Annotated in this window: 40 protein-coding genes; 17 read left to right on the top strand and 23 right to left on the bottom strand. The window is 67.5% G+C overall.

Going from position 1 to position 43,182, the window contains the following annotated elements; all coding sequences use genetic code 11:
• Positions 1 to 130, top strand: a 130-nt coding sequence (locus tag V3B25_RS18140) for an IS3 family transposase (RefSeq protein WP_329811218.1), incomplete at its 5' end; no start/stop codon positions are given.
• A gap of 428 nt (positions 131 to 558) precedes the next feature.
• On the opposite strand, the gene V3B25_RS18145 is transcribed toward V3B25_RS18140, so the two are convergent.
• Positions 559 to 825: a DksA/TraR family C4-type zinc finger protein gene (locus V3B25_RS18145; protein WP_032129365.1), complete on the bottom strand. Its 267-nt coding sequence runs from the start codon at positions 823 to 825 to the stop codon at positions 559 to 561.
• A gap of 160 nt (positions 826 to 985) precedes the next feature.
• Positions 986 to 1,543, bottom strand: coding sequence for a DUF2058 domain-containing protein (locus V3B25_RS18150; protein WP_032129357.1), 558 nt, complete (start codon positions 1,541 to 1,543; stop codon positions 986 to 988).
• Between the two features lie 62 nt (positions 1,544 to 1,605).
• On the opposite strand from V3B25_RS18150, the gene V3B25_RS18155 reads away from it, so the two are divergent.
• From V3B25_RS18155 to V3B25_RS18165, 3 genes are all read left to right on the top strand, one after another.
• The gene (locus tag V3B25_RS18155) at positions 1,606 to 2,106 is read left to right on the top strand and encodes a M48 family metallopeptidase (RefSeq protein ID WP_049421271.1); all 501 of its coding nucleotides are present in this window, start codon (positions 1,606 to 1,608) and stop codon (positions 2,104 to 2,106) included.
• Positions 2,107 to 2,153: 47 nt separating this feature from the next.
• Entirely contained in the window at positions 2,154 to 2,852 is a 699-nt protein-coding gene (locus V3B25_RS18160) for an RNA pseudouridine synthase (protein ID WP_329811176.1), read from the top strand.
• Between the two features lie 69 nt (positions 2,853 to 2,921).
• On the top strand, positions 2,922 to 4,514 hold the full coding sequence (locus V3B25_RS18165; protein ID WP_329811177.1) for a phospholipase D family protein: 1,593 nt from the start codon (positions 2,922 to 2,924) through the stop codon (positions 4,512 to 4,514).
• A gap of 3 nt (positions 4,515 to 4,517) precedes the next feature.
• Here the strand turns inward: V3B25_RS18165 and V3B25_RS18170 are convergent, their stop codons facing one another.
• Positions 4,518 to 5,594 (bottom strand): HDOD domain-containing protein, encoded by a 1,077-nt coding sequence (locus V3B25_RS18170; RefSeq protein ID WP_329811179.1) that lies wholly within the window; start codon positions 5,592 to 5,594, stop codon positions 4,518 to 4,520.
• 278 nt (positions 5,595 to 5,872) lie between these two features.
• Between V3B25_RS18170 and V3B25_RS18175 the strand changes: the two genes are divergently transcribed.
• The gene (locus tag V3B25_RS18175) at positions 5,873 to 6,970 is read left to right on the top strand and encodes a Glu/Leu/Phe/Val dehydrogenase dimerization domain-containing protein (RefSeq protein WP_010482852.1); all 1,098 of its coding nucleotides are present in this window, start codon (positions 5,873 to 5,875) and stop codon (positions 6,968 to 6,970) included.
• A 44-nt stretch (positions 6,971 to 7,014) separates the two neighbouring features.
• Here V3B25_RS18175 and V3B25_RS18180 read toward each other — a convergent pair whose 3' ends face one another.
• The gene (locus tag V3B25_RS18180; RefSeq protein ID WP_329811181.1) at positions 7,015 to 9,855 is read right to left on the bottom strand and encodes a S8 family serine peptidase; all 2,841 of its coding nucleotides are present in this window, start codon (positions 9,853 to 9,855) and stop codon (positions 7,015 to 7,017) included.
• Between the two features lie 183 nt (positions 9,856 to 10,038).
• Between V3B25_RS18180 and V3B25_RS18185 the strand changes: the two genes are divergently transcribed.
• From V3B25_RS18185 to V3B25_RS18195, 3 genes are all read left to right on the top strand, one after another.
• Positions 10,039 to 11,214, top strand: a complete 1,176-nt coding sequence (locus V3B25_RS18185) for a thiolase family protein (RefSeq protein WP_279913478.1) — start codon at positions 10,039 to 10,041, stop codon at positions 11,212 to 11,214.
• 124 nt (positions 11,215 to 11,338) lie between these two features.
• Positions 11,339 to 11,680, top strand: a complete 342-nt coding sequence (locus tag V3B25_RS18190) for a hypothetical protein (RefSeq protein WP_004153024.1) — start codon at positions 11,339 to 11,341, stop codon at positions 11,678 to 11,680.
• 157 nt (positions 11,681 to 11,837) lie between these two features.
• Positions 11,838 to 12,248 carry a hypothetical protein gene (locus tag V3B25_RS18195; RefSeq protein ID WP_014647982.1) on the top strand — a complete coding sequence of 137 codons (411 nt, stop codon included), beginning with the start codon at positions 11,838 to 11,840 and terminating at the stop codon, positions 12,246 to 12,248.
• 308 nt (positions 12,249 to 12,556) lie between these two features.
• Here V3B25_RS18195 and V3B25_RS18200 read toward each other — a convergent pair whose 3' ends face one another.
• The gene (locus V3B25_RS18200) at positions 12,557 to 14,194 is read right to left on the bottom strand and encodes an acyl-CoA dehydrogenase family protein (protein WP_329811185.1); all 1,638 of its coding nucleotides are present in this window, start codon (positions 14,192 to 14,194) and stop codon (positions 12,557 to 12,559) included.
• 113 nt (positions 14,195 to 14,307) lie between these two features.
• On the opposite strand from V3B25_RS18200, the gene V3B25_RS18205 reads away from it, so the two are divergent.
• The 4 genes from V3B25_RS18205 to pdeM are packed head-to-tail and all read left to right on the top strand — an operon-like array spanning position 14,308 to position 19,997.
• On the top strand, positions 14,308 to 15,306 hold the full coding sequence (locus V3B25_RS18205; protein ID WP_107431489.1) for a ligase-associated DNA damage response exonuclease: 999 nt from the start codon (positions 14,308 to 14,310) through the stop codon (positions 15,304 to 15,306).
• Positions 15,303 to 16,910, top strand: a complete 1,608-nt coding sequence (locus V3B25_RS18210; protein WP_329811188.1) for an ATP-dependent DNA ligase — start codon at positions 15,303 to 15,305, stop codon at positions 16,908 to 16,910. The genes V3B25_RS18205 and V3B25_RS18210 overlap by 4 nt, the downstream gene beginning before the upstream one ends.
• Complete coding sequence (locus tag V3B25_RS18215) at positions 16,907 to 19,366, top strand: ligase-associated DNA damage response DEXH box helicase (RefSeq protein ID WP_329811190.1); 2,460 nt, start codon at positions 16,907 to 16,909, stop codon at positions 19,364 to 19,366. The genes V3B25_RS18210 and V3B25_RS18215 overlap by 4 nt, the downstream gene beginning before the upstream one ends.
• Positions 19,356 to 19,997 (top strand): ligase-associated DNA damage response endonuclease PdeM, encoded by a 642-nt coding sequence (gene pdeM, locus V3B25_RS18220; protein WP_262083443.1) that lies wholly within the window; start codon positions 19,356 to 19,358, stop codon positions 19,995 to 19,997. The genes V3B25_RS18215 and pdeM overlap by 11 nt, the downstream gene beginning before the upstream one ends.
• A gap of 1 nt (position 19,998) precedes the next feature.
• On the opposite strand, the gene V3B25_RS18225 is transcribed toward pdeM, so the two are convergent.
• The 9 genes from V3B25_RS18225 to rlmD form a co-directional block, all read right to left on the bottom strand.
• Positions 19,999 to 20,268: a hypothetical protein gene (locus V3B25_RS18225; RefSeq protein ID WP_100473560.1), complete on the bottom strand. Its 270-nt coding sequence runs from the start codon at positions 20,266 to 20,268 to the stop codon at positions 19,999 to 20,001.
• Between the two features lie 180 nt (positions 20,269 to 20,448).
• Entirely contained in the window at positions 20,449 to 21,717 is a 1,269-nt protein-coding gene (locus tag V3B25_RS18230) for an NAD(P)/FAD-dependent oxidoreductase (RefSeq protein WP_329811191.1), read from the bottom strand.
• Between the two features lie 102 nt (positions 21,718 to 21,819).
• Positions 21,820 to 22,026, bottom strand: coding sequence for a cold-shock protein (locus tag V3B25_RS18235; RefSeq protein ID WP_329811193.1), 207 nt, complete (start codon positions 22,024 to 22,026; stop codon positions 21,820 to 21,822).
• Between the two features lie 88 nt (positions 22,027 to 22,114).
• On the bottom strand, positions 22,115 to 22,861 hold the full coding sequence (locus tag V3B25_RS18240) for an S-methyl-5'-thioinosine phosphorylase (protein ID WP_010482830.1): 747 nt from the start codon (positions 22,859 to 22,861) through the stop codon (positions 22,115 to 22,117).
• A gap of 82 nt (positions 22,862 to 22,943) precedes the next feature.
• Positions 22,944 to 23,498 carry a hypoxanthine-guanine phosphoribosyltransferase gene (locus V3B25_RS18245; protein WP_005410592.1) on the bottom strand — a complete coding sequence of 185 codons (555 nt, stop codon included), beginning with the start codon at positions 23,496 to 23,498 and terminating at the stop codon, positions 22,944 to 22,946.
• A complete protein-coding gene (nagZ, locus tag V3B25_RS18250) occupies positions 23,498 to 24,505 on the bottom strand; it encodes a beta-N-acetylhexosaminidase (protein ID WP_329811195.1) in 1,008 nt (335 codons plus the stop codon). The genes V3B25_RS18245 and nagZ overlap by 1 nt, the downstream gene beginning before the upstream one ends.
• Before the next feature lie 163 nt (positions 24,506 to 24,668).
• On the bottom strand, positions 24,669 to 25,364 hold the full coding sequence (locus tag V3B25_RS18255; RefSeq protein WP_329811196.1) for a DsbA family oxidoreductase: 696 nt from the start codon (positions 25,362 to 25,364) through the stop codon (positions 24,669 to 24,671).
• A 114-nt stretch (positions 25,365 to 25,478) separates the two neighbouring features.
• Positions 25,479 to 25,964, bottom strand: coding sequence for a CYTH domain-containing protein (locus V3B25_RS18260; RefSeq protein WP_032129341.1), 486 nt, complete (start codon positions 25,962 to 25,964; stop codon positions 25,479 to 25,481).
• Positions 25,965 to 25,997: 33 nt separating this feature from the next.
• Positions 25,998 to 27,332, bottom strand: coding sequence for a 23S rRNA (uracil(1939)-C(5))-methyltransferase RlmD (gene rlmD, locus V3B25_RS18265; protein ID WP_329811198.1), 1,335 nt, complete (start codon positions 27,330 to 27,332; stop codon positions 25,998 to 26,000).
• Between the two features lie 127 nt (positions 27,333 to 27,459).
• Between rlmD and V3B25_RS18270 the strand changes: the two genes are divergently transcribed.
• Complete coding sequence (locus V3B25_RS18270; RefSeq protein WP_032129364.1) at positions 27,460 to 28,188, top strand: response regulator; 729 nt, start codon at positions 27,460 to 27,462, stop codon at positions 28,186 to 28,188.
• Positions 28,189 to 28,905: 717 nt separating this feature from the next.
• Here V3B25_RS18270 and recO read toward each other — a convergent pair.
• From recO to rpoE, 9 genes are all read right to left on the bottom strand, one after another.
• Positions 28,906 to 29,625: a DNA repair protein RecO gene (recO, locus tag V3B25_RS18275; protein WP_032129846.1), complete on the bottom strand. Its 720-nt coding sequence runs from the start codon at positions 29,623 to 29,625 to the stop codon at positions 28,906 to 28,908.
• An 18-nt stretch (positions 29,626 to 29,643) separates the two neighbouring features.
• The gene (gene era / locus V3B25_RS18280; protein ID WP_010482823.1) at positions 29,644 to 30,540 is read right to left on the bottom strand and encodes a GTPase Era; all 897 of its coding nucleotides are present in this window, start codon (positions 30,538 to 30,540) and stop codon (positions 29,644 to 29,646) included.
• Entirely contained in the window at positions 30,537 to 31,217 is a 681-nt protein-coding gene (gene rnc, locus V3B25_RS18285) for a ribonuclease III (protein WP_032129847.1), read from the bottom strand. Before rnc ends, era begins: the two co-directional genes overlap by 4 nt.
• Positions 31,207 to 31,590, bottom strand: a complete 384-nt coding sequence (locus V3B25_RS18290; RefSeq protein WP_010482821.1) for a DUF4845 domain-containing protein — start codon at positions 31,588 to 31,590, stop codon at positions 31,207 to 31,209. Before V3B25_RS18290 ends, rnc begins: the two co-directional genes overlap by 11 nt.
• A gap of 52 nt (positions 31,591 to 31,642) precedes the next feature.
• The gene (lepB, locus tag V3B25_RS18295; protein ID WP_032129848.1) at positions 31,643 to 32,437 is read right to left on the bottom strand and encodes a signal peptidase I; all 795 of its coding nucleotides are present in this window, start codon (positions 32,435 to 32,437) and stop codon (positions 31,643 to 31,645) included.
• Between the two features lie 54 nt (positions 32,438 to 32,491).
• On the bottom strand, positions 32,492 to 34,285 hold the full coding sequence (gene lepA, locus V3B25_RS18300; protein WP_049463329.1) for a translation elongation factor 4: 1,794 nt from the start codon (positions 34,283 to 34,285) through the stop codon (positions 32,492 to 32,494).
• Positions 34,286 to 34,464: 179 nt separating this feature from the next.
• Complete coding sequence (locus V3B25_RS18305) at positions 34,465 to 36,000, bottom strand: DegQ family serine endoprotease (protein ID WP_032129850.1); 1,536 nt, start codon at positions 35,998 to 36,000, stop codon at positions 34,465 to 34,467.
• A gap of 74 nt (positions 36,001 to 36,074) precedes the next feature.
• Entirely contained in the window at positions 36,075 to 36,962 is an 888-nt protein-coding gene (locus V3B25_RS18310) for a sigma-E factor negative regulatory protein (protein ID WP_049421254.1), read from the bottom strand.
• Positions 36,959 to 37,579 (bottom strand): RNA polymerase sigma factor RpoE, encoded by a 621-nt coding sequence (rpoE, locus tag V3B25_RS18315; protein WP_010482816.1) that lies wholly within the window; start codon positions 37,577 to 37,579, stop codon positions 36,959 to 36,961. The genes V3B25_RS18310 and rpoE overlap by 4 nt, the downstream gene beginning before the upstream one ends.
• Positions 37,580 to 37,814: 235 nt before the next feature.
• Here rpoE and V3B25_RS18320 point away from each other — a divergent pair, with 235 nt between their 5' ends.
• The 4 genes from V3B25_RS18320 to V3B25_RS18335 all read left to right on the top strand — a co-directional run bounded on the left by V3B25_RS18320 (position 37,815) and on the right by V3B25_RS18335 (position 43,050).
• The gene (locus tag V3B25_RS18320; RefSeq protein ID WP_049421253.1) at positions 37,815 to 39,878 is read left to right on the top strand and encodes a 3-hydroxyacyl-CoA dehydrogenase NAD-binding domain-containing protein; all 2,064 of its coding nucleotides are present in this window, start codon (positions 37,815 to 37,817) and stop codon (positions 39,876 to 39,878) included.
• 810 nt (positions 39,879 to 40,688) lie between these two features.
• Positions 40,689 to 41,552, top strand: coding sequence for a pirin family protein (locus tag V3B25_RS18325; protein WP_329811203.1), 864 nt, complete (start codon positions 40,689 to 40,691; stop codon positions 41,550 to 41,552).
• Between the two features lie 120 nt (positions 41,553 to 41,672).
• Positions 41,673 to 42,392 carry an aquaporin Z gene (gene aqpZ / locus V3B25_RS18330; protein WP_329811205.1) on the top strand — a complete coding sequence of 240 codons (720 nt, stop codon included), beginning with the start codon at positions 41,673 to 41,675 and terminating at the stop codon, positions 42,390 to 42,392.
• A 196-nt stretch (positions 42,393 to 42,588) separates the two neighbouring features.
• Positions 42,589 to 43,050 carry a hypothetical protein gene (locus V3B25_RS18335; protein WP_049421251.1) on the top strand — a complete coding sequence of 154 codons (462 nt, stop codon included), beginning with the start codon at positions 42,589 to 42,591 and terminating at the stop codon, positions 43,048 to 43,050.
• Positions 43,051 to 43,182 lie beyond the last annotated feature (132 nt).

Raw genomic sequence — 43,182 nt, forward strand, 5'->3', positions numbered from 1 at the left:
TGACAGCCTCGAGAGTCTGGAGGCTGGGCTGGTGGAATACATCCAGTACTACAACGAAGAGCGCATCAAACTGAAACTGAAAGGTCTGAGCCCGGTAAAGTACCGGGAGCAGGCCCAATCGGCCGCCTGACCCCGTCCAAGTCTCGGGGGTCACTTCACCCTGGGGGCTTGGCAGCCGCATCCATGCGGCTGACACTCCCGCCACCGGACCCACCCCGCCTTCGACAGATTTCCGCGATCTACAGGAACGGCACTGGGTCGGATCCCGTTGCTGCGCAACGGGCTCTGACCCCAATTTGACTATCGATATCTGACAGATTTCATCCACGCATGGCGTGGATCTACCCGATCGCGGGGATCTGTCAGAGGTGGGGCGGTGTCGGATTGCGGGGTGTCAGCCGCATGGATGCGGCTGCCAAGCCTACAAGGACGTACTTGCGGCGTCCCCGCACTCCGACACCGCCCCGCCCCCCCACGGAATGCCAGCTTTTGCTGTTGCTGTTGCCTTGGCTTGAAGGCTTCGGCAGGTGCAGGGCTGCAAGCCCTGCCGAACAACCTTTACCTCAACTGGCTGTCCTTGCTGCCACGCCGGTTGTAGCCGGCATGCGCCTGCGCTTCGTCGTCATGCGCCTGCTGGCACGCCACGCACAGCCGTACCCCGGGCACGGCCTGGCGCCGCGCCAACGGGATCGGCGCGTCGCATTCCTCACAATGTTCCAGACCAGGACCCTCGCGCAGCTGGCGCCGCGCGCGGGCGATCGCATCGTCGACGGTGGCGTCGATCTGGTCCTGGACCGCGCCGTCTCCCGCCCAACCGGTGGCCATGGCCATCCTCCGCAGGTGTGTCGCCTGATATGGGGACAATACACCGCGCAGTAAACGGTAGCGCCGAGCCATGACCGGCAGGCCTTCAGCAAGCTGAGCAGAAGGCAGACGGGCCGGAGCAGGCCATTTGCGGCTTAATCCCCTCCGTCCCCTTTTTGGCTTACCAGACCAGGTCGTCCGGCACCTGGAACTGCGCGTAGTAGGCGTCGTCCTCGGCATTGCCGGTGGAGATCTCGGCGGTCGAGCCCGGCTGGCCGTGGTCGACGATGATCGCCTCCGGGGCGCGTTCACGCACTTTTTCGGCAGCGGCGCGCGGCAGCAGGGCGTAGCCCTCGCCGTGGGCAACGATGACCAGCACGCCCACCGACAGCGCCTTGCGCAGCTTGGGGTCGATCAGCAGGGTGCGGATCGCCGCGCCATCGCTGAAGCGGTACTCGTCGTCGCCCTTGTGAGGCACGGCATGGGCCGTGATGATCTGCCGGGCCTGGGCCTTCTGTTCAGCCTGCCTGGCCTGGGCATTGCGCTCGGCGGCCAGTGCGCGGTCGCGCTCGACCTTCTCGGCGCGGGCCCGTTCAGCCTCGCGCTGGACATCGGCCGAGGTCGATTCGGCCTTGCCCTGCCGGGCCTTGGCCTGCGCGCTCGCGGCAGCGCTGGCCTGCGACTTCTTGGCCAGGCCGGCCTTGAGCAATTGTTCCTGCAGCGCGTTGGGCTTTGCCATGGTCGATGCGTACCGCGTGTAATCTTGGATGCCCCATTCTACCGACGCCCCGCCGCCCCTGCATGGCAGTCCTGAAGTACCTCACCGGCTATCCCGAACCCCTGGTCGCCCAGGTCAGTGAACTACTGGCGCAGGGCAAGCTCGGCCCCTGGCTGCAGCAGCGCTATCCCGATCCGCACGAGGTGCGCAGCGACCGCCAGCTGTACGACTACACGCAGGAGCTGAAGGACCGCTACCTGCGCAAGTCGGTGCCGCTCAACAAGGTCTGCTACGACAACACGCTGGAAGTGATCAAGCATGCGCTGGGCACCCATACCGCCATCTCCCGCGTGCACGGCGGTCGCCTCAGGGCCAGCCGCGAGATCCGCATCGCCACCGTGTTCCGCCAGGCACCAGCGGCGTTCCTGCGCATGATCGTGGTGCATGAACTGGCCCACCTGAAGGAAGCCGATCACAACAAGGCCTTCTACCAGCTGTGCCAGCACATGGAGCCGGAGTACCTGCAGCTGGAGTTCGATACCCGCCTGTACCTGACCGAGCTGGCCAACCGCGGCCAGCGCTGACCGGCCGCAGCGGCTACACTGCGCGCCCCCTGCCTGACCTTTCCGCCATGGAACCGATCCGCCTCGACAAACGCCTGTCCGCCCTGCTCGGCATCCCGCGCGGTGAAGCGCGGCGCTACATCGAAGGCGGCTGGGTCAGCGTCAATGGCGAGGTGGTCGAGCAGCCGCAGCGCCCGGTCGATGACAGCGCGGTGATCGTCGTGGCCGAGCAGGCCAGCGATGAAAAGGCCGAGCGGGTCAGCATGCTGCTGCACAAGCCGGCAGGCGTTGCCGCTGAAACCCTGTGTGCGCTGGTCAGCAGTGACAGCCGCAGCGAACTTGATGCCAGCGACATCCGCCCGCTGCAGCGTCACTTCCACGGCCTGCAGCTGGCCGCCTCGCTTCCGGCCAGCGACAGCGGGCTGGTGGTGGTCAGCCAGGACCCGGCCACGCTGGCCTACCTGCAGCGCAACCTGGGCCGCACCGAGCAGGAATACCTGATCGAAGTGGCCGAAGGCGGTCCCGAGCGCGGCCCCTGGCTGATGGCGCGGCTGCAGCAGGAATCGGGCCGCGCCAAGGTCAGCTGGCAGAGCGAGCAGCGCCTGCGCTTCGCCGGCAAGGGCCTGACGGCCAAGGGCCTGCGCGTGGCGGTCACCGCTGCCGGCCTGCAGGTCGCGGCCGTGCGTCGGCTGCGGATTGGCCGCGTGGCACTGGGACCGCTGCCTGCGGGGCAGTGGCGTTACCTGGGCAGCGACGAGCGCTTCTGACCGCGAAGTCCCTGTCATCCACGCATGGCGTGGATCTACTGCAGCGGGTCTATTGGCTTTCATCCACGCATGGCGTGGATCTACCATCGGGGCATGAGCCTGCCCAAGCCCCTGTGGCGACGCCTGCCGCGCGTCGCTGCGATCATCCTCGCCGCGTTGTTGCTGCTGGTCCTGTCCGGGCTGCTGCTGGCCGACCACCTCACCCCGCAGGCACAGGGCGCACCCTCGCATGTGCTGCCACTGCAGCCGGCGCAGACCCGCATCGACCAGCAGATCGTGCCGCTGCAGGACGCACACCCCGGGCAGTCCGGCGTGGCGTTCCTCAGTGATGGCATGGATGCCTTCGCCGCGCGCGCGATGATCACCGCGCATGCAGGCCGCAGCCTGGACCTGCAGTACTACATCTGGCACGACGACCTGATCGGCCATCTGATGGCCAAGGCGCTGTACGACGCCGCCGAGCGCGGCGTGCGCGTGCGCATCCTGCTTGACGACATGAACGCCAAGGACAAGGACGCGTTGATGATGGCACTCGATGCGCATCCGAACATCGAGATCCGCCTGTACAACCCGTTCCGCAACCGGACCGGCATCCTGCGCATGGTGGAGATGGTGCAGCGCTTCTTCAGCGTGAACCACCGCATGCACAACAAGAGCTGGATCGCCGATGGCCGCGTCGCGATCGTCGGTGGCCGCAACATCGGCGAGGAGTATTTCAGCGCGCGCACCGATGTGAACTTCCAGGATCTGGACCTGCTGGTCGCCGGCCCCGCCGTGGAGCAGGCCAACCGCATCTTCGACGACTACTGGAACAGCGAAACCGCCATTCCGGTATCCGCGCTTGCCTTCCATACCGACGCACAACTGCGCCTGCTGGTGCGCGAATCGGACCATGAGGCGCAGCGGGACGTGGCCCTGCCGTACCTGGCGCGCGTGGCCGAATCGCGCAAGCGCCAGCGCCCGAGCCCCGAGCCGCTGCGCTGGAGCGGTGCAGTGCGCATCGTGTCCGACCCGCCGATGAAGCACCGCAAGGACGATCGCGCTGCCTGGCTGGTGTCGACCCTGATCAGCGAGCTGCAGGCCGCCAGGCACAAGGCCCTGTTGATCTCGCCCTACTTCGTTCCCGGCAACGAGGGCCTGGATGGCTTTTCGGCCATGTCCGGGCGGGGCGTGCAGGTCGGCGTGGTCACCAACTCACTGGCCGCCAATGACGTCGCCGCCGTACATGGTGGCTACATGGGCTACCGCGTGCCGTTGCTTGAAGCCGGCGTCCACCTTTACGAACTGAAGGCACAAGGGCAGTCCGGCGATGCCGGCGTGTTCGGCAGCAGCGGCGCCAGCCTGCATACCAAGGCGTTCCTGGTCGATGACCGCCGCGGTTTTGTCGGTTCGTTCAACCTCGACCCGCGCTCGGCCTATCTGAACACCGAGATGGGCGTGCTGTTCGACGATCCGGTGCTGGGCGCACAGCTGCGGGACGAGTACCTGCGCCTGGCTGATCCCAGGCACAGCTGGTGGCTGGCGCTGGATGACCGTCGCCGGTTGCGCTGGCTGGAGCGCGAACCGCCACCGCACTGGGTGGAGGCCGAGCCGGGGGCAACGGCGCGCAAACGCTGGTTGTCGCGGGTGATCAGCTGGCTGCCGGTGGAATCGCAGCTGTAGCGCTCAGGGCGCAGGATCCGCCTCTTCCTGTCCGGCGTCATCCCGTGTTTCCACGCTGCGCCCATGCAGGCGCCGCCAGATCCAGCGCAGCGCATGCGGCGGCGCCGAAGGCAACTGTTCAAGCAGGGCCAGCATGCGACTCTGGCTGGCATGTCCGTGCCGGCACAGCAGGCTGGCCGCTGCGGCCGCGCTGGCCAGGCGCAGGCTGTCGGCCAGCGGGCCATCCGCCTCGGGCGCCAGCGCCTGGTGCACCGGCTCGGGCAGCTCCCAGGCCGCGGCCACGCGTTGCGCCAACGGCAGTGACCACTGCTGGAGCAGCTGCAGCGCCAGCGCCGGCTCCACCGTTTCATCGCGTGCCTGCGCTTCCTGCAGCAGCTGGCGCATCACCAGCGCGGCCCCCAGCCCCTGTACCAGGCCCAGCCACTGGGCGGCGAAGGCATCGCCGAAAGTGACCGTGCGCGCGTGGTCAGCGGCTGCGCGCGAGGCCAGCAGTGCGTGCTCCCAGATGATCGTGCTGAACTGCGGAAACACCTCGCACTGCACCTGCATCACCGGCTGCACCAGAACTGCGCTGATGATCTGTCGCACGCCTTCGGTACCGACCAGCGTCACCGCCCGCTGCAGGCTTTCCACCGGGCGCTCGTGCACCTTGTAGGCCGGGCTGTTGGCGATGCGCAGCAGGTTGCCGGTCAGCACCGGGTCCTGGCCGATGATCGCCGCCATCACCCGCGCCGACGCAGCATCGTCGTTGACCGTCTGGATCAGCTGCGGCAGCAGTTGCGGGCGGCGCGGCAGCTGACGGGCCGCCCAGTCCCGGTCCTGCAGCGCGCGCGCCACCGCCTCGCCCAACCCCGCAGCCTGCACCGCTGTGGATTCACCGGCCAGGCGCGGGTACAGGGCCAGCGCATGCAGGCCACGCTGCAGATGTGCAGCGATCTCGGCCGAAGGCAGAGCCTCGCCCTGCAGGCTGGCCGCAGCCGCCGCCACCGCCTGCCGCGACGCCGCCGCCAACCGGGACGGTGCCGTCCCGGTCGAGCGCGCCAGCCAGCCACGCAGTGATCGCCACCAGGCCGGCGTCATCGCCGCCCGCCCTGTCGTTGTGGTGCCCTTGCCGTCACTGACCGCCCTGCCTCTTCACGCGAATCCGGCCACCCGCCGTCGTCGCAGCATCGGCCGAACTTTCATCTTCTTTAACCGGAAGGCCACCGATGTCGGCGGCACCGGCCGGGGGAATGGACTAGAATGGCGCCGCGCGACCCGTCCCCCTGCACCGACGACGTCGCTTTTTTTGTTTTGGGACCCTACCGTTCACTGGCCGTTCGCTGCAGTTCGCCGCTGATCGCGCCATCGGAGACGCCATGCTATTCGAAACCCTCGCCACCACCGGCCACGAACAGGTGGTGTTCTGCCACAACCACGACGCCGGCCTGAAGGCGATCATCGCCATCCACAACACCACCCTCGGCCCGGCCCTGGGCGGCGTGCGCATGCGCCCCTACGCCAGCACCGACGAGGCGCTGGCCGATGCGCTGCGGCTGAGCCGGACGATGACCTACAAGAATGCACTGGCCGGCCTCAACGTGGGTGGCGGCAAGGCGGTGATCATCGGCGACCCCAAAGTGGACAAGACCGAGGTGCTGTTCCGTGCCTTCGGCCGCTATGTCGATTCGCTGGGCGGGCGCTACATCACCGCCGAGGACGTCGGAACCGACGTCAACGACATGGAGAACATCTACCTGGAAAGCCAGTTCGTGACCGGCGTGCACCAGGTCCATGGTGGCTCCGGCGATCCCGCCCCGTTCACCGCCTACGGTGCGCTGCAGGCACTGATGGCGTCGATGCGCTTCAAGTTCGGCCATGAGGAAGTGGGCAAGACCAGCATCGCCGTGCAGGGCCTGGGCCACATCGGCATGGAACTGGTGAAGCTGCTGCGCGACCGCGGTGCCAAGCTGTACGTCACCGACCTGGACAGCGCGCTGGTTGATCGCGCGGTCAGCGATTTCGGCGCCGAAGCAGTCAAGCCGGATGAGATCCACGAGGTGAACGCCGACGTGTTCGCACCGTGCGCGCTGGAAGGTGCGATCAACGCCGACACGCTGCCGCGGATCAAGGCGAAGATCATCTGCGGCACCGCCAACAACCAGCTGTCGAGCCTGGAAATCGGCGACGAGCTGCATGCGCGCGGCATCCTGTATGCGCCGGACTATGCAGTCAACGCCGGTGGCGTGATGAACGTGTCGCTGGAGATCGACGGTTACAACCGTGAACGCGCAATGCGCCTGATCCGCAGCATCTACCACAACCTCACCCGCATCTTCGAACTGTCGCAGCGCGAGAACATCGCGCCGCAGCGTGCCGCCGACCGCATCGCCGAAAGCCGCATCCTGTCGATCGGCAAGCTGAAGATGCCGCTGGGCCGCAGCACCCCGCGCCTGGGCAACCTGCGCGGCGGTTGAACCTGCCGATGTCGCGCCGGGCATGACCCGGCGCGAGCCGTCCTTCAGAAGCCGGTGCTGTAGCGCAAGGCGGCCTGCCGCGCATCTTCGCCACCAACGCGCTGGTCGAAGCCCAGGCTCAGGCGCCCATTGCGGCCCCACCACGATTCCAGCGCCACGCCGATCAGCGCACTGCCGCGCGGCGCGTTCCAGCCCGCCAACGGCGCCCAGGCATCGACGCCGACGAAGCTGGCCTGCCAGTCCGCATCCGCACCATCAAGCCGTTGCTGCCATTCGGCATGCCCACGCAGCGTCCAACGCCCCCAGCCGCGCTCGCCGCGGATACCGGCCAGCATCTGGCTGCGCTGCACGCGGTTGGCATCGCCCCGCAGGCCGAAACCAAAGCCGCCGAGTTCATTGAAGGCGTCGGTCTCCACACGCGTGGTGCTGGCACCGACGTAGGGCGTCATCGATGCGCCCGCACGCCCCAGCCGGTACCCGCCCTCCACGCTGGCACTGCTGAAACGGCCGCCGTACCGCGCGGAGACACCATAGGCACCCGCACCGAGCAGCAGCTGACGATCCAGCGCGCGGGTGAACTGTCCGCTCCCCACCTGGGCCAGCGCGTAGCCACGTCCCAGATTCCAGCCGGCATACAACTGTGCCTGCGCCTGGCGATCACGCCCACGATCACCGCCGAAACTGCTGCCACCATTGCTGCGGGTCTCACCAAACGCCACGCCCATCAGGCCGTTGCTGCCCAGTGGCAGATCCTGGCCGGCCATCCAGCCCCGGCTGTCGGCAGCGTTGCCGGCAAAGCTGCCCTGCCCCGCCTCACCCAGCGCGCTCTGCCAGCTCCCGCGCAGGCGCGGTGCGGCCTGTACACGATCAAAGCGCTCGGCGATCGCACGCCGCGACATGTCGATGCTGTCGAAGGTCGCTGCTTCGGCTCGCGCATGCGCTTGACCGGACAGGCTCTGCAGGCTGGCGGCCAGGCCCTGCGGGCCACCGCCGGTCCACTGCAGGGCACCGGCCGCTGCACCAAAGGCCGATCCCTGCAGGCCTGCGTTTTTGTCCAGCGCTGCGAATGCACCTTCCAGGCGCTGTGCTGCCGCCTGGGCGGACGCCCCCAGGCCGCTGGCCGCTGCGGTGACGCTGACCTGGGTCAGGTTCAACCACGCGTTGTTGCTGTCATAGCCGTAGCTGCTCTGCAGCAATGACAGCCCCTGCAGGCCACTGGAGGTAGCCGGCGTACTGAAGGTGCCGCTGAGTCCGCCTGCCGCATGGATCAGGTCCTGCCGGCTGCCGTTCTGTGGCACGTAGCCGGAAACGAAGCCATGCACGCGCACGCCACCGTCGATCGCGGCATTGCCGGTGACCTGCAGCGCATTGGCGCCCAGTGCGATCATCAACTGTGCGCCGGCCTGCTGGGTGTAGTTGCCCTCGATGGTGCCAGTGGTGTTGCCGGTGGTGAGGAATACGCTGCTGCCGTTGACCACATTGCCGATCACGCGGGGCGTGCCGCCATTGAACTGCAGGCCGGTCGAATCCGGATCGGACTGGCCGAGGATGGTCACGTTGGAACGGATCACGCCACCGTTCTGCAGCGACAGGATGCCGCGTTCGATGCGGGTGGCACCGGTGTAGCTGTTGTTGCCGGCCAGCACCAGGGTGCCCCCGCCCTGCTTGACCAGCCCGCCGCTGCCGACGATATCGTTGCGCCACGCCGAGCCGGTCGAGGCCAGATCCACGTTGGCGACCACATCACCCCAGTCGAAACGACCCGGACCGTTGATCGCACGACCGATGTCGAGCAGGCCGTAGCCGAACACCGGATCCACGCCCGGCGCACCGATGTCCTTGGCGGTACCCAGCAGGGTCTGCCGCACCAGATCGTTGCTGAAGTACGGGAAGCGCTCCCAGACCAGCGCCGCCGCACCGGAAATCAAGGGCGCCGCGAATGACGTGCCGTAGTTCCAGTAGTAGCTGCCACCGTTGGCATCGGGGTAGACCGCGCTGCCGGGCGCCGCCAGGCAGTAGCGGGCCGCCTGGCCACAGGCATTGGCATAGCTGGCCAGCGTACCGGGCGCATACGGATCCACGGCGGTGGCCACCAGCCAGCCGCGCTCCAGGTCGGCAGCCGGCAGCGTGCCGGCCACGCCCTGCTGGCTGGGCAGTGCGGCCAGGCTGCTCGGCTCGCTGCGGCCATCATTGCCCGCGGCGAACACCACCAGCCCGCCATGGTTGATCACGAAGGGGCGATATTCGGCGGCCACCTGCGCGGTGGTCGGCAGGTCGGTCCAGTACAGGCCGCCCCACGAATTGTTCATCACCTTCACGTTGTAGCTGATCAGGTCCTGGTGGACCTGGGCCACGCCCAGCGGGCCGCTGAAAGAATTGCCCTTGCCGCTGCCGTCATCGACGGGCGGCTTGTCGGCAATGATCCGTGCCGACACGATCTGCGCCTTTGGCGCGATGCCACCCGGCCAGGAGCCCGTTGCCGCGCCGGCGGCGAGGCTGGCCACGGCGGTGCCGTGGCCGACCACATCATCGACACCCAGATTGTTCCTGGCCGGATCGATGTAGTTGAGGTTGGCCAGCACCCGGCCATTCAACGCCACCGCATTGCGCTGCACGCCGGAGTCGACGATGCCGATGCGCACGTTCTGGCCGGTCAGGCCGGCAGCCTGCGCGGCGCGCGCATTGGTGACTGACAGATGCGCGTCGAAGGCCGGCTCCTGCGGTTTGACCGGGGGCGGCGTCGTCGGTGGCGGGGTAGTCGGTGGCGGCGGTGGTGGCGGGGTATCGATGCGCACGTTGCCGCCCCCGCCACCTCCACCACAGGCCGTCAGCGCTACCGCCAGCGCGGTTCCCAGGACAGACCTCACCATCATCGTGCGTTCCATCGATTCCTTCCCATGAACGTTGTCCTGCCTTCATCCCGGCAGGCGTGCGGCCGCGCCCAGCGGCGGCCCTCCCCGACCCTCTATACTTGGGTCGACCCCCACGCAGTCTGCCGGGAAACCGGGGCACATCCAACGGCCCCCGGTCTCCTTTCCGAACATTGCTTACGCATCAACGAGATTGCCATGTCCAACATCGTCATCGCCGCCGCCAAGCGCACCGCCATCGGCTCCTTCCTCGGCCAGTTCAACGGCGTGCCGACCCCGACCCTCGGCGCGGCCGCCATCGCTGCCGCCCTGGAACAGTCGGGCATCCCGGCCAGCGACGTTTCCGAAGTCCTCATGGGCTGCGTGCTGCCGGCCAACCTCGGCCAGGCGCCCGCCCGCCAGGCGGCGATCGCTGCCGGCATCCCGCTGTCTACCGGTGCCACCACGCTGAACAAGGTGTGCGGCTCGGGCATGAAGACCATCATGCTCGGTCATGACCTGATCAAGGCCGGTTCGGCCAGCATCGTTGTCGCCGGCGGCATGGAATCGATGTCCAACGCGCCGCACATGCTGCCGAACTCGCGCACCGGCAACCGCTTCGGCAACTTCCAGGCGGTCGATCACATGGCCCACGATGGCCTGGTCAACGCTTATGACGGCAAGGCGATGGGTGAATTCGCCGAATGCGCCGTGGACAAATACCAGTTCAGCCGCGAAGAGCAGGACGCCTACGCCATCGAATCGGTCAAGCGCGCGCAGGCGGCGCAGGCCAACGGTGCGTTCGCCGATGAAATCGTCGCGGTGAAGGTCGCCACCCGCAAGGGCGAGATCGAGGTCGCCACCGACGAGCAGCCGGGCCGCTCGGACATCGCCAAGATCCCGACCCTGCGCCCGGCCTTCAAGAAGGACGGCAGCGTCACCGCCGCCAGTTCCTCCAGCATCTCCGACGGCGCTGCTGCAGTGGTCCTGCTGACCGAGGAAGATGCAGCCGCTCGCGGCATCACCCCGCTGGCCCGCATCGTCGGCCACGCGACCCATTCGCAGGAACCGGAGTGGTTCACCACCGCCCCAATCGGCGCGCTGCACAAACTGCTGGACAAGACCGGCTGGTCGCTGGACCAGGTCGATCTGTTCGAGATCAATGAAGCCTTCGCCGTGGTGGCGATGGCGCCGATGCGCGAACTGGGCATTCCGCACGACAAGCTCAACGTGAATGGTGGCGCCTGCGCGCTGGGCCATCCGATCGGTGCCTCCGGTGCACGCCTGGTGGTGACCTTGGTCAACGCCCTGCGCACGCGCGGTGGCAAGCGCGGCATTGCCACCCTGTGCATCGGCGGCGGCGAAGCAACCGCAATCGCCATCGAATTGATTTAAAAAGATTTAACGATGATTTCGCAAAAATGAATGCGGGATCGCTTGACACCCAATCTTGGCTTGTCATCATGTTGTCGGCGCGCAGCATGCGCGTTGCCTAATTCTAACGACGAGGATTCACACAATGAGCATCAACAAGCTGCTGGTCGCGATGTCCCTGGCTCTGGCCCTGGCCGCCTGCTCGAAGCAGGAAGCTGCCCAGGACGCCGCTGCTTCGGCCAACGAAGCCGCCACCGAAGCCCAGGCTGCTGCCGACCAGGCCGCCGCTGCTGGCGCCCAGACCGCCGACGCTGCCCAGCAGGCCGCTGACACCGCCGCCACCGCTGCTGACGCTTCGGTTGACGCTGCTGCCCAGGCTGGCGCTGCTGCCACCGACGCCGCTGCCGGCGCCGCTGCTGACGCTGCCAAGGCTGCTGAAGGCACCGCTGAGAAGGCCAAGGACGCTGCTGAAGAAGCCAAGAAGTAATAACTTCTTTCTTCACGCTGTTCTGGAAAAGCCGCTGGTTCGCCAGCGGCTTTTTCTTTTTTCGAATGCGCGCGACTGAGCCGCTGCATCGCGACCCCGTCTTCACAACGGCATGAATAGGCTGGCGTCCCCATCCATTGCAGTACCGGAGACCGCCATGAAGATTCGTCCGATCACCACCACCCTGCTGGCCGCCTCCCTGCTGCTGGCCCTGGCCGCCTGCAAGGGCCCCGAAGCCGAACAGGCCAAGCAGGACGCACAGCAGGCTGCCGACAGCGCAGGCGCTGCCGCCCGTGACGCCGTGGACAAGGCCGCCGAAGCCACCCGCGACGCCGCCGACAAGACCGCTGCCGCGTCCGAGCAGGCCGCCGCCGATACCCAGCAGGCGCTGGACAAGGCTGCAGACGCCACCGCCAACGCCGCCGACAAGGCCAAGGACGCCGCAACCGATGCCGCCGCACATGCCAGCGACGCCACTGCGAACGCCGCACAGAAGGTCGCCGACAAGGCCCGCGATGTCGCCAATGACGCCAAGGCCAACGCCGCCAAGGAAGAAGCCAAGCACTAACGGTTCGTTCGCCGGGCATGGCCCGGCGCTACCGACCAGCCGAGCATCGGCTCGGCTGCACAGGAAAAGCCGCGGCACTGCCGCGGCTTTTCTGCTTTTCGCTCTCTGCTCTTTCTGTTGATTCCGTGGTGGACGCGTACGGAAAGTGTCCACGGACGCGCGGGTAGGTTGCGCAGGGGCGTAAGCGCCATGGATGGCGCGCCCGAGCTTACATGGACGTACTTGCAGCGCCCCCTGCGCGATCTACCGGCGCGGCCCACCCATCAGTATCAGCGCCCACCACGAGGGGCTCCGTCGTTGGCCGCCTCCTACGGCAGCGCGCGCGCCAGCATCGCCGTCAGCTCCACCCCCGCCGGCAGCGTCCCGAACGCCAGCCCGTGCTCCCCTTCCAGCCGGCTACGCACGAATGCCTCCGCCATCGGGCTGCGCGCACGCAGCAGCAGCGCCGCCTGCAGCAGCAGCGCAGTGCGCTCGCAGAACAGCCGCGCCTGCGCTTCCTCCGGTGGCGGTGCCGCTGCCCAACGCTGCAATGCCGCTGCATAGCGCCCATCACGGTCAGCCACCGATGCCAGCTCACCGCGCAGCGCTGCCATCGCCTCCGGTTCACGCGCCAGCGCACGCAACACATCCAGGCACTGGATGTTGCCGCTGCCCTCCCAGATCGAATTCAACGGTGCCTGCCGGTACAGGCGCGGCAGCATCGACTCCTCCACGTAGCCCGCACCGCCCAGGCATTCCTGCGCTTCATTGACGAAGGCGGGCGCGCGCTTGCACAGCCAGTACTTGCCCAGTGCCGTCCCCAACCGCGCCATCGCGGCTTCATTGGCATCCACACCGGCGCGATCCACCGCGCGCGCGATCCGCATCGCCAACACCGTGGCCGCTTCCGACTCCAGCGCCAGATCAGCCAGCACGTTGGTCATCAGCGGGTGCTCGACCAGCAGCTTGCCGAAGGTACGTCGATGACGTGCGTGGTGCAGCGCCTGCGCCAGCGCCATGCGCATCTCCGCCGCTGCACCCAGCATGCAGTCCAGGCGGGTCATCATCACCATGCCGATGATGGTGGCCACGCCGCGCCCCTCTTCGCCCACGCGCCATGCCTGTGCGCCGCAGAACTCGACCTCACTGGAAGCGTTGGCCCAATCGCCGAGCTTGTCCTTCAGCCGCATCAACCGGAACGCATTGCGGTCACCATCGGCCAGCCGGCGCGGCATCAGCAGGCAGGTCAGGCCTCCCGGCGCCTGCGCCAGCACCAGGAAGCCATCGCACATCGGTGCGGAAAAGAACCACTTGTGGCCGACCAGACGGTAACGCTCGCCATCGATCGGTTCGGCGCGCGTACTGTTGGCACGGACATCCGAGCCGCCCTGCTTCTCGGTCATGCCCATGCCCAGGGTGATGCCGGCCTTGTCCGCCACCGGCACGTCGCGCGGATCATAGACCGGCGCAGCGGCCTTGCGCGCCCACTCGGCCAGATGCGGCTGCGAATGCAGTACCGCCACTGCCGCATGGGTCATGGTCAACGGGCAGCTGGTGCCCGCCTCGGCCTGGTGATGCAGGTAGCTCAACACCGCACGTGCCACGTGCGCGCCAGGCTGCGGCTCATGCCAGGACAATCCAGCGACACCGTGCGATTCTGCCGTGTCCATCAACTGGTGATAGGCCGGATGGAACTCCACGATGTCGATGCGATGGCCCTGTGCATCATGCGTGCGCAGCCGCGGACGATCACGGTTGGCATCGAAGCCGAGCCGGTACAGTTCATCACCGGCGAGTGCACCATAGACACCCAGTCGCGGCGCGAAGCTGGCGGCGCCTTCGCGCTGTACGGCCTCCATCAGCGCCACGTCGTCGGTCCACAACTGTCGCCCTGCGAACGGCGGCGGCTGGTTCAACACCACATGGGTTTCATACGGTGCGTTGCTGCTGAAGCTGGGTCCACTCATCCGGTCCATCCTGGCGGCAAGAGGTCTGCGGCCCGATTGTGCCGCATCGCCTGCCAAGCCCGTGTTCAGGCCGGTTCTCACCCTCTGCACGAGACGCAGGCCACAGTGACCGCATGGCAGGCAACGACGATCTGGTGGTGCTGCGCCCGGAGGGGCTGTACTGCGCCGCCGGCGATTTCCATATCGACCCGTGGCGACCGGTAGCGCGCGCGGTCATCACCCATGGCCACGGCGACCATGCCCGCCCGGGCATGGGGGAGTACCACTGCAGCGAAGGCAGCCTGCCGATCCTGCGCTGGCGTCTGGGTGACGTGCCGGTGCAGGGGCATGCCGAGGGTGTGCCGTTCCGCCTCGGGCAGGTGCAGGTATCGCTGCATCCGGCCGGCCACGTGCTCGGTTCGTCACAGGTACGCATCGACGACGGGCAGCAGGTATGGGTAGCCTCCGGCGACTACAAGCGACAGCCTGATCCGACCTGCACACCGTTCGAAGTGGTGCCCTGCGATACCTTCATCACTGAAGCTACGTTCGCACTGCCGATCTACCGCTGGCCGGACACGCCGGCGGTGGCTGCAGAGATCGTGGCGTGGCGCCGCGAATGCGAACAACGTGGCGAAGCCGCGATCCTGCTGTGCTACGCATTGGGCAAGGCACAGCGGGTGCTGGCCGAGCTGCTGCCGCTGGACGATCGACCAGCCTGGCTGCACGGCGCCATCGCCAATGGCGTGGCGGTGTACCGGCAGGCCGGGGTGCCGATGCTGGAGACGCTCACCGTGGCCGAGCAGGGCCGCCAGCCTGATGCCGCCGGCCAGCTGATCCTCGCGCCGCCGTCGGCTGCGGGTACGCCCTGGATGCGCCGCTTCGGCCGCCACCAGCTGGGCTTCGCATCCGGCTGGATGCAGCTGCGCGGCAATCGGCGGCGCCGCAATGTCGATCGCGGTTTCGTCATTTCCGATCACGCCGATTGGCCAGCACTGCTGCAGACCATCGAACAGACGGGCGCGCAGCGGGTGATCGCTACCCATGGCAATACCGATGCGTTGATTCCGTTCCTGCGCGAGCGCGGCGTGGCTGCCGAAGCCTTCCGCACCGATTTCGGGAGCGAGGAATGAAGGCCTTCGCTGCGCTCTACCAGCGCCTGGACCGCAGCACGGCTACGCTGGACAAGCGTGCAGCCCTGGTCGACTACTTCCGCCAAGCGCGCGCGCACGATGCGGCATGGGCGATGTACCTGCTCAGCGGTGGCAAGGTGGGCGGCGCACGCCGGAAGATCGCCGCCAGCGGCGAACTGCGCGGCTGGATTGCCGAAGAATCCGGCTTGCCCCCCTGGTTGGTGGAAGACAGCTATGCACAGGTGGGTGACCTGGCCGAAACGCTGACCCTGCTGCTGGATGATCCATCGCAGCCAGCCGCCGACCGCCCGTTGGCTGATTGGATCGAACAGCATCTGCTGGCCGTGGCCAACCAACCCGAGACAGTACGCCGCGCTGCGGTCGTCGCCGGGTGGCGGCAGCTGTGCAGCAGCGAACGCCTGGTGTTCAACAAGCTGCTGACCGGCGCCCTGCGCGTTGGCGTTTCGCAGCGACTGGTACAGCAGGCACTGGCGGAATGGTCCAGCCTGGACATCGCACGCATCGCCCAGCGCATGCTCGGCGAGTGGGTCCCCTCGCCCGGGCTGCTGGCTCAACTGCTGTCACCGGACGAGCTGCCGTCCGACCGCCAGCAGCCCTACCCCTTCTTCCTCGCCTCCCCTCTGGAAGGCGATCCTGCCGAACGCCTCGGCGCGATCGACGACTGGCTGCTGGAATGGAAATGGGATGGCATACGCCTGCAGCTGCTGCGCCGGCGTGGCGAAGTCGCGCTGTGGTCCCGTGGCGAGGAACGACTGGATGGCCGCTTCCCCGAGATCGAGCACGCCGCGATGGCGTTGCCGGAGGGCTGCGTGCTGGACGGAGAGCTGCTGGCCTGGGACGAAACCGCCAACCTGCCGCGCGCATTCACCGCCCTGCAGACCCGCATCCAGCGTCGCAAGCCAGGAGCAGCGACTCTGCGCAACACGCCGGTACGCGTGCTCGCCTATGACCTGCTGGAGCACGATGGCGCGGATCTGCGTGAGCTGCCGTTGCAGGAACGGCGTACGCGGCTTGCCGCGGTCATCGGCGCATTGGACGATGTGCGGATCCAGCTGTCGCCCGACGTTGCCGCCGTCGACTGGGCGCAGGCGGCGGCGATGCGCGATATGGCACGCGAACGTGGCGTGGAAGGGCTGATGCTGAAACGACGCGGCTCACCCTACCTGGCTGGGCGACGCCGCGGTGACTGGTGGAAATGGAAGGTCGATCCGCTCACCATCGATGCGGTGCTCCTGTACGCACAGGCTGGCCATGGGCGGCGCAGCACGCTGTACACCGACTACACCTTCGGCGTCTGGGACGGCGACACGCTGGTGCCGGTGGCCAAGGCGTATTCGGGCTTGGACGACAAGGAGATCCTCGCGCTTGACCGCTGGATCCGCGCCAACACCCGCGAGCGTTTCGGGCCGGTGCGCAGCGTACGCGCCGAACAGGTGTTCGAACTGGGTTTCGAAGCGGTCAACCGCAGCAGCCGGCACAAGTCGGGGATCGCCGTGCGCTTTCCGCGCATCCTGCGCTGGCGCCACGACAAGCCTGCCAGCGAGGCCGATCAGCTGGCCAGCCTGCAGGCGCTGGCGCGATGACACGCAGCCAGGCACTGCGCCGGCTGGAAGACTGGTTCGCGGCACGCGGCTGGCGCTCACTGCCTTTCCAGCGCGCGATGTGGCGGCATTACCTGGCCGGCGAATCCGGGTTGCTGCATACGCCCACGGGCAGCGGCAAGACGCTGGCGATGTTCGGCGGGCCGTTGCTGCAGGCGCTGATCGATCCACCGCCCTCGCCCCGCCGCGCCAGTGCGGTGCGCCCATTGCAGGTGCTGTGGGTAACGCCCTTGCGCGCGTTGGGCAGTGATACCGCACGCGCGCTCCAGGCCGTCGTCGACGGCTTGGGACTGGGATGGCGTGTCGGCCTGCGCAGCGGTGACGCCAGCAACCGCGAGCGGCGCCAGGCCCGCGAAGGCCGCATCGACGTACTGGTCACCACGCCCGAATCACTGGCGCTGCTGCTGAGCTATCCGGATACGTTGCCGCGCATGCGCCAGCTGCGCTGCGTGGTGGTGGACGAATGGCATGAGCTGCTGGGCAACAAGCGCGGTGTGCTGCTGCAGTTGAACCTGGCGGTGTTGCGCGATGCTGCGCCTGCAGTGCAGCTGTGGGGGCTTTCGGCCACGCTGGGCAACCTGGATGAGGCGCGCGACGTGCTGCTGCCCGGACAGCCCGACGCGCCGATCGTGCAGGGCGTGCGCCCGCGCGCGATCAGCGTGCGCAGCCTGCTGCCGGAACCCGGCGAACGTTTTCCGTGGGCCGGGCATCTGGGCCTGGCGCAGCTGCCGCGGGTGCTGGACGCGTTGATGCGGGCACGCAGCAGCCTGTTGTTCACCAACACCCGTGCGCAGGCAGAACTGTGGCATCAGGCGCTGGCCGCGGTCTGGCCGGAAGCCCCGGACACGCTTGCGCTGCACCACGGCTCGCTGGATCCAGCGCTGCGCCAGCAGGTCGAGGATGGCCTGCGCGCGGGCGCGCTGCGCTGCGTGGTTGCCACCTCCAGCCTCGACCTCGGCGTGGACTTCCCCGAGGTTGAGCAGGTACTGCAGCTGGGCAGCCCGAAGGGCGTGGCGCGCCTGCGCCAACGCGCCGGACGCGCACGCCACCGTCCGGGTGCCAGCGGCTCGATCCTGTGCGTCCCCAGCCATGCGCTGGAGCTGGCCGAGTACGCCGCGGTGCGCCGTGCATTGGCCGAAGGCGTGGTCGAAGCACGCAGGCCACCGACGCTTTCGCTGGATGTGCTGGCCCAGCATGCGGTCAGCCGCGCTCTGGCTGGCGGCTTCGACAGCGCCGCGCTGCTGGCGCAGGTACGGCGTACCCATGCTTTCGCGTCTCTCGGCGACGATCAATGGCAGGCCGTGCTCACGTTCATCGTGCAGGGCGGCCAGGCGCTGGCCCAGTACCCCGATTTCCACAAGGTCGTGCGTGATGCCGATGGGCAGTACCGCATGCACGACCGTCGCCAGGCGCTGCGCCATCGGCTATCGATCGGCACCATCAGCAGCGATGGCAGCGTGCGCGTGCAGTTCCTGCGCGGCGGTAGCCTGGGCGCCGTGGAAGAACAGTTCGCCAGCCGCCTGCGCCGTGGCGATCGCTTCCAGTTCGCCGGACGCCTGCTGGAGCTGGTGCAGCTGCGCGACATGACCGCCTTCGTGCGGTTGGCACGAGGGCGCGGTGACGGTGTCGTGCCACGCTGGCAGGGCGGCCAGCTGCCGCTGTCGATGCCGCTCGGCCGCGAGCTGGAGTGGGTCCTGTCCGGGGCCGACGACAGTGCCGAATCACGCTGGCTGTCACCCCTGCTGGCACTGCAGCAGCAGTTGTCGTCGCTTCCCGGCCCTGGCCACCTTCTGGTGGAAGAGGTGCGACGCCGCGAAGGCCAGTTCCTGTTCGTCTATCCCTTTGCCGGCCGCCACGTGCATGAGGCGCTGGCCGCCCTGCTGGCGCTGCGCTGCACCCGTCAGCAGCGCAATAGCATCGGCTATGCCGTCAATGACCATGGCCTGGTGCTGGCACCGGCACAGGCAATCGATCTGGACGCGACGCAATGGCGTGCGCTGTTCAGCCCCGATCAGCTGCTCGACGATCTGCGTGCCGCGGTGAACCTGGGCGAGCTGGCGCGCCGCCAGTTCCGTGGCATCGCACGGGTAGCTGGCCTGCTGGTACCCAGCCTGCCCGGCGGCATGCCGCGATCACTGCGCCAGCTGCAGGCCTCGGCGGGCCTGCTCTTCGACGTGCTGCGCGAGCACGATCCTGACCACCTGCTGCTGGCGCTGGCCGAGCACGAGGTGCTGCACGACAGCCTCGACCTGCCCGGGTTACAGCAGGTACTGGCAAGGATCGGCACGCAGATCCTCTCGATGCAGCGTCCGTCGTCACTTACACCACTGGGCTTCCCGTTGTGGGCCGAACGCCTGCGTGGGCAGTTCAGCAACGAGGACTGGCGTACCCGCGTGCAACGCGCGGCCCAGCAGCTGGAGCGCCGCCATGGCCGATGAACTGCCGCTGCTGCGCGCGGGCGAATCGCTGAGTCTGCTTGGCGCGCGTGCGCTGTACTGGCCCGCGCGGCAGGCGCTGTTGATCGCCGACCTGCACCTGGGCAAGGCCGATGTGTTCCGCCGCGCCGGCATCGCACTGCCCAGTGGCGGCACTGGCGAAGACCTGCAACGCCTGCAGGAACTGCTGGACCGGCATGCCTGCCGCGAGCTGTGGATCCTGGGCGACATCCTGCATGGACCGGCGCATCGCGCCGCGTGGTACCAGCAATGGCTGGGATGGCGCGAACGCAATACCGCACTGGACGTGCACGTCCTGCGCGGGAATCACGATCACCAGCTGCCACATGCCCAGCTGCAGGTACAGGTCCACGACGAAGTGCGGCTGCAGCCGTTCCTGCTTCGCCATGAGCCGACGCCCGATGCGGAGCTGCATGTGATCGCCGGGCATCTGCATCCGCAGGTCGCCTTGGCGCCGTTGCGACGGCGCTTCCCCGCATTCTGGCTGCGCGAGAGGATGACGGTCCTTCCGGCCTTTTCCGCGTTCACCGCCGGAATCGTGCCTGTTCCCGCTCTCGGCGAACAGATGGTCGCCTGCGTGGAAAACGGCCTGGTGGAACTGCCAGTGGTTTGAATCAGGCCGGACCAATGCCCAACTGCGGCATCAACTGGAACTCGGGCGTGTCATCTTCGCGTCGCCGCGGCAGGGCCTGGGTTGCCGCCAGCATCTCCTGCGCGCAGGCACGGATGCGTGCGTGGTGCTCCGGCGATGCATGACTGATCAGGCTGCCCACATGGAATTCAAACACGTCCTCCAGTACGTCGGGCTGGTCCTCGTGCAGCATCTGCAACAGTCCGCGCAGCTTGCAGATTTCCGATTCCAGCTCCTCGACCGCGAACAACATGGCGTCCTCCTCTTCAACAACAGGCGGCACGTCCGGGCCGCAACAGGCCGCAACGGCAGCGCCGCCCGGGCCACGCGCGATGTTGATCACGGAAATGAAAACGGGCGACGCGCAATCGCGTGCAATCTACTTCTCGCATATCCACGGTGAGGCAACCGTTAATTCACGTGACGGCGTGCTTCACGCCGTTGCCGCGGCCACGTGCGCGCGAGGTGGTTCGGCGGCTCTGGCCAGCGCGTCGATGAATGCCGGATCCAGCGCAAGCGAACCGAACCAGCCGTGCTGGGTGCCACTGAGCACGCGCAGCATGTGGCCACGGCCACCGGGCAGGCGCCCCATCGGGCCCAGCAGCACGTCACGCGCCTTCGCCCAGGCGTCGCGGTCGGACTGGAACAGCGGCGTCAGCCAACGACTCCAGCGCTGGTACACCGCAACGTGTGCCCTGCGTTGCGCCTGGTAGGCCTGCAGCGCGACCGTGCTGCCGCCGTAGGTGCGCACCGCATCGCGCAGCGCCAGCGCATCGAGCAGCGCCATGTTCACGCCCTGCCCCAGCTGCGGGCTCATCGCATGCGCGGCATCACCGGCCAGCACCATGCGGCCGTGGTGCCAGCGCGTCATCACCGCATCACGGTAGACCGCGCGCGCCAACTGGCCGGCATCACGCAGATGGGCGAAGCGCGCACTGGCCTGCGGCCACAGTGCATGCAGTTCATCCAGCCAGGGCGTCATGCCATCGGCCTGCCAGCGTTCGAAGTCGGCGCGTGGCAGGCTCCAGAAGAAACTCAGGCGCGGCGTGTCATCACCGGGGCGCGTGCCGACCGGCAGCAGTCCGATCATCTTGCGCGCGGCCACGTAACGCTGCCGCAGCTCCTGCACGTGCGGCCAGTCCTCGGCCGGCAGCAGGCACCACAGCGCCCCCCACGGATACACGCGGTCCAGCCCGGCACCGCCGGCGATCGTGCCGCGCAGCGTCGACGCGGCGCCATCGGCGACCACTACCAGGTCGAACGGGCCATGCGTGCGCCCGTCGCTGTCGCGCAGACGGCCGTGTTCGGCATCCACCTCGGTAATGTTGGTACCGGCATGCAGCTGGCCCTCGCCTGCACGCGCCTCGTCCAACAGCGAGAACAAAGCCCCGCGCTGCATGCCCAGGCCGTGCAGGCGCGCATCCAGTCCCTCGTAGCGCATGTCCATCACCGCGCGCTCGCACGGCGTGTCGCCATACAGGCGGTGCACCGGCGCGGCATGTGCGCGCACGGAATCAAGCAGGCCCATCTGCCACAGTACCTGCAGGCCGCTGGGCTGCAGCAGGAAACCGGCACCCACCGGCCCCGGCGTGGGCACGCGTTCGAAGATCTCCACCTCGTGGCCGTCACGGGTGAGCAGGATGGACACTGCCTGTCCAGCGGTACCGTAGCCGATCACGGCGATGCGCAGTCGTTCCGTCATGGCCGCATTGTGCCCGAGGCGGGTGGATCGCGAGCGGGTCGCGGGCAATCCGCGCAAAAAAAACCCCGCCGAAGCGGGGTTTTCAACGCACTGTCGAGTGGATCACTCGGCCGGCGTGATGTTCGAAGCCTGGGCACCCTTCGGGCCCTGGGTCACGTCATAGGTGACACGCTGGCCTTCCTGCAGGCTGCGGAAGCCCTTGGTGTTGATGGCGGAGAAGTGCGCGAACACGTCGGCGCTGCCATCCTCCGGCGAGATGAAGCCAAATCCCTTGGCGTCGTTGAACCACTTGACGGTACCGTTCGGCATGGTGATGCGAGACCTTATGCAATGAATGGGTGGTGTACGCTGAACCCGCGCACAAGCTGAGTATGCAAAGCTTGCTCGGGGAAGACAATCACCCCCGTGCCAATTCGCCCACCAGTTCCGGAAGTCCGTTGCCGGCCGCCTGCACGTTGGCCAGCACTTCGGCCATCGTGATCTCCTCGCCATCACCACAGCCGGCAGCCCAGTTGGCGATGATCGCCAGGCAGGCGTAATCCAGCCCCAGCTCGCGTGCCAGGGCGGCTTCCGGCATGCCGGTCATGCCCACCAGATCGCAGCCGTCGCGGCGCATACGGGCGATTTCAGCGATGGTTTCCAGGCGCGGCCCCTGCGTTGCGCCGTAGCAGCCACCGTCATGGACCGTGACGCCGGTCACTTTGGCCGCCGCCAGGATCTTGCTGCGCAGCATTGGTGTGTACGGGTGGCCGAAATCAACGTGGACCACGTCGGTGCCTTCTTCCTCACAGATCGTGCTGATGCGGCCCCAGGTGTAGTCGATGATCTGGTCCGGGCAGGCCAGCACGCGCGGACCAAAGTGTTCGGTGATGCCCCCCACCGTGTTCAACGCCAGCACGCGCTGCGCGCCCAGCTGCTGCAGCGCGGCCAGGTTGGCGCGGTAGTTGATCTTGTGCGGCGGCAGCGAATGGCCTTCGCCATGCCGCGCCAGGAACGCCACGCGATGGCCGAGCAGCGTACCAACGCGCACCGGGCCCGACGGACGGCCGAAGCGGGTGTCGACCTCGTGGGTCTGCACGTCGTCAAGCTTGGCCAGGTTATAGACACCGGTACCGCCGATCACGGCCAGGGCGATCTGTTGCATTCGAAGCACTCCATGAAAAGACGAACGCCGGCACCCGAGGATGCCGGCGGCAGAAGAAGACGCGCCGCGGGCGGCTGCGCCGTTATTCCTTCATCGCGTAGATGGCCGGCACGCAGCGCAGGGTTTCGTTGACGTCCATGCCGAAGCCGAACACGTAACGGTCCGGCAGTTCGATGCCGGCGTAGTCGGCAGTCACGTCCGGCAGCGCGCGGTCGTGCTTCTTCACCGTCATCGCGGCGATGCGCACGTCGGTCGCGCCCTGTTCCAGGCACCAGGTGCGCACGCCCTGCAGGGTGTAACCCTCGTCGAGGATATCGTCGACCAGCAGCACGCGGCGACCGAACAGCGAGGTGGCCGGTTTGTGCTTCCAGACCAGGTCGCCGCCGGTGGTTTCACCGCGGTAACGGGTGGCGTGCAGGTAATCGAACTGCACGTCCTGGCCGCGCGCGCCCAGTTCCAGCGCCAGCTGGCCGGCGAACGGCAGCGCACCGTGCATGATGGACAGGAACAGCGGCACCTCGCCCTTGTAATCGCGCGCGATGGCGTCGGCGATACCAGCGATGGCCTTGTCGATGGTGGGGCGGTCGACCAGCAGGTCAGCCTGGGCCAGGGCCTGGGAAATGGTGAGGTTGGGCATCAGACGGTTCTTCCAAGGGTTTCAAGCAGACGGGATTGGGTGTCGCCATGGCGGGCATCGGCCAGCAGGCCGTCCCAGCCGAGCGCGCCGCGGCCCAGCAGGCCCAGCAGCGCAGCAGTATTGAGGGCGCGTCCCTGCACCGCGTGCAGGGCTTCATCGACCAGTTCCGGGTGGCAGACCAGCACCACGTCGCAGCCGGCATCCAGATGCGCGTGCACGCGCGCCGGCACGCCGCCCGCACTGTGCGAGGCGGCCATGCCGATGTCATCGGAGAACACCACGCCGCGGAAGCCGAGCTCGCCGCGCAGGATGTCCTGGATCCAGCGCGGCGAATAGCCGGCCGGTTCCGGTGCCACCTGCGGATAGATCACGTGCGCCATCATCACCGCGTCGGCACCGGCGGCGATGCCGGCCTGGAACGGGACCAGGTCCTGCGCGCGCAGCTCGTCCAGCGCACGCGGGTCGATCGCGGTATCCACGTGGGTATCTTCCAGCACGGTGCCATGGCCGGGGAAATGCTTGAGCGTGGCGGCCATGCCGACCGCATGCATGCCGCGCACGTAGGCGGCGGTGAACGCGGCCACCACCTGCGGGTCTTCACTGAAGGCGCGGTTGCCAATGGCGCGGTTGCCACGGCCAAGGTCGACCACCGGCGCGAAGCTCAGGTCCAGGCCACTGGCGCGCACTTCGCTGGCCATCAGCCAGGCGTGCTGCTCGGCCAGCGTCAGCGCCTGCTGCGGATCGGTGGCGTACAGCGCCCCGATGTCCTGCAGCGGCGGCAGCTCGCTGTAGCCCTCGCGGAAGCGCTGCACGCGGCCGCCTTCCTGGTCCACGCAGATCAGCTGCGGGCGCGGCGCGGCAGCGCGGATCGCCGCGCTCAGATCGGTCACCTGCTGGCGCGAGGCGAAGTTGCGCTTGAACAGCACCACCCCGGCCACGGCATCGTGCTGCAGCCAGTCACGTTCCTGGGCGGTCAGTTCGGTGCCGGCAACGCCGATCAGCAGCATGGTCGATCTCCACAACGCGCGCCCGCATGGCGCAGTGCCGCATTGTCGCAGAACCGGCCGACAGGCGCAGTGGTCAGAAAAAGGGGACGGAGGGGATTAAGCCGCAATCGGCCCCTACGGGCTGGATACGTCTTAATTCCCTCCGTCCCCTTTTCGGATCCGGTCAGACCTTGCAGCCGTCCGGGCCGCAGGCCTCGTCGCCGTCAGCCGGGGCCGCAGGCGCGCCCTGCTCGGCGGCGATCTGGCGCAGGGCGTTGGCGAAGGCCTCGGGGGGCTGCGCCCCGGAAATGGCCCACTTCCCATCGATGACGAAGGTCGGCACCGAAGAAACGCCCAATGCATGAGCCTGCGCCAGCTTGGCTTCGACCTCGGCCAGGCCGCGGTCGGAGGCCAGCATCTGCGTGATTTCACCCGCGTCGAGGCCGCCTGCCGCGCCCGCCTTGATCAGCACCGAGGGGTCCGCCAGGTTCTGACCGTGCTCGAAGTGGGCGCGGAACAGTGCTTCGCCCACCGCATCCTGCACGCCGTGCTCGCCCGCCAGCCACAACACCCGGTGCGCCGGCAGCGTGGTCACCCGCACCTGGCCCTGGCTGAAGTCCATCGGCAGGCCCTCGGCCCGCGCGGTGGTCTGGGTCTGGCCGAGGATCTGTTCGGTACGCTCAACGCCGCCGAACTTGCGCACATAGGCCTCGCGCAGCGGCACCGGGGTGTCGTCCGCGTCCGGGTCCAGCTGGAACGGCTGCCAGTGGATATCGAGTTCAGGCGCGTTGGCGCCCAGCAACTGCACGCCCTGCTGGAAACGATGCTTGCCGATCCAGCACCAGGGGCAGACCACGTCGGAGTAGATGTCGATTCTCATCCTTTCCACATGGGGGCCGACACCCTCGATAAAAGGGGACGGAGGGGATTAAGTCGTTTCCCGCACAGATGGGGTAAAGACGACTTAATCCCCTCCGTCCCCTTTTGGGCGGCTTCACCACTCTGAATACGGGTGGCTGGCCAGGGCAACGTTGTAGTAGCGGGCATCATCGGTGACTTCGGCACCCACCCAGTCCGGCAGGTCGATGGCCTGGTCAGCGCTGTCCAGCTCAACCTCAGCCACTACCAGGCCGGCGTTGTCGCCGAGGAACTCGTCCACCTCCCAGGTCAGGCCGGCGTGTTCGACCAGATGGCGGCGCTTGTCGATCAGGCCGCCCACGCACAGCGCCAGCAGTGCGCGCGCATCGTCCACCGGGATCGGATAGTCGAACTCCTGGCGGGTGTGGCCGATGGTGCGCGACTTCAGGTTCAGCGCGGCGTGGTCGCCCTCGATGCGCACGCGCACCGAGGCGTTCTGGGTGCCGCGGTCGAGCGCGCCCATGTCGTTGATGTAGCCCTGCGCCATCGGGATCACCCGGTGCGCGGCGGTGCGCCAGCCATCACTGCTGACGAGGAATTTGCGTTCGATTTCGATGCCCATCGCGCCATTATGCGCGATGGGCATGACAGCCGATCAGCGCTTCTCGAATACCGCGATGCTTTCCACGTGTGCGGTGTGCGGGAACATGTCCATGGCACCGGCACTGACCAGGGTGAAGCCCTGTTCGTTGACCAGATAGCCGGCATCGCGTGCCAGCGAACCCGGGTGGCAGCTGACGTAGACGATGCGCTTGAACTGCTTCAGCGGCAGCTGCTGCAGCACTTCGATCGCGCCCGAGCGCGGCGGATCCAAGAGCAGCTTGTCGAAGCCCTGGCGCATCCACGGCGTGCTGCGCTGGTCCTGGGTGAGGTCGGCGCTGAAGAACTGGGCGTTGGTCAGGCCGTTGCGCTCGGCATTCTCACGGGCCCGCGCGACGAGGCCAGCATCGCCTTCCACACCGACCACTTCGCGCACGCGGCGCGCCAGCGGCAGGGTGAAGTTGCCCAGGCCGCAGAACAGGTCCAGCACACGCTCGTCCTCACCCGGCTCCAGCAGGTCCAGGGCGTGGGCGATCATCTTCTCATTGAGCTTGGCGTTGACCTGGATGAAGTCCAACGGACGGAACGCCAGCTCCACGTCCCACGGCGCCAGCCGGAACGACAGCGGCACGCCCTGCCCGTCCAGCGGCTGCACGGTATCCACGCCACCGGACTGCAGGTAGATCACGAAACTATGCTGCTGGCCGAAGGCGGCCCAGGCCGCACGATCGGCGTCGCTGAGCGGCTGCAGGTGGCGCACGGTCAGGACCACGGCCTGGTCGCCAGCGATGAATTCGATCTGCGGGATGTCACGCTTGCCATCGAGCGATTCGATGAAGCTGGACAGCGCCTCGACCTTGGTGCCGATCTCGGGGATCACGGTCAGGCACTGGCTGAGGTCGGCGACGAATCGCGGATCCTGTTCACGGAAGCCGACCAGGGTCTTGTCCTTCTTTTCGACCCGGCGCACGGAGAAGCGACCCTTGCGCCGGTAGCCCCAGCTCTCACCGACCAGCGGCGCCAGCACGGTGCCCGGCTTCACGTGGCCGATGCGCTCCAGGTTGTCCATCAGCACGCGCTGCTTGGCGACAATTTGCTGGTCTTCGTCCAGGTGCTGCAGCACGCAGCCGGCGCAGGTGCCGAAGTGCGGGCACTTCGGGGTGACGCGCTGCGGCGAGGCCTGCAGCACTTCCACCGTACGCGCTTCGTCGAAATGGCGGCTGCGGGCGGTCTGTTCGGCCATGACCACCTCGCCCGGCAGGGCGCCGCTGACGAAGGTGACCTTGCCGCCCTCGCCTTCACGGCGGGCGACACCGCGACCATCATGGCTGAGGTCGAGGATCTCGGTCTGGAACGGGGTACGGTCGATGCGGGAGCGGGATCGGGCCACGTGGCAACAGGCTGCGGGCAAAAATGGGGGCGTATTGTCGCAGATCCTGACCGGCAGGGTCCGGACCCGCTTGCGCCCGCCGCCGCTGTGCTTGATGATTGCAACAGCTGACATGGAGGCAGCCCTGATGCAGATGACCCCGCGGGCCAGCCGGCCCCGCTTCCTGCTTGTCGAGGACGACATCATCAGCCGCGGTTTTTTCAAGGCGGCGTTGGAAACGTTACCGGCGGACGTGGACACCGCAGACTCATTGGCCAGTGCCCTGGCCAGCGCCGAGCCCGGTGCGCATGACCTGTGGCTGATCGACGTCAACCTGCCTGACGGCAACGGCGCGCAGCTGCTGCGCGAACTGCGACGTTCACATCCCGACACCCCGGCGTTGGCGCATACCGCCGACGGTGATACCTCGATCCATGCGCGCCTGCGCGAGGCCGGTTTCAGCGACACGCTGGTCAAGCCGCTGGGCCGCGACCAGCTGCTGAAGGCGGTGCGCCGCGCCCTGGTCAACAGTCCGGCCGGGATCGTCATGGCCCAGGCGCCGGCCGCGGTCGAGCTGCAGGTACAGGACTGGGACGAGACTGCGGCACTGGCCGCGCTCAATGGCCAGCGCAACCACCTGATCGCGCTGCGCGAGCTGTTCCTGGCCGAGCTGCCGGGCGTACGCGATGCGGTCGAGCAGGCGGTGGACCAGCATGACGAGCGCCAGCTGCGCAGCCAGTTGCATCGGCTGCAGGCGAGCTGTGGCTTCGTGGGGGCGGCGCGGTTGGGGCGGGCGGTGCGCCAGCTGCATCATGCGCCGGAGTCCGGGCAGGCCCAGGCGGGGTTCCGCGACGCGGTGGCTGCCCTGCTGCATTGAGGGTTGTTCGGCAGGGCTGCGCCCTGCACCTGCCGAAGCCTTCAAGCCAGGGCAACGTCAAACGTCAAAGGCCAGAGCAGCATTCCGTGGGATGGCGGGGCACTGTGGGTTTGCGGGGACGGCGCAAGTACGTCCATGTAGCCTTGGTCGCCGCTTGCTCGTGTGCGCGTTCCTGCGCACACGGCAAGACCGGGGTTGGGCGTCCTGCCCAACCCGCCCGAGGCATGCCTCGGGCCCATGCGGCTCACACCCCGCAAACCCACAGTGCCCCGCCTTCGACAGTTGGCCGGTGGCCAGTAGATCCACGCCATGCGTGGATGAATCTCAATCGGAATCAAATATTTCGAATTGAAATCGAAACGCATCCACGCATGGCGTGGCTCTACTGTGTCGACCAAGGTCGACACCCACCAGAGCAGAGTGCCATTCCGACAGCTCGCGAGAAACTGTCCAAGGCGGGGTGGGTCCGGTTGCGGGGGCGTGAGCCGCATGGATGCGGCGACCGAGCTTACATGGGTGAGGGCGCTTTGCTTGCGAAGCATTGCTTCGCAAGCGCCCGAACGCACAGCCGCCAGCGGCTGGGCCGGGCCCCGGAGGGGGACTTGCAGCGTCCCCCGCAACCGGACCCACCCCGCCTACCCACGGATAGCCAGCTTTTGCAGTTGACGTTGACGTTGATTCGGCAGGTGCAGGGCTGCAAGCCCTGCCGCCCCCCCCTCAACGCCTGGGCGCGAGCTGCTCGAGCATTTCCCAGGACTTCAGGCCGCGCGGCCCCAGGTGATGGGCCAGCACCCGCCGCATCGGCAGGCGCAGACTGGCCAGGTCGGCGGCATCGGGCTCTTCATCGGCGGCCAGCGCCAGCAGCGCAGAACCCGTCGCGGCCGCCCGGCGTTCCCCACCGCGCTCGCTGAGCAGGCGCTGCGCGCCTTCCTGTGGGTCCAGTTCGTAGCGCGCGGCCGGGTCGATCGGCTGGCCGTCGCTGGCGCTGTCCAGATCGAAACCCAGGCCCAGCGCAGACAGCAGCTCGCGCTCAAACCGGCGCAGGGTCCAGGCCAGGCCGGCGCCCACGGCCAGCCGCGCGCGTGCCTCGCCGTAGGCCAGGTACAACTCCGGCAGCGGGTCCTGGCGCGGGGCCAGGCGCAGGGTCAATTCACTCAGATAGAAGCCGGCCAGCATCGCCTGGCCGACCAGGCGCGGGGCAGCATCCAGTGCCTCGGCACCCCGCAGCTGGGCCAATTCGCCCCGCTGCTGGGCACTGAAGCGGATCCACTGCAGCGGCTGCAGGGCCGCGCGCAGCACCTGTCCCTTGGCGGTGGATACGCCACGCGCGAGCAGGCCGATCCGGCCATGCTGCGCGCTCAGTACTTCGACCAGCAGGCTGGTCTCGCGATAGGCCCGTGCATGCAGCACGAAGCCGGTGTCGTCCTCGATCATCATCGAAGCGACTGCAACGGCTTACTCGTAACCGAAGGCCTTCAGTGCGGCCTCGTCGTCGGACCAGCCTTCACGCACGCGCACCCAGGTCTCCAGGAACACCTTGGCGCCGAACAGGCGCTCCATCTGCAGGCGGGACTTGGCCCCGATCTCCTTCAGGCGGGTACCACCCTTGCCGATCACGATCGCCTTCTGGCCCTCGCGCTCGACCCAGATCACCGCACCGATGCGCAGCAGGTTGCCATCTTCGGTGAAGCGCTCGATTTCCACGGTGGTGGCATACGGCAGCTCTTCGCCCAACTGGCGCATCAGCTGTTCACGTACCAGTTCGCCGGCCAGGAAGCGCTGGCTGCGGTCGGTGATCTCGTCTTCGCCGAACATCGGCGGCGCTTCCGGCAGCAGCGCCAGTACGTCGCGTACCAGTGCTTCCAGGCCGTTGCGCTTCTGCGCCGAGATCGGATGCACCGACGAGAAATCGCGGCCGGCCGTGACTTCCTGCAGGAACGGCAGCAGCGCGCCCTTGTCCTTCAGCCGGTCGATCTTGTTGACCACCAGCACCACCGGGATACCGGCGTCGCGCAGAACATTGAAGGCCAGGCTGTCTTCCTCGTCCCAGCGACCGGCTTCGATCACCAGCAGGCCGGCATCGACGCCTTCCAGCGAGCCACGCGCGGCGCGGTTCATCACCCGGTTCATCGCCCGCTTCTGCACCTTGTGCAGGCCGGGGGTGTCGACCAGCACCAGCTGGCCTTCCGGATAGGTGGCGATGCCCAGCAGGCGATGGCGCGTGGTCTGCGGGCGGTTGGAAACGATGCTGACCTTGGCGCCGACCAGGGCATTGGTCAGGGTCGATTTGCCCACGTTCGGGCGGCCGATGACGGCCACGCTGCCGCAATGATGGGAAGTTTGTTCGCTCACTTGGAATCCAGTTGTTCTAGGACGGCCGCAGCCGCCTGTTGTTCGGCAAGCCGCCGCGAGGCGCCTTCGCCCTCGGTGCTGGCGGCCGGGTCGGCTACGTTGCAGCGTACCCGGAAGTGCTTGGCGTGGTCGTCACCGGATTCTGACACCAGTTCATACTGCGGCAACGCCTTCTGTCGGGCCTGCAGCCATTCCTGCAGGCGGGTCTTGGGGTCCTTCTCGGGCCGGCCGGAAGCCGGCAGGGCCTCGATCGAAGCGCTGAACCAGGGCAGTACCACCGCCCGGCAGGCCTCGAAGCCGGCATCCAGGTAGATCGCGGCCACCACGGCTTCCACGGCATCGGCCAGAATCGAGTCGCGACGATGACCGCCGGACTTCATTTCGCCGGGGCCCAGCGTCAGCCGTTCGCCTAGTTCCAGGGTGCGCCCGATCACCGCCAGCGCGCCTTCACGCACCAGCTCGGCACGGGCACGGGTCATCGCGCCTTCGTCGGCCTTGGGCCAGCGTCGGTACAACGCCTCGGCCGCCATCATGTTGACGATGCTGTCGCCGAGGAACTCCAGGCGCTCGTTGTGCGGCGCACCGGCACTGCGATGCGTCAGCGCCTGCTTGAGCAGGGCCGGGTCACTGAAGGCATGACCGATCAGGTCGCCACGTTGGATGAATTTACTGGGCACCGCTTCGTGTCAGGTCCTGGGAAGAATCGAATTTGCCAACCACATCGAGGTTGCCGATCAGCTGACGGCGCACTTCGTAGTTGACCTTGAGGGTCCAGCCATTGTCGCGACGGTCGAACTTCACGTTGGCCGGCTTCACGTTGTCCGAATAGTTGATGTACAGGCGCTTGAAGAACAGATCCTGGATGCGCGCCGGCTCCATGCTGCCCACGCCCGGCTCGTTGGCCAGGCTCTTCATCGCCGAGCGCACCGCGTAGTACTCCTGGTACATCGGGAACAGCTTCATGCCGATGTAGAGGAAGAAGCCAACCACGATCAGGACCGTCAGGAACGAGGTCAGGGTCATGCCACGCTGCGTGTTCATCGTCTTCATTGCGTTCTCCCCAGATACGCGTTGGATGTGAAAATACTCAGTTGGTGCCCGCTCAGTTGATGCTCGAGCCGATCCGCGACGGCTCGAAGCCATCCTTGCAGAACCAACCCTGGCAGTTCAGCCAGATCAGGAACGCCTTGCCACGCAGGTTCTCTTCCGGCAGCAGGCCCCAGAAACGGCCGTCGTCGCTGTTGTCGCGGTTGTCGCCCATCACCAGGTACTTGCCGGCCGGCACGGTCCACTGGCCCTGGCCACGTGGATAGTCGGTCTCCAGCACCGTGTGGGTGCGGCCCGGCAGGTGCTCGACCAGCAGGTTGGCGCCCTCGCCCTGGCCCTTGTGGCCGGCGTAGATGCCCTTGTTGTCGTACTTCAGCGGCTCGCCGTTGAGGATCACGCCGTCGCCTTCGAAGACCACGGTGTCGCCCGGCACGCCGATCACGCGCTTGATGAAGTTCTCGCCCTTGGCCGGATCGTTCTCGCCATGGCCGGGGAAGTGGAACACCACCACGTCACCCCGCGAGGGCTCGCCCACCGGCACGAACTTGGTGTTGCTGATCGGCAGGCGCAGGCCGTAGGAGAACTTGTTGACCAGGATGAAATCGCCGATCAGCAGGTTCGGCATCATCGAGCTGGACGGGATCTTGTACGGCTCGGCAATGAAGCTGCGCACGATCAGCACGATCGCCAGCACCGGGAAGAACGCACGCGAGTAGTCCACCAGCACCGGCTCGGAATCGAGCAGGCCCGCGCGCTGGGCGCGACGCTTGGCGAGGTACAGCTTGTCCGCAAGCAGGATCAGGCCCGAGGCCAGGGTCAGCACGACCAGGAGGATCTCAAACAGTTTCATTCAGGGTCCTTTGCAACGTCACCAGACGACCGGCCCCGCAGGGCCGGTGCGGGCTTACTTGTTGTCCATCTGCAGCACGGCCAGGAACGCTTCCTGCGGGATCTCCACGCGGCCGACCTGCTTCATGCGCTTCTTGCCTTCCTTCTGCTTTTCCAGAAGCTTCTTCTTGCGCGAAACGTCGCCACCATAGCACTTGGCCAGCACGTTCTTGCGCATGGCCTTGACCGTGGTACGGGCGATGATCTGCGAGCCGACGGCGGCCTGGATGGCCACGTCGAACATCTGGCGCGGGATCAGGTCCTTCATCTTTTCGCACAGCTCGCGGCCGCGACGGTCGGCATGGCTGCGGTGCACGATCAGCGACAGTGCATCGACCTTGTCACCGTTGATCAGTACGTCCACGCGCACGAACGGGCCTGCGTCGAAGCGCACGAAGTGGTAGTCCAGCGAGGCATAGCCACGGCTGACCGACTTCAGCTTGTCGAAGAAGTCCAGCACCACCTCGGCCATCGGCAGCTCGTAGCTGATCTGCACCTGGCTGCCCAGGTAGTTGATGCCGATCTGGCTGCCGCGCTTCTCTTCGCACAGCTTGATGATGTTGCCGATGTACTCCTCGGGGGTGAGCACGTTGGCACGGATGATCGGCTCGCGGATCTCCTCGACCTGGTTCACCGGCGGCAGCTTGGCCGGGTTGTCCATGTTGATGATCGAGCCATCGGTCTTCAGGACTTCATACACCACCGTCGGCGCGGTGCTGATCAGGTCCAGGTTGTATTCGCGCTCCAGGCGCTCCTGCACGATTTCCATGTGCAGCATGCCGAGGAAGCCGCAGCGGAAGCCGAAGCCCATCGCCTCGGAGCTTTCCGGCTCGAAACGCAGCGCGGCATCGTTCAGGCGCAGCTTGTCCAGCGCTTCGCGCAGGTCCGGGTAGTCCTCGGCATCGACCGGGAACAGGCCGGCGAACACGCGCGGCTGCATTTCCTGGAAGCCCGGCAGCGGCTTCGGCGCCGGGTCGCCGGCCAGGGTCAGGGTGTCGCCGACCGGCGCACCGTGCACGTCCTTGATGCTGGCGGTGACCCAGCCCACTTCGCCAGCCTTCAGTGCCGGCAGCACCTTGCGCTTCGGGGTGAACACACCGACGTTGTCGACCTGGTGGTTGCGGCCGGTGGACATCACCTGCAGCTTGTCGCCGGCCTTGATCTCGCCCTGCATCACGCGCACCAGCGAGACCACGCCCAGGTAGTTGTCGAACCAGGAGTCGATGATCAGCGCCTGCAGCTTCTCGGTGTCGCGCGGCTTCGGCGGCGGGATGCGATGCACGATCGCTTCCAGCACGTCCTGCACGTTCAGGCCGGTCTTGGCACTGACCGGCACGGCGTCGGAGGCGTCGATGCCGATCACGGCCTCGATCTCGGCCTTGGCACGCTCGATGTCGGCGGTGGGCAGGTCGATCTTGTTGATCACCGGCACCACTTCCAGGCCCTGCTCCACGGCGGTGTAGCAGTTGGCCACCGACTGCGCTTCCACGCCCTGGGCCGCATCGACCACCAGCAGCGCGCCTTCGCAGGCGGCCAGCGAGCGGCTGACTTCATAGGAGAAGTCGACGTGGCCGGGGGTGTCGATGAAGTTCAGATGGTAGGTCTGCCCGTCCTTGGCCAGGTACGGCAGCGACACCGACTGCGCCTTGATCGTGATGCCACGCTCGCGCTCGATCGGGTTGGAGTCGAGCACCTGCGCTTCCATCTCGCGGGCCTGCAGGCCACCACAGAGCTGGATGATGCGGTCGGCCAGCGTGGACTTGCCGTGGTCGACATGGGCGATGATGGAGAAGTTGCGGATGTTCCGCATCGAATCAGAAGACATAGGTGGCGGCGGCGCGCGGCGTCGTCAGGGTAACGGTCGATTATCGCATGCCCGGCGCCCGCCCGCGAAAACGGCCTCATCGGACCGGGCCCGGAATGGCCGAAGCCCCGCCAGGGCGGGGCTTCGGGGAAAAGCAGGAGCCGCCGAAGCGGCCCCGGCAGGCCTTACTGGCCGGCCTTGACCGCGACGAACGCGCTGTTGCCGCTGCCGGTGCGCACCAGCAGCATCACCACGTCACCCTTCTTGTAGCTGGAAAGCGCACGGTTCAGCGCGTCCACGCTGCCGACCTGGGTGCTGGCCACCTGCAGGATCACCATGCCCGGAGACAGGCCCGCATCACGCGCGCCCTGGCCCTTGACCCCGGTGATGCGCACGCCTTCGCCCGATTCCAGGCCCAGCTGCTTGCGCTGCGGTGCGGTCAGGTCACTGACGTCCAGCCCCAGCAGGGCATTGGCGCCGGCCTGCGGAGCCGCATCGCTGTCGCCGGTGGCCGGGCCACGCGAACCGGCCTGCCCGTCTTCGGTCAGTGCGGTCAGGGTGGCACTGAGGTCGCGCGGCTTGCCATCACGGATCACCCCCAGGGTGACCCGGCTGCCCGGTGCCATCGCGCCGATCAGCGGCGGCAGGTCGGACCAGCTGTTGACCGGCGCGCCGTTCACCGAACGGATCACATCACCGATCTTCACCCCGGCCCGGGCTGCAGCCGAGTCCGGCACGATCTGGTTGACCAGGGCGCCGCGGCTGTCCGGCAGGCCCATCGCCTGCGCCTTCAGCCCGTCGATTTCCTGCACCACCGCGCCGAGCTGGCCACGGGTGACCTTGCCGGTCTTCTTGATCTGCTCGACCGCGCTCATCGCCAGGTCGATGGGGATCGCGAAGCTGATGCCCATGTAGCCGCCCGAGGCGGAGAAGATCTGCGAGTTGATGCCGACCACTTCGCCACGGGTGTTCAGCAGCGGGCCACCGGAGTTGCCCTGGTTGATCGCCACGTCGGTCTGGATGAAGGGCACGTAGCGCTGGTCCGGACCACCTGTGCTGCGGCCGAGGGCGCTGACCACGCCGGCAGTGACCGAGTGGTCGAGGCCGAACGGCGAACCGATCGCGACCACCCACTGACCCGGCTTGAGGGAGTTGGAGTCGCCAACGCGCACGGTCGGCAGGTTCTTGCCGTCGATTTTCAGCAGTGCCACGTCGTACTGCTGGTCGCTGCCCACCACTTTCGCGGTGAACTCACGGCGGTCACCCAGCTTGACCTTCACCTCGCTGGCATCGGCCACCACGTGGTAGTTGGTCAGCACATAGCCATCGGGCGAGATGATGAAGCCCGAGCCCATGCCGCGGCCCTTGATGCTGGGGCCACCGTCCGGACCGCCCGGGCCCTGCCCCGGCATCGGGAAATCCGGGCCGAAGAAGCGGCGGAAGAACTCCGGCATGTCATCGTCGCCGCCCATCGGGCCCCGCGAGGCCTGGCGGTTGTTGCGGACGATGGTGGTGTCGACGTTGACCACGCCAGGCCCGACCTGTTCGACCAGATTGGTGAAGTCAGGCAGGCCCGTGACCAGCGGCTGGGCCGGGGCCCGCGGCGCGGCGGCCGGCGCGGCCTGGGTCTGGGCGGCCGGAGCCGGGGCCTGCGCGCAGGCCACCAACGGCAGGGTCAGGGCCAGCAGGCCCATGGCCTGCGTGCGGAGTCGGGGAGTCATCGGACGGCAACCTCCGGATCGGATGGAAAGAGGAATACGGGCCCCGCCGACGGCGGGGCGTGAAAGCGCCCGGCTCAGTCGCGCGGGCGCGGCGGCACCGGCAGGTCGTCCTGCAGGCGCGGCTCGAACGGGTAGAACGCGGCGCCACCGGCGTGGGCCGGGAAGCTCGCATTGAGCGCGCCACCGGCAGCGGGCGCCAGGCTGGAGCGCGGCCACGGTCGCGCCTGCAGGCCACCAACCTCACCGAACGGCATGTTGCGGCTGGCATTGGCCGGCACGGTCGGGGTCAGCGGCGCCTGTGCGGCGGCCACGGCGCGTTGCGGCATGTCCTCGCGCTGGGCGGCACGCGCAGCCTGCTGGCTGCGGGTAGCGCTGGCGCGACGGGTGTCCTGGCGTCGGCTGGCCGCGGCCATGGCCACTGCCGGTACACCGGCCACGGCCATTGCGGCGGTATCCACCGAGGCTTCGGTTACCGGAGCCGGCGTCGTCGGCGCCGGCGCGGGCGCAAGTTCGGCCTGGCTGGCGATCACCTGCGGTGCCAACGGCTCGCCCGGGGTGGCTTCCTTCAGCTTCTCGCCGCCCATGAACAGCGCCACCGCCGCCACCGAGGCGGCCAGTGCGGCGCCACCGCCCCAGGCCCGCCAACCGCTGCGGCGCACCTCGCGGCGCGGCTCGGCCTGCGGCGCCGGTTCGGCAGCGATGGCGGCGGCCACGGCCGCGCTGAAGCCGGCCGGCGCCAGCGCCGAGGCCTGCCCGCGCATCACGTCACCCAGCAGCTGCCAGCGTTCCTGGCAGCCGGCCAGCTCGGGGTCGTGCTCCATCCGGCGCAGCAGGAAGCGCGCTTCGTCGGCGCCCAGCTCGCCATCGACCAGGGCCGACAGCTGTTCGCGATGGCGCTGGTCCAGGCGCTGTCCGGCGGGCGATTGGTGGTTCTGCGATTCGTTGAACGGATTACTGGTCATACGCGGCTCTTCTCACGGGTGGCGCTGCCGATGTCCAACAGCGGCCGGAGTTCGGTGTCGATCGCCTCGCGCGCCCGGAAGATCCGTGAACGCACGGTGCCGATCGGGCACCCCATTTTCTGCGCGATATCTTCGTAACTCAGGCCTTCCACCTCGCGCAGGGTGATCGCCAACCGGAGTTCTTCCGGCAGCGCATTGACGGCCTTCATCACCGTCTGTTCCAGTTCCTGGCGCATCAACTCGCGTTCGGGCGTATCGGTGTCGCGCAGGCGCGTCCCGCTGTCGAACTGTTCGGCGTCACCGATGTCGATGTCATCGGTCGGCGGCCGGCGATTGTGTGAAGCCAGGTAGTTTTTGGCGGTATTCACGGCGATTCGATGCAACCAGGTTGAGAACTGGGCATCGCCGCGGAAACTTCCAATCGCGCGGTACGCACGGATGAAAGTGTCCTGGGCGACGTCCTGACATTCGCTCCAGTCGGCGATGTAGCGACCGACCAGGGCCACCACGCGATGCTGGTACTTGCGCACCAGGACATCGAACGCGGCGCTCTCGCCGTGCTGCACGCGCCGGACCAGTTCCAGATCCAGCTCCTGAGGTGTATCAACATCGGCCATGAGGGGCCGCACTCCTGTCAGCCCAACCGACGTCGGGCAATGAGACTGCCAATCCCGGGAAAAGTTCAGTCGCCGATCACCTGGCGCCGCACCAGCTTTTAACCACCGTTCCGTTAGCGTCCCGGTCCACGGCCATGGATCCGGGGTCGCCACTCCCCTGCTATTGGGATTTGACGCGAGGGAAACAACCTCTGGATCATAGCCGCTTCTCCATACACAACCGGATGGAACGTCCATGCTCTCAGGCTTCGATGGTCTCCGCTTCAGCCACTGGCACCCCGAGATCCGCGACGACGGCGTGGTGGTTCTCTCCCTGGATCGTCAGGACAGCAGCGTCAACGCCATGTCGCAGGACGTGCTGCTGGAACTGGGCGACCTGCTCGAGCGCATTGCACTGGACCCGCCCAAGGGCGTGGTGATCCAGTCGCTGAAGAAGGCCGGCTTCATTGCCGGTGCCGACCTGAAGGAGTTCCAGGAGTTCGACCGCCGCGGCACCGTCAACGACGCCATCCGTCGCGGCCAGGCCACCTACCAGAAGCTGGCTGAACTGCCCTGCCCGACCGTGGCAGCCATCCACGGCCACTGCCTGGGCGGCGGTACCGAGCTGGCGCTGGCCTGCCGCTACCGCGTGGCCTCCAATGACAGCAGCACCCGCATCGGCCTGCCGGAGACCCAGCTGGGCATCTTCCCGGGCTGGGGGGGCAGCGCGCGCCTGCCGCAACTGGTCGGCGCACCGGCGGCGATGGACATGATGTTGACCGGCCGCACCCTGTCGGCCTCGGCCGCGCGCAGCATCGGCCTGGTCGACAAGGTGGTGGCACCGGCAGTGGTGCTCGACACCGCCGTCGCGCTGGCCTTGTCCGGCACCACCCGCCCGTTCAAGCAGCGCGCGACGGCCTGGGCCACCAACACCTGGCTGGCCCGCACGCTGCTGGCGCCGCAGATGGTCAAGCAGGTCGCACGCAAGGCCAAGAAGGACCAGTACCCGGCGCCCTACGCGCTGATCAGCACCTGGCAGCGCAGCGGCGGCAAGCCGATCCAGGCACGCCTGGATGCCGAGCGGCGTGCCGTGGTGAAGCTGGCCAGCACGCCGACCGCGCGCAACCTGATCCGCATTTTCTTCCTGACCGAGCGCCTGAAGGGCCTCGGCGGTGGTGACTCCGGCATCCGCCACGTGCACGTGGTCGGCGCCGGCGTGATGGGCGGTGATATCGCTGCGTGGGCCGCCTACAAGGGCTTCGACGTGACCCTGCAGGACCGCGAGCAGCGCTTCATCGACCCGGCCATGGAGCGCGCGCAGGCCCTGTTCGCCAAGAAGGTACGCGACGAGAGCAAGCGTCCTGCGGTGGCCGCGCGCCTGCGTGCCGACCTGGAAGGCAACGGCGTGGCCGAGGCCGACCTGGTGATCGAGGCGATCATCGAGAACCCGGAAGCCAAGCGTGCGCTGTACCAGACGCTGGAACCGAAGATGAAGCTGGATGCGCTGCTGACCACAAACACCTCGTCGATTCCGCTAGTGGAGCTGCGCGACCACATCCAGCGCCCGGCACAGTTCGCTGGCCTGCACTACTTCAACCCGGTCGCGCAGATGCCGCTGGTGGAAATCATCCATCACGACGGCATGGCGCCTGAGACCGAACGCCGCCTGGCCGCGTTCTGCAAGGCACTGGGCAAGTTCCCGGTGCCGGTGGCCGGCAGCCCGGGCTTCCTGGTCAACCGCGTGCTGTTCCCGTACATGCTGGAAGCCGCCACTGCCTACGCCGAAGGCATCCCGGGCCCGGTGATCGACAGGGCGGCGGTGAAGTTCGGCATGCCGATGGGCCCGATCGAACTGATCGATACCGTGGGCCTGGACGTAGCCGCCGGTGTCGGCCGCGAACTGGCACCGTTCCTAGGCCTGCAGATTCCGGCCGCGCTGCAGACGGTGGAACCGGACAAGCGCGGCAAGAAGGATGGCCAGGGCATCTACACCTGGGAGAACGGCAAGCCGAAGAAGCCGGACGTGGCCAGCGATTACCAGGCCCCGGCCGATCTGGAGGACCGCCTGATCCTGCCGCTGTTGAACGAAGCGGTGGCCTGCCTGCACGAAGGCGTGGTGGCCGATGCGGACCTGCTGGATGCCGGCGTGATCTTCGGCACCGGCTTCGCACCGTTCCGCGGTGGTCCGATCCAGCACATCCGCGCGGTGGGTGCCGACGCGATCGTCGAGCGGTTGAAGGCGCTGCAGCAGCGCCATGGTGACCGTTTCGCACCGCGCCCGGGCTGGGACAACCCCGCCCTGCGTGAACCGGTGGTGTGAGTTTATCGGCCGGGCCTGCGGCCCGGCACCCGCAGAGGCAACCGCCGAAGCAAAAGCCAGAGCCAGAGCCAGAGCCGGAGCAACAGCCGGCTCTGGCTTTTCTGTTTGTTGGGCGGGGCGGTGTGGGCAGGCAGGACACGCCGTAAACCCCGCTCCGCGGTCCGGCCCAGCCGCTGGCGGCTGTGCGTTCGGGCGCTTGCGAAGCAGTGCTTCGCAAGCAAAGCGCCCTCACCCATGGGGGCTCGATGGCGCCTTGCTCGTGTGCGCTGTCCTGCGCACACGGCAAGACCGGGGTTGGGCGTCCTGCCCAACCCGCCCGAGGCATGCCTCGGGCCCATGGCGCCAACGGTCCTACCTGCCCACACCGCCTCACCCCTGACAGTTTCCCGGTGACGGTCAGTGACCTTCGGGAGCTGGTAGGTGTCGACCTTGGTCGACACGCTTGGTCCACGCCATGCGTGGATGCGAGCGAAGCGACCGGCGTTTGATTTTGACTTTGATTTTCTTTTTTCTTCTCCGTGGCTGGACGCACACGGAAACTGTCAGAGGCCGGGCGGGTGGGTGGCGCAGGGGCGTGAGCCGCATGGATGCGGCGATCGAGCTTACATGGACGTACTTGCAGCGTCCCCTGCGCCACCCACCCGCCCGGCCAAGCGCAGCTTTTGATCTTGCTTCTGCCTTCAGCGACCAACCCACAGCCACGAGGGGCTGCGCCGTTGGCTGGAACAACCTGTTACCCATACGGGGCATGTCCCCGTCACAGCTGCATGCGATGCTGATCACCTGATCCCTGCCAGCGAGAACGCCCGCATGACCACCATCATCGCCCCGCGCGTGCACGACATCGGCGGACTCGAAGTCCGTCGCGCCGTCCCCACCCTGCAGGCGCGCAGCATCGGCTCGTTCGTGTTCGTCGATCAGATGGGACCCGCACTCATGCACCCCGGCACCGCCATCGACGTGCGCCCGCATCCGCACATCGGCCTGGCCACCGTCACCTACCTGTGGTCGGGCGCCATCGGCCATCGCGACACACTCGGTTCGGACCAGGTGATCCGACCCGGAGACGTCAACTGGATGACCGCTGGCCGCGGCATCGCCCATTCCGAGCGCACGCCGCAGCTGGACCGCGATCACGACAACCCGATCCATGGCATGCAGACCTGGGTGGCGCTGCCGAAATCGCATGAGGAAATCGAACCGGCGTTCTACCACCATGCCGCCGCCACCCTGCCGGAGCAGCGCCGCAATGGCGCATGGCTGCGCGTCATTGCCGGCCGCGCCTACGGCGAAGAATCGCCGGTGAAGGTATTCGCCGATACGCTCAACGTGGCGATCGACCTCGACCCGGATGCGGAAATCGATATCGACAACGGCCACCGCGAGCGCGCGCTGTACATCCTCGAAGGCGACGCGCAGCTGGATGGCGTGGACATCCCTGCCCAGCACCTGGTGATCCCCGAGGCTGGTGCGCGTGGCCGCCTGCGCGCGAAGACGCCGGTGAAGGCGATGTTGTTCGGTGGCGAGCCGCTGGATGGCCCGCGTCACCTGTGGTGGAACTTCGTGTCCAGCTCGAAGGAACGTATCGAACAGGCCAAGCACGACTGGGAGGCCGGCCGCTTCGGCACCATTCCGGGCGACGACAAGGAATTCATCCCGCTGCCGCAGTACTGACATCGCGTGTTGCACACATCCGAAGGTGTATCCCTGCACCCGGCGTTGACACTACAGTCACCCGCTGATCATTGAAATGTGACATAAATCACACTTTCGACCGTCAAAGGAGTGCAACACATGAGCATGGGTAAACGCTTGTCCGCCGAGTTCCTCGGCACGTTCTGGCTGGTTCTGGGTGGCTGTGGCAGTGCCGTGCTGGCCGCCAAGTTCGGCGGTGACGGCAATCCGCTGGGTATCGGTTTCCTCGGCGTTGCGCTGGCCTTCGGCCTGACCGTGGTGACCGGCGCCTATGCGTTCGGCCATATCTCCGGCGCGCACTTCAATCCGGCGGTCAGTGTCGGCCTGTGGGCCGGCGGTCGTTTCCGGACCAAGGACCTGATCCCGTACATCATCGCCCAGGTCGCCGGCGGCCTGCTGGCCGGCTTCATCCTGCTGCAGATCGCATCGGGCGCCAGCGGCTTCGCCATTGATGGCAGCCAGGCCGGTGCATTCGCCAGCAACGGCTACGGCGCGCTGTCCCCCGGCGGCTACAGCGTGGCCGCGGCCTTCCTGTGCGAAGTCGTGCTGACCGCCGTGTTCCTGATCGTGATCATGGGCGCCACCCACGGCAAGGCACCGGCCGGGTTCGCCCCGCTGGCGATCGGCCTGTCGCTGACCCTGATCCACCTGATCAGCATCCCGGTCACCAACACCTCGGTGAACCCGGCCCGTTCCACGGCGGTGGCCTTCTTCGCCGGCAGCGGCGCGGTCAGCCAGCTGTGGCTGTTCTGGGTCGCCCCGCTGCTGGGCGGCGCGATCGGCGGCATCATCTACAAGTGGATCGGCAACGACCGCTGAGACCTGTGCGGACCATTGCGGCCGACCACCGGCCGCAATGGTTACGCGTGTAACCGCGATTTGTGCGATCGCTCACGTTCCGTTAAGGTTGAGTTGACCGTCCGTGCACATGCCGGCCGGGGCGGCATCCGGGGATGGGATGCCAAGGCTGCCGGTCCATCCGGCGGAGCCAACGACACACCACCTTGGGGGATGCATGAAGTTCGCGCCTGTAGTGTTGTCGAGCCTGCTGTTCGCGGTGGCCCAGGCCGCCGCTGCACAGGCTCCCACCGAATGTCCTTCATTGCCGGCCAGCAGCGGCCTGCAGTGGCAACAGCAGGCACAGGCCGATTTCCTGGTCTGCCGCGCCAGCACCGGCGATGGCCGCGAGGTAATGAGCCTGATGCTCAGTGCGCGCGATCCCAACCTTCCATTGAACCGCTCGCTGCGCCAGGAAAAGGGCAGCTTCGGCGGTGAATCGCTGTACTGGTATCAGCCCGATCTGGGAGGCCAGCAGCCGCCCGGCTATGCCGAGCGTCGCATCAGTGTGGTCAAGCTCGACAAAGGGCGTTACGCGCAGATTTCGCTGTATCCGGACAGCGCGCAGGAACTGGGCTCGCTGCAACAGCTGGCGCAGGGCATGAGCCTGACCCCGTCGGCCGTGGCCGCGGGGCGCTGAAGGTGACGGGGATGACTGCCTGGCAGCATCCCCGCAATGCGAGCCGACCTGACGGTAGTGGCGGGCGGGGGGCGGGGCCCCCCCCCCCCCCCCCGGGGGGGGGGGGGCGGGGCGCCGCCCGGCGCGCCCCCA

Origin of the sequence: Stenotrophomonas sp. SMYL8 (assembly GCF_036320065.1) — a bacterium.
Lineage (GTDB): Bacteria > Pseudomonadota > Gammaproteobacteria > Xanthomonadales > Xanthomonadaceae > Stenotrophomonas > Stenotrophomonas maltophilia_A.

Excerpts from the sequence above, each read along its gene's own strand:
- V3B25_RS18200 (WP_329811185.1), bottom strand. The coding sequence starts at position 14,194 with ATGAGTGGACCCAGCTTCAGCAGCAACGCACCGTATGAAACCCATGTG.
- V3B25_RS18175 (WP_010482852.1), top strand. The coding sequence starts at position 5,873 with ATGCTATTCGAAACCCTCGCCACCACCGGCCACGAACAGGTGGTGTTC.
- V3B25_RS18155 (WP_049421271.1), top strand. The coding sequence starts at position 1,606 with ATGGCAGTCCTGAAGTACCTCACCGGCTATCCCGAACCCCTGGTCGCC.
- V3B25_RS18145 (WP_032129365.1), bottom strand. The coding sequence starts at position 825 with ATGGCCACCGGTTGGGCGGGAGACGGCGCGGTCCAGGACCAGATCGAC.
- V3B25_RS18260 (WP_032129341.1), bottom strand. The coding sequence starts at position 25,964 with ATGGGCATCGAAATCGAACGCAAATTCCTCGTCAGCAGTGATGGCTGG.
- V3B25_RS18195 (WP_014647982.1), top strand. The coding sequence starts at position 11,838 with ATGAAGATTCGTCCGATCACCACCACCCTGCTGGCCGCCTCCCTGCTG.
- rpoE (WP_010482816.1), bottom strand. The coding sequence starts at position 37,579 with ATGGCCGATGTTGATACACCTCAGGAGCTGGATCTGGAACTGGTCCGG.
- V3B25_RS18185 (WP_279913478.1), top strand. The coding sequence starts at position 10,039 with ATGTCCAACATCGTCATCGCCGCCGCCAAGCGCACCGCCATCGGCTCC.
- V3B25_RS18160 (WP_329811176.1), top strand. The coding sequence starts at position 2,154 with ATGGAACCGATCCGCCTCGACAAACGCCTGTCCGCCCTGCTCGGCATC.
- V3B25_RS18165 (WP_329811177.1), top strand. The coding sequence starts at position 2,922 with ATGGCGTGGATCTACCATCGGGGCATGAGCCTGCCCAAGCCCCTGTGG.
- nagZ (WP_329811195.1), bottom strand. The coding sequence starts at position 24,505 with ATGCTGCTGATCGGCGTTGCCGGCACCGAACTGACCGCCCAGGAACGT.
- aqpZ (WP_329811205.1), top strand. The coding sequence starts at position 41,673 with ATGAGCATGGGTAAACGCTTGTCCGCCGAGTTCCTCGGCACGTTCTGG.
- pdeM (WP_262083443.1), top strand. The coding sequence starts at position 19,356 with ATGGCCGATGAACTGCCGCTGCTGCGCGCGGGCGAATCGCTGAGTCTG.
- V3B25_RS18215 (WP_329811190.1), top strand. The coding sequence starts at position 16,907 with ATGACACGCAGCCAGGCACTGCGCCGGCTGGAAGACTGGTTCGCGGCA.
- V3B25_RS18335 (WP_049421251.1), top strand. The coding sequence starts at position 42,589 with ATGAAGTTCGCGCCTGTAGTGTTGTCGAGCCTGCTGTTCGCGGTGGCC.
- V3B25_RS18255 (WP_329811196.1), bottom strand. The coding sequence starts at position 25,364 with ATGAGAATCGACATCTACTCCGACGTGGTCTGCCCCTGGTGCTGGATC.
- V3B25_RS18210 (WP_329811188.1), top strand. The coding sequence starts at position 15,303 with ATGAAGGCCTTCGCTGCGCTCTACCAGCGCCTGGACCGCAGCACGGCT.
- V3B25_RS18245 (WP_005410592.1), bottom strand. The coding sequence starts at position 23,498 with ATGCCCAACCTCACCATTTCCCAGGCCCTGGCCCAGGCTGACCTGCTG.
- V3B25_RS18240 (WP_010482830.1), bottom strand. The coding sequence starts at position 22,861 with ATGCAACAGATCGCCCTGGCCGTGATCGGCGGTACCGGTGTCTATAAC.
- recO (WP_032129846.1), bottom strand. The coding sequence starts at position 29,625 with ATGATGATCGAGGACGACACCGGCTTCGTGCTGCATGCACGGGCCTAT.
- lepA (WP_049463329.1), bottom strand. The coding sequence starts at position 34,285 with ATGCGGAACATCCGCAACTTCTCCATCATCGCCCATGTCGACCACGGC.
- V3B25_RS18225 (WP_100473560.1), bottom strand. The coding sequence starts at position 20,268 with ATGTTGTTCGCGGTCGAGGAGCTGGAATCGGAAATCTGCAAGCTGCGC.
- V3B25_RS18290 (WP_010482821.1), bottom strand. The coding sequence starts at position 31,590 with ATGAAGACGATGAACACGCAGCGTGGCATGACCCTGACCTCGTTCCTG.
- V3B25_RS18325 (WP_329811203.1), top strand. The coding sequence starts at position 40,689 with ATGACCACCATCATCGCCCCGCGCGTGCACGACATCGGCGGACTCGAA.
- V3B25_RS18310 (WP_049421254.1), bottom strand. The coding sequence starts at position 36,962 with ATGACCAGTAATCCGTTCAACGAATCGCAGAACCACCAATCGCCCGCC.
- V3B25_RS18320 (WP_049421253.1), top strand. The coding sequence starts at position 37,815 with ATGCTCTCAGGCTTCGATGGTCTCCGCTTCAGCCACTGGCACCCCGAG.
- V3B25_RS18150 (WP_032129357.1), bottom strand. The coding sequence starts at position 1,543 with ATGGCAAAGCCCAACGCGCTGCAGGAACAATTGCTCAAGGCCGGCCTG.
- lepB (WP_032129848.1), bottom strand. The coding sequence starts at position 32,437 with ATGAAACTGTTTGAGATCCTCCTGGTCGTGCTGACCCTGGCCTCGGGC.
- V3B25_RS18180 (WP_329811181.1), bottom strand. The coding sequence starts at position 9,855 with ATGGAACGCACGATGATGGTGAGGTCTGTCCTGGGAACCGCGCTGGCG.
- V3B25_RS18235 (WP_329811193.1), bottom strand. The coding sequence starts at position 22,026 with ATGCCGAACGGTACCGTCAAGTGGTTCAACGACGCCAAGGGATTTGGC.
- V3B25_RS18205 (WP_107431489.1), top strand. The coding sequence starts at position 14,308 with ATGGCAGGCAACGACGATCTGGTGGTGCTGCGCCCGGAGGGGCTGTAC.
- V3B25_RS18170 (WP_329811179.1), bottom strand. The coding sequence starts at position 5,594 with ATGACGCCGGCCTGGTGGCGATCACTGCGTGGCTGGCTGGCGCGCTCG.
- V3B25_RS18305 (WP_032129850.1), bottom strand. The coding sequence starts at position 36,000 with ATGACTCCCCGACTCCGCACGCAGGCCATGGGCCTGCTGGCCCTGACC.
- V3B25_RS18270 (WP_032129364.1), top strand. The coding sequence starts at position 27,460 with ATGCAGATGACCCCGCGGGCCAGCCGGCCCCGCTTCCTGCTTGTCGAG.
- V3B25_RS18230 (WP_329811191.1), bottom strand. The coding sequence starts at position 21,717 with ATGACGGAACGACTGCGCATCGCCGTGATCGGCTACGGTACCGCTGGA.
- V3B25_RS18190 (WP_004153024.1), top strand. The coding sequence starts at position 11,339 with ATGAGCATCAACAAGCTGCTGGTCGCGATGTCCCTGGCTCTGGCCCTG.